The organism is Ureibacillus aquaedulcis (genome assembly GCF_030418165.1).
Classification (GTDB): Bacteria; Bacillota; Bacilli; order Bacillales_A; family Planococcaceae; genus Ureibacillus; species Ureibacillus aquaedulcis.
Map to the genome: position 1 here is coordinate 519,043 of NZ_JAUHTQ010000001.1, position 51,704 is coordinate 570,746.

General features: G+C 37.9%; 51 protein-coding genes (1 of these 51 running past the window's edge). 42 read left to right on the top strand and 9 right to left on the bottom strand.

The window, feature by feature from the left end:
• Positions 1-15: the final stretch of an ABC transporter ATP-binding protein gene (locus tag QYB95_RS02400; RefSeq protein WP_301136474.1), read on the top strand. 753 nt of this gene lie to the left of the window's left edge; only the last 15 of its 768 coding nucleotides appear in the window; its start codon lies off the left edge, out of view; its stop codon occupies positions 13-15.
• A complete protein-coding gene (locus tag QYB95_RS02405; protein ID WP_301136475.1) occupies positions 8-802 on the top strand; it encodes an ABC transporter permease in 795 nt (264 codons plus the stop codon). Before QYB95_RS02400 ends, QYB95_RS02405 begins: the two co-directional genes overlap by 8 nt.
• A 53-nt stretch (positions 803-855) precedes the next feature.
• Here the strand turns inward: QYB95_RS02405 and QYB95_RS02410 are convergent, their stop codons facing one another.
• Together QYB95_RS02410 and QYB95_RS02415 are read right to left on the bottom strand one after the other, a co-directional pair.
• Complete coding sequence (locus tag QYB95_RS02410) at positions 856-1,059, bottom strand: YlaI family protein (RefSeq protein ID WP_301136476.1); 204 nt, start codon at positions 1,057-1,059, stop codon at positions 856-858.
• Positions 1,060-1,072: 13 nt separating this feature from the next.
• Complete coding sequence (locus tag QYB95_RS02415; protein WP_301136477.1) at positions 1,073-1,576, bottom strand: peptidyl-prolyl cis-trans isomerase; 504 nt, start codon at positions 1,574-1,576, stop codon at positions 1,073-1,075.
• A gap of 176 nt (positions 1,577-1,752) precedes the next feature.
• Here QYB95_RS02415 and QYB95_RS02420 point away from each other — a divergent pair, with 176 nt between their 5' ends.
• The 3 genes from QYB95_RS02420 to pyc all read left to right on the top strand — a co-directional run bounded on the left by QYB95_RS02420 (position 1,753) and on the right by pyc (position 6,785).
• Positions 1,753-2,034 (top strand): Fpa/YlaN family protein, encoded by a 282-nt coding sequence (locus QYB95_RS02420; protein WP_301136478.1) that lies wholly within the window; start codon positions 1,753-1,755, stop codon positions 2,032-2,034.
• Positions 2,035-2,168: 134 nt separating this feature from the next.
• Positions 2,169-3,338: an FtsW/RodA/SpoVE family cell cycle protein gene (locus QYB95_RS02425; protein ID WP_301136479.1), complete on the top strand. Its 1,170-nt coding sequence runs from the start codon at positions 2,169-2,171 to the stop codon at positions 3,336-3,338.
• A 12-nt stretch (positions 3,339-3,350) separates the two neighbouring features.
• Positions 3,351-6,785, top strand: a complete 3,435-nt coding sequence (gene pyc, locus QYB95_RS02430) for a pyruvate carboxylase (RefSeq protein ID WP_301136480.1) — start codon at positions 3,351-3,353, stop codon at positions 6,783-6,785.
• 148 nt (positions 6,786-6,933) lie between these two features.
• On the opposite strand, the gene QYB95_RS02435 is transcribed toward pyc, so the two are convergent.
• Together QYB95_RS02435 and QYB95_RS02440 are read right to left on the bottom strand one after the other, a co-directional pair.
• Complete coding sequence (locus QYB95_RS02435; protein WP_301136481.1) at positions 6,934-7,860, bottom strand: COX15/CtaA family protein; 927 nt, start codon at positions 7,858-7,860, stop codon at positions 6,934-6,936.
• Positions 7,861-7,970: 110 nt separating this feature from the next.
• The gene (locus QYB95_RS02440) at positions 7,971-8,180 is read right to left on the bottom strand and encodes a hypothetical protein (protein ID WP_301136482.1); all 210 of its coding nucleotides are present in this window, start codon (positions 8,178-8,180) and stop codon (positions 7,971-7,973) included.
• 914 nt (positions 8,181-9,094) lie between these two features.
• Here QYB95_RS02440 and coxB point away from each other — a divergent pair.
• From coxB to QYB95_RS02470, 6 genes are all read left to right on the top strand, one after another.
• Complete coding sequence (coxB, locus tag QYB95_RS02445; RefSeq protein ID WP_301136483.1) at positions 9,095-10,165, top strand: cytochrome c oxidase subunit II; 1,071 nt, start codon at positions 9,095-9,097, stop codon at positions 10,163-10,165.
• 38 nt (positions 10,166-10,203) lie between these two features.
• Positions 10,204-12,096 carry a cytochrome c oxidase subunit I gene (locus QYB95_RS02450; protein ID WP_301136484.1) on the top strand — a complete coding sequence of 631 codons (1,893 nt, stop codon included), beginning with the start codon at positions 10,204-10,206 and terminating at the stop codon, positions 12,094-12,096.
• Entirely contained in the window at positions 12,096-12,719 is a 624-nt protein-coding gene (locus QYB95_RS02455; protein ID WP_301136485.1) for a cytochrome (ubi)quinol oxidase subunit III, read from the top strand. Before QYB95_RS02450 ends, QYB95_RS02455 begins: the two co-directional genes overlap by 1 nt.
• A gap of 1 nt (position 12,720) precedes the next feature.
• Positions 12,721-13,062: a cytochrome C oxidase subunit IV family protein gene (locus tag QYB95_RS02460; protein WP_301136486.1), complete on the top strand. Its 342-nt coding sequence runs from the start codon at positions 12,721-12,723 to the stop codon at positions 13,060-13,062.
• Between the two features lie 191 nt (positions 13,063-13,253).
• Positions 13,254-14,174 (top strand): cytochrome c oxidase assembly factor CtaG, encoded by a 921-nt coding sequence (gene ctaG, locus QYB95_RS02465; protein WP_301136487.1) that lies wholly within the window; start codon positions 13,254-13,256, stop codon positions 14,172-14,174.
• Between the two features lie 73 nt (positions 14,175-14,247).
• Positions 14,248-14,709 (top strand): DUF420 domain-containing protein, encoded by a 462-nt coding sequence (locus QYB95_RS02470; RefSeq protein ID WP_301136488.1) that lies wholly within the window; start codon positions 14,248-14,250, stop codon positions 14,707-14,709.
• 180 nt (positions 14,710-14,889) lie between these two features.
• Here the strand turns inward: QYB95_RS02470 and QYB95_RS02475 are convergent, their stop codons facing one another.
• Positions 14,890-15,255 carry a YugN family protein gene (locus QYB95_RS02475; RefSeq protein WP_301136489.1) on the bottom strand — a complete coding sequence of 122 codons (366 nt, stop codon included), beginning with the start codon at positions 15,253-15,255 and terminating at the stop codon, positions 14,890-14,892.
• 152 nt (positions 15,256-15,407) lie between these two features.
• Here QYB95_RS02475 and QYB95_RS02480 point away from each other — a divergent pair, with 152 nt between their 5' ends.
• The 3 genes from QYB95_RS02480 to QYB95_RS02490 all read left to right on the top strand — a co-directional run bounded on the left by QYB95_RS02480 (position 15,408) and on the right by QYB95_RS02490 (position 18,794).
• Positions 15,408-16,478 (top strand): CAP domain-containing protein, encoded by a 1,071-nt coding sequence (locus QYB95_RS02480; RefSeq protein ID WP_301136490.1) that lies wholly within the window; start codon positions 15,408-15,410, stop codon positions 16,476-16,478.
• 135 nt (positions 16,479-16,613) lie between these two features.
• A complete protein-coding gene (locus tag QYB95_RS02485; protein ID WP_301136491.1) occupies positions 16,614-18,092 on the top strand; it encodes a UDP-N-acetylmuramoyl-L-alanyl-D-glutamate--2,6-diaminopimelate ligase in 1,479 nt (492 codons plus the stop codon).
• Between the two features lie 252 nt (positions 18,093-18,344).
• Complete coding sequence (locus QYB95_RS02490; RefSeq protein WP_301136541.1) at positions 18,345-18,794, top strand: YlbF/YmcA family competence regulator; 450 nt, start codon at positions 18,345-18,347, stop codon at positions 18,792-18,794.
• A 132-nt stretch (positions 18,795-18,926) separates the two neighbouring features.
• Here QYB95_RS02490 and QYB95_RS02495 read toward each other — a convergent pair whose 3' ends face one another.
• Positions 18,927-19,853, bottom strand: coding sequence for a glycerophosphodiester phosphodiesterase family protein (locus QYB95_RS02495; protein ID WP_301136492.1), 927 nt, complete (start codon positions 19,851-19,853; stop codon positions 18,927-18,929).
• Between the two features lie 340 nt (positions 19,854-20,193).
• Here QYB95_RS02495 and QYB95_RS02500 point away from each other — a divergent pair, with 340 nt between their 5' ends.
• Entirely contained in the window at positions 20,194-20,466 is a 273-nt protein-coding gene (locus tag QYB95_RS02500; protein WP_107933808.1) for a YlbG family protein, read from the top strand.
• A 346-nt stretch (positions 20,467-20,812) separates the two neighbouring features.
• On the opposite strand, the gene QYB95_RS02505 is transcribed toward QYB95_RS02500, so the two are convergent.
• Positions 20,813-21,202 carry a DUF7147 family protein gene (locus QYB95_RS02505; protein WP_301136493.1) on the bottom strand — a complete coding sequence of 130 codons (390 nt, stop codon included), beginning with the start codon at positions 21,200-21,202 and terminating at the stop codon, positions 20,813-20,815.
• Positions 21,203-21,257: 55 nt separating this feature from the next.
• Between QYB95_RS02505 and QYB95_RS02510 the strand changes: the two genes are divergently transcribed.
• The 3 genes from QYB95_RS02510 (at position 21,258) to coaD (ending at position 23,817) form a co-directional block, all read left to right on the top strand.
• A complete protein-coding gene (locus QYB95_RS02510) occupies positions 21,258-22,670 on the top strand; it encodes a stalk domain-containing protein (RefSeq protein ID WP_301136494.1) in 1,413 nt (470 codons plus the stop codon).
• A 73-nt stretch (positions 22,671-22,743) separates the two neighbouring features.
• The gene (gene rsmD / locus QYB95_RS02515; protein ID WP_301136495.1) at positions 22,744-23,298 is read left to right on the top strand and encodes a 16S rRNA (guanine(966)-N(2))-methyltransferase RsmD; all 555 of its coding nucleotides are present in this window, start codon (positions 22,744-22,746) and stop codon (positions 23,296-23,298) included.
• A 33-nt stretch (positions 23,299-23,331) separates the two neighbouring features.
• Positions 23,332-23,817, top strand: coding sequence for a pantetheine-phosphate adenylyltransferase (coaD, locus tag QYB95_RS02520; RefSeq protein WP_301136496.1), 486 nt, complete (start codon positions 23,332-23,334; stop codon positions 23,815-23,817).
• Positions 23,818-23,910: 93 nt separating this feature from the next.
• On the opposite strand, the gene QYB95_RS02525 is transcribed toward coaD, so the two are convergent.
• The gene (locus tag QYB95_RS02525) at positions 23,911-24,822 is read right to left on the bottom strand and encodes a hypothetical protein (protein ID WP_301136497.1); all 912 of its coding nucleotides are present in this window, start codon (positions 24,820-24,822) and stop codon (positions 23,911-23,913) included.
• 103 nt (positions 24,823-24,925) lie between these two features.
• Here QYB95_RS02525 and QYB95_RS02530 point away from each other — a divergent pair, with 103 nt between their 5' ends.
• On the top strand, positions 24,926-25,969 hold the full coding sequence (locus tag QYB95_RS02530; RefSeq protein ID WP_301136498.1) for a SepM family pheromone-processing serine protease: 1,044 nt from the start codon (positions 24,926-24,928) through the stop codon (positions 25,967-25,969).
• A gap of 99 nt (positions 25,970-26,068) precedes the next feature.
• Here QYB95_RS02530 and QYB95_RS02535 read toward each other — a convergent pair whose 3' ends face one another.
• Positions 26,069-27,277, bottom strand: coding sequence for a nucleotidyltransferase (locus QYB95_RS02535; RefSeq protein WP_301136499.1), 1,209 nt, complete (start codon positions 27,275-27,277; stop codon positions 26,069-26,071).
• Positions 27,278-27,500: 223 nt separating this feature from the next.
• On the opposite strand from QYB95_RS02535, the gene QYB95_RS02540 reads away from it, so the two are divergent.
• The 23 genes from QYB95_RS02540 to sigE all read left to right on the top strand — a co-directional run bounded on the left by QYB95_RS02540 (position 27,501) and on the right by sigE (position 51,614).
• Positions 27,501-28,034 carry a YceD family protein gene (locus QYB95_RS02540; protein WP_301136500.1) on the top strand — a complete coding sequence of 178 codons (534 nt, stop codon included), beginning with the start codon at positions 27,501-27,503 and terminating at the stop codon, positions 28,032-28,034.
• Positions 28,035-28,058: 24 nt separating this feature from the next.
• Entirely contained in the window at positions 28,059-28,232 is a 174-nt protein-coding gene (gene rpmF / locus QYB95_RS02545; protein ID WP_107933823.1) for a 50S ribosomal protein L32, read from the top strand.
• A 669-nt stretch (positions 28,233-28,901) separates the two neighbouring features.
• Positions 28,902-29,663, top strand: coding sequence for an enoyl-CoA hydratase/isomerase family protein (locus tag QYB95_RS02550; RefSeq protein ID WP_301136501.1), 762 nt, complete (start codon positions 28,902-28,904; stop codon positions 29,661-29,663).
• A gap of 159 nt (positions 29,664-29,822) precedes the next feature.
• Positions 29,823-30,206 carry a transcriptional regulator gene (locus QYB95_RS02555; protein ID WP_036202723.1) on the top strand — a complete coding sequence of 128 codons (384 nt, stop codon included), beginning with the start codon at positions 29,823-29,825 and terminating at the stop codon, positions 30,204-30,206.
• Positions 30,207-30,650: 444 nt separating this feature from the next.
• Complete coding sequence (locus QYB95_RS02560; protein WP_301136502.1) at positions 30,651-31,553, top strand: ketopantoate reductase family protein; 903 nt, start codon at positions 30,651-30,653, stop codon at positions 31,551-31,553.
• Complete coding sequence (locus tag QYB95_RS02565; RefSeq protein WP_301136503.1) at positions 31,550-31,942, top strand: DUF3397 domain-containing protein; 393 nt, start codon at positions 31,550-31,552, stop codon at positions 31,940-31,942. The genes QYB95_RS02560 and QYB95_RS02565 overlap by 4 nt, the downstream gene beginning before the upstream one ends.
• Before the next feature lie 125 nt (positions 31,943-32,067).
• A complete protein-coding gene (bshC, locus tag QYB95_RS02570; protein ID WP_301136504.1) occupies positions 32,068-33,684 on the top strand; it encodes a bacillithiol biosynthesis cysteine-adding enzyme BshC in 1,617 nt (538 codons plus the stop codon).
• Positions 33,685-33,942: 258 nt separating this feature from the next.
• Complete coding sequence (mraZ, locus tag QYB95_RS02575) at positions 33,943-34,374, top strand: division/cell wall cluster transcriptional repressor MraZ (protein WP_301136505.1); 432 nt, start codon at positions 33,943-33,945, stop codon at positions 34,372-34,374.
• 31 nt (positions 34,375-34,405) lie between these two features.
• On the top strand, positions 34,406-35,350 hold the full coding sequence (rsmH, locus tag QYB95_RS02580) for a 16S rRNA (cytosine(1402)-N(4))-methyltransferase RsmH (RefSeq protein WP_301136506.1): 945 nt from the start codon (positions 34,406-34,408) through the stop codon (positions 35,348-35,350).
• Positions 35,351-35,357: 7 nt separating this feature from the next.
• Complete coding sequence (gene ftsL, locus QYB95_RS02585) at positions 35,358-35,726, top strand: cell division protein FtsL (protein WP_301136507.1); 369 nt, start codon at positions 35,358-35,360, stop codon at positions 35,724-35,726.
• Complete coding sequence (locus tag QYB95_RS02590; protein WP_486684536.1) at positions 35,723-37,948, top strand: penicillin-binding protein; 2,226 nt, start codon at positions 35,723-35,725, stop codon at positions 37,946-37,948. The genes ftsL and QYB95_RS02590 overlap by 4 nt, the downstream gene beginning before the upstream one ends.
• Positions 37,949-38,068: 120 nt before the next feature.
• Complete coding sequence (locus QYB95_RS02595) at positions 38,069-39,985, top strand: penicillin-binding transpeptidase domain-containing protein (protein WP_301136509.1); 1,917 nt, start codon at positions 38,069-38,071, stop codon at positions 39,983-39,985.
• Between the two features lie 84 nt (positions 39,986-40,069).
• Positions 40,070-41,044 carry a phospho-N-acetylmuramoyl-pentapeptide-transferase gene (gene mraY, locus QYB95_RS02600; protein ID WP_301136510.1) on the top strand — a complete coding sequence of 325 codons (975 nt, stop codon included), beginning with the start codon at positions 40,070-40,072 and terminating at the stop codon, positions 41,042-41,044.
• Positions 41,041-42,393 (top strand): UDP-N-acetylmuramoyl-L-alanine--D-glutamate ligase, encoded by a 1,353-nt coding sequence (gene murD / locus QYB95_RS02605; protein ID WP_301136511.1) that lies wholly within the window; start codon positions 41,041-41,043, stop codon positions 42,391-42,393. Before mraY ends, murD begins: the two co-directional genes overlap by 4 nt.
• A gap of 101 nt (positions 42,394-42,494) precedes the next feature.
• Positions 42,495-43,580 carry an FtsW/RodA/SpoVE family cell cycle protein gene (locus tag QYB95_RS02610; RefSeq protein WP_301136542.1) on the top strand — a complete coding sequence of 362 codons (1,086 nt, stop codon included), beginning with the start codon at positions 42,495-42,497 and terminating at the stop codon, positions 43,578-43,580.
• Between the two features lie 64 nt (positions 43,581-43,644).
• Entirely contained in the window at positions 43,645-44,487 is an 843-nt protein-coding gene (locus QYB95_RS02615) for a cell division protein FtsQ/DivIB (protein WP_301136512.1), read from the top strand.
• Positions 44,465-45,184 (top strand): DUF881 domain-containing protein, encoded by a 720-nt coding sequence (locus QYB95_RS02620; RefSeq protein ID WP_301136543.1) that lies wholly within the window; start codon positions 44,465-44,467, stop codon positions 45,182-45,184. Before QYB95_RS02615 ends, QYB95_RS02620 begins: the two co-directional genes overlap by 23 nt.
• Before the next feature lie 42 nt (positions 45,185-45,226).
• Positions 45,227-45,946, top strand: a complete 720-nt coding sequence (locus QYB95_RS02625) for a DUF881 domain-containing protein (protein WP_301136513.1) — start codon at positions 45,227-45,229, stop codon at positions 45,944-45,946.
• A 2-nt stretch (positions 45,947-45,948) separates the two neighbouring features.
• Complete coding sequence (locus QYB95_RS02630; protein ID WP_301136514.1) at positions 45,949-46,317, top strand: small basic family protein; 369 nt, start codon at positions 45,949-45,951, stop codon at positions 46,315-46,317.
• A gap of 98 nt (positions 46,318-46,415) precedes the next feature.
• Positions 46,416-47,708 carry a cell division protein FtsA gene (gene ftsA / locus QYB95_RS02635; RefSeq protein ID WP_301136544.1) on the top strand — a complete coding sequence of 431 codons (1,293 nt, stop codon included), beginning with the start codon at positions 46,416-46,418 and terminating at the stop codon, positions 47,706-47,708.
• A gap of 33 nt (positions 47,709-47,741) precedes the next feature.
• Positions 47,742-48,905, top strand: coding sequence for a cell division protein FtsZ (gene ftsZ, locus QYB95_RS02640; protein ID WP_301136515.1), 1,164 nt, complete (start codon positions 47,742-47,744; stop codon positions 48,903-48,905).
• An 895-nt stretch (positions 48,906-49,800) separates the two neighbouring features.
• A complete protein-coding gene (locus QYB95_RS02645) occupies positions 49,801-50,625 on the top strand; it encodes a sigma-E processing peptidase SpoIIGA (protein ID WP_301136516.1) in 825 nt (274 codons plus the stop codon).
• 281 nt (positions 50,626-50,906) lie between these two features.
• On the top strand, positions 50,907-51,614 hold the full coding sequence (gene sigE / locus QYB95_RS02650) for an RNA polymerase sporulation sigma factor SigE (RefSeq protein WP_036202769.1): 708 nt from the start codon (positions 50,907-50,909) through the stop codon (positions 51,612-51,614).
• The last annotated feature ends 90 nt before the right edge of the window (positions 51,615-51,704 follow it).

Below are 51,704 nucleotides of genomic sequence, written 5' to 3' on the forward strand. Positions count from 1 at the left end.
GAAAGTCTTGAATAATCAAAAACTTCATGAACAATTTTTGCAATCTCTTAGGAAAGAAAAAAGATGGGTTCGATTTTATCAATTGTTGATCCTTATTGCATTTTTCGGGTTATGGGAAATGGCTTCCCGTTTCAGCTGGATAGATCCATTAATCTTCAGCTCACCATCAAAAGTAACGAGTCTGCTTATCGACAATATTGCAGATGGTTCCATTTTAGTGCATATTAGCTATACGTTATTTGAAACTGTACTCGGGTTTATTATAGGGACCTTGCTGGGAACGATTTTAGCCGCAATTCTTTGGTGGTCGCCTTTTTTATCCAAGGTGTTGGATCCATACTTGGTTATATTAAATTCCATGCCCAAAGTTGCTCTTGGTCCAATCCTGATTGTGGCGATGGGACCCGGAATGGGCTCGATTATTACCATGGGGGCAATTATATCGGTCATCATTTCAACGATCGTGATCTATACTTCCTTCAGAAATGTTGATGCCAATTACTTAAAAGTATTGCAAACCTTTAATGCAACACGCTCACAAATGTTTAAAGAAGCCATTTTACCATCCTCATTTCCAACTATTATTTCGACATTAAAAGTGAATGTGGGTTTATCATGGGTAGGGGTCATTGTGGGAGAGTTCCTAGTGTCCTCCAAGGGGCTGGGCTATTTAATCATTTACGGTTTCCAAGTATTCAACTTTAACCTGGTTCTTATGTCTCTGCTCATCATTGCCGTATTTGCTACCATTATGTATCAATTAGTGGAATTGCTTGAAAAAAGGCTTATTAAAAATATATGAAAATAAAAAATCCTTGAATGATTACTTCAAGGATTTTTTGATGTTGTTCGAAGTTAGAATTCTTCATCGATGGGCGATGAAGTACGGAAAAAACGAAAATTCCCAGTTGCCAATCTGCTTTCCGTATTGACGGAAATTCGACCATGACATTCCGTACACATATAAGTATGGATTGGTCGGTTACGCAATTTCTTTGCTAATGGCAGGTCATCGTCAAGCTCGTTGATCGAATCGCAAATTACACATTTGACACGCATTTATATTGGCCTCCTATCGGTCAACGCGGATCGCTGCAATATTTTTGATAGGATTGTCAACGTTTGAACCATCGGCAAATAGTAGATGTACAGGACCGCCATCGTTAATGGGCTTCCCATCCTGGCTATATTTAAAAATAACTGTATTTGCTTCTTCAACGGACATAGCTACTTCTTGGCCGTTCATTAATTCGAAGACTACTTGCTTTGCATCATCTTCAATTTCGGCATTTTTCAGGAAGTGTTTTATTTCCATTCCGAATGTACCAGTTTTCATACCTTGACGGTCAAATTTTCTTTCTGTCTTTAGTGTAGGAGGATAAACAGCTCCCTCCATAATTTCACGCGACCAATGTCTGCCTGTATTTAATAGGTATTTTAGGTCTTCATCTTCAGCTTCCGGTTTTTCCAGGAAGTAAGTATTTAAATCTATACGGCGATCGTCAAAAATCCATACAGTAGGATCTAAAGTGATTCTATATTTAACTGCACCTTTAACTGGTATAATACTTTCCATTTCAAAAGTCCCCCTAAATCTATATATCCATTTTAGTATAACGCGATTGATGGCAATTAATAAAGAAATATAAATCAAAGTTACCTTTTCATATGTATACACTTGCATTTTTATCAGCTAAAAGATAAACTTTAATAAGATAGAATAGAAGAAATTCAAATGATGGGGGCGTCCTCATGGATACGAAATCACAAGCTTCCTTCCAGGAACAAGCTTTAGAATTGCTGCTTAAGGATGCAGATAAAATTGCACGTTTAATAAAAGTTCAAATGGATCATTTAACAATGCCATCATGTCCTTTATATGAAGAAGTTCTAGATACTCAAATGTTTGGCTTATCACGTGAGATTGACTTTGCTGTAAAGCTTGGATTGATTGAGCGTGAACGGGGAAAAGAAATTCTAGATACATTAGAAAAAGAGCTTTCCTTGTTACATGAAGCATATACAAACAAATAATTTAAAACTCAAACGCATCTTGGCGATTTGAGTTTTTTTTACAAACAAGAACGTTATTACAAATTAATCTGCTCAAGGGAATCCGTTGCTATTGCAATAAGGAGCTAATTTTTAGCTAAGATGGGGAATTGAGAATGAAAAAATATCTAAATTACTATGTGAAGAATTTTGATTATCCGTTGTTCTTTACGTATTTGTTTTTATGCCTGTTTGGACTTGTCATGATTTACAGTTCAAGTATTATGGTCAGCATTGTCGAAGAAGATGGTACCTCTACATACTATTATCGAAAGCAATTAATAAATCTGATTATCGCATCTTTTGCATTTCTAGTAGGTGCATTTTTCCCATATAAGCACTTCAGCAGCAAAAGAATCATGCAAATATTGCTATTCCTCACTTTTATATTCCTAATATGGGTAAAAATTGATGGGATCGAAGCCGGGGGAGCAAGAAGCTGGATTAATTTGTTTGGGCTTATGAATTTCCAGCCTTCCGAATTTGCTAAACTATTTATAATCTTGTATTTTGCAGGCGCCTTTTATCGAAAAAGTTTAAATAATCCTATGGAAAATTTGGAGCCGAATAATATTGTTTATCCAATACTTGTTTGGTTAGCCATTATTTTATTCGTCGGTACAGAAACAGATTTAGGAGCAGTATTGATTTTATCCGGTATTGCGGTATCTGTTGTTGCTGCCAGCGGGATTCAATTCAAGAAGTTCATCAAGTTTTTCACGGTGCTTATCGGATTTGGTTCAGCACTTATAGGTCTGATAATTTTAGTAAAAGGCAGCGAAATTCTTACAGATAACCGAATGGGCCGCATCAAATCTTTCTTAAACCCATTTGAATATGAAAGCGGTTCTAGTTATCAAATAATTAATGGCTATATTGCAATCGGTTCTGGGGGCTTAGAAGGGGTTGGTCTAGGCCAGTCAATTCAAAAATTAGGTTATTTACCTGAACCCCAAACCGATTTTATCATGGCGATTATCGCCGAAGAATTAGGTATTCTAGGTGTCATCATTGTACTGGGCGGTTTAGGATTTATTATAATTAGGGCTTTGATTATTGCTCTAAAAACAAAAGATCCGCTTGCTAGAATGATAGCTGCCGGGATCGGCAGCTGGATTGCTGTTCAATCGTTCATAAACCTTGGGGGATTATCGGGACTTATCCCGTTAACCGGTGTGACGCTACCATTTATCAGTTATGGCGGAACATCTATATTGTTATTATCATTTGCAATGGGAGTATTAATTAATATTTCCATGTATGTGAAGCTGGAGAAGAAGTTATAAGGGGGAATCGTTGTGAAGAAAATTAACAAAATTTTAGTTGCAAACCGGGGAGAAATTGCAATTCGTATTTTTCGTGCATGTAACGAATTGAAACTTAAAACTGTAGCGATTTATTCAAGGGAAGATAGTGGTTCGTATCATCGTTATAAATCGGATGAATCTTACCTGGTAGGGGAAGGCAAGAAACCGATTGATGCATACTTGGATATTGAAGGAATCATTGAAATCGCTAAGCAAGCGAACGTTGATGCTATTCACCCTGGATATGGCTTCTTATCAGAAAATCTTGAATTTGCTAGACGTTGTGAGGAGGAAGGCATTATCTTCATTGGCCCTACTTCAGCACACTTGGATATGTTTGGTGACAAGGTGAAAGCAAGGGAACAAGCGATTGCTGCAAAAATCCCTGTTATCCCTGGGACTGATGGTCCAGTTTCTAGTATCGAAGAGGTTTATGAATTTGGTGAATCCCATGGCTATCCACTAATGATTAAAGCAGCTCTTGGCGGCGGCGGTCGAGGTATGCGACTAGTCCACTCGAAAGAGGAACTGGCATCCAGCTATGAACGTGCAAAATCCGAAGCAAAAGCTGCCTTCGGCTCTGATGAAGTATACGTAGAAAAAGCAATCATAAAACCAAAGCATATAGAAGTACAAATCCTGGGGGATGCTTCAGGCAATATTATTCACCTTTATGAACGCGATTGCTCGATTCAAAGACGACACCAAAAAGTAGTTGAAATTGCTCCATCCAATTCTATATCAAAGGATCTTCGTAATCGAATCTGTGATGCTGCTGTACAATTAATGCAGAATGTGGGATACATAAATGCAGGTACTGTAGAATTTTTAGTTTCCGGTGACGAATTTTACTTTATTGAAGTAAATCCAAGAATTCAGGTTGAACATACAATTACTGAAATGATTACGGGAATCGATATCGTTCATGCGCAAATCAAGATTGCGGAAGGGCATCTTCTGCACTCACAGGAAATTGGCATCCCTGCACAAAGCGAGATACCACTTTTCGGTTATGCTATCCAATCACGTGTAACAACAGAAGACCCAGCGAACGATTTTATGCCGGATACAGGTAAACTGATGGTTTACCGTTCAAGTGGCGGTTTTGGAGTACGCCTGGACGCGGGGAATGGTTTCCAAGGGGCTGTAGTAACGCCTTACTACGATTCACTGCTTGTTAAAATCTCTACTTGGGGCATGACATTTAAAGAAGCGTCCGCGAAGATGCATCGTAACTTAAGAGAATTCCGTATTCGTGGAGTTAAAACCAATATTCCATTTTTGGAAAATGTAGTACTGCATGATCATTTTATCTCTGGCAAGTTTGATACAAGCTTTATCGATACAACTCCGGAACTGTTTAATTTCCCTGTACGTAAAGATAGAGGGACAAAGATATTAAACTACATCGGGAATGTAACATTAAATGGATTCCCTGGAGTTGAAAAACGTTCAAAACCAATCTTGGTACAGCCAAACAAACCGAAAGTTGATTTAAAAACTGAAATTCAACCTGGTACAAAGCAAATTCTGGAAGAGCGCGGAGCAGAAGGGCTAATTTCGTGGATTAAAGAGCAACAAGATGTATTGTTGACTGATACAACGTTCCGTGATGCCCACCAATCTTTACTGGCTACTCGTGTACGTTCGCAGGATATGTACCAAATAGCTGACTATAATGCTCGCATGCTAAAGGATTTCTTCTCATTTGAATTATGGGGTGGGGCAACATTTGATGTAGCTTACCGTTTTTTAAAGGAAGACCCATGGGCACGTCTTGAAAAATTGCGTGAACAAATGCCGAATGTATTGTTCCAAATGTTATTGCGCGGAGCAAATGCAGTAGGATATAAAAACTATCCAGATAATTTAATTCGTGAGTTTATAAGAGAATCCGCATCTTCGGGAATTGATATTTTCCGAATTTTCGATAGCTTGAACTGGATTAAAGGAATGGAAGTGGCGATCGATGAAGTCCGTCAAACAGGCAAAATTGCAGAAGCAGCAATTTGTTACACTGGCGACATTTTAGATGATTCACGCTCAAAATATTCTGTCCAGTACTATAAAGAAATGGCAAAAGAACTAGAAGCAGCTGGAGCGCACATTTTAGCGATTAAAGATATGGCTGGCTTATTAAAACCGGAAGCTGCATATCGTTTAATTTCAGAATTGAAAGAATCGACTGAATTGCCGATTCATCTCCATACCCACGATACAAGCGGAAATGGGATCTATACTTATGCAAGAGCCATTGAGGCTGGTGTAGATATTATTGATACAGCACTTGGATCAATGTCAGGATTGACGTCACAACCAAGCGCCAATTCGCTGTATTATGCCATGAAGGGCAGCAAGCGTGAAGTGCGTGCAGATATCGATGCACTTGAACAATTATCAGCGTATTGGCAGGATGTACGTACTTTCTATAGTGACTTTGAAAGCGGCATGAATAGCCCGCATTCAGAAATCTATGTTCATGAAATGCCTGGCGGACAGTACAGCAATCTCCAACAGCAAGCGAAAGCAGTAGGTTTAGGGGATCGATGGGATGAAGTGAAAAAAATGTACTCACGTGTCAATCTGTTATTTGGTGATATCGTGAAAGTAACGCCTTCTTCGAAAGTAGTGGGAGATATGGCATTATTTATGGTTCAGAATGACTTGAATGAGGACAATATTTTTGAGCGTGGTTTAACGATTGATTTCCCGGATTCAGTTGTTGAATTGTTCCAGGGCTATTTAGGCCAAATCCCTGGCGGCTTCCCTCAGGAATTACAAAAAGTGATTTTAAAGGACCGAGAAGCAATTACTGTTCGACCTGGTGAACTGCTTGAACCGGTCAATTTCGAAGAGCTGGAAAAAACATTAACCAAAAAATTAGGTCGTCCTGCATCTCATCAAGATGTTTTGGCGTATGCATTATACCCTAAAGTATTTGAAGATTACGTAACTGCACAAGAATTATTTGGAGATATCTCGGTATTGGATACACCAACTTTCCTTTACGGATTAAAATTGGGTGAAGAAATCGAGGTTGAAATCGAAAAAGGGAAAACGCTTATCATCAAATTAATAGAAATCGGCGAGCCGCAACATGATGGAACGCGAATCATGTATTTCGAGTTAAACGGTCAATCTCGTGAGTTAGTAATCCAGGATATGACAGTTGAGGTAGATGGAAACGTATCATTAAAGGCAAATCCAGGAGATCCAAATCAAATTGGTGCAACAATGCCGGGAACAGTACTAAAAGTCGTAGTATCTAAGGGTAGCCCAGTAAAACGTGGTGACCATTTATTGATTACGGAAGCAATGAAGATGGAGACGACTGTTCAAGCACCGAAAGATGGGATTGTAAAAGAAGTATACGCATCTGCTGGCGATGCTATTTCGACAGGCGATTTATTAATAGAATTAGAGTAGTGGAATGGGCAACGGAAGTATTCCGTTGCCTGTTTTTTATAAGACTATTTGCCTTTCCTTTTAATTTGCTTGTTGCTCCGCTTACACTATTAATTCGTATAAGAAAAAACACAACCCGTCCTCGATGGCGGGTTGTGTTTTTTTCTAATTATCTTTTTTCATTATAGTTACTGCGCGAGATTAGTAAAATCATATAGCAGAACAAACCAAACAAACAAGAAATAAATAATGAGTGTAATAATGCCACGATTAAGTTAAGTTTTGTAAAGACAACCAGCATTCCTGTTGTAACCTGAGCCAATAAGATGATGAATGCAATAATCCAGCCATTATAAATAACACGCTGGTTTTTGTAATGCTTGATGGCATGAATCATAATATATGTAACCCAAATAAAAATTAATAGTACTGCCAATCGGTGTCCCATTTGAACCCATTCGTACATATTATTTGGTAATGCAAACGGCTTATCATTGTTGCAAAACGGCCAGTCGCTGCAAGCTAGACTGGATTGGGTATGTCGCACTAAAGCACCAGTATAAACAACTATATATGAATATAAAGAAACGCCCAATGTATGCCATTTAAGTTTTTTACCAATATATACTTTATCGGCATCAAATTTTTTATCTACTTCGAATACGATCATTGCCAATAGCAAAACACTCGCAAATGAAATTAGTGATATTCCGAAGTGCAGTGCAAGGATAAAATCTCCTTGCCCCCATAAAACTTGTGCAGCACCGATTAATGCTTGAGCTATTAAGAAAAAGATTGCTAAACTGCCTAAAAATTTTACTTCACGAATGGAACCTAGTTTACGCCAAGTCCAAATAACTAATGCCAGGACAAGTATTGAAACGGAACCTGTTACTAAACGATGTGAGAATTCTATTAAAACTTCTGTTGTTATTTCTTTTGGAATAAGGGACCCATTACAATCCGGCCAGTTTCGACCGCAGCCTAAACCGCTTTCAGTCTTTGTAACAAGGGCTCCACCCAGAAGAATAAGCAACATACCGATTGTTGTAGCTAAAGCGATCCACTTCAGTAATTTGCTTTGATTCTGTTGCATTTTATGAGCCACCTACTTTTTCTAATCAATACGCTTATTGAAAGACATAAATTTATCATTGATTATGACTTGGAACATGTCTTTGCTTACACTGGTTTAGTTCTGCATTTTTATAGTGCTGCCAGTGTGAAAAGCATCTCTGCCTTTATGATGATAGCGAATAAATAGATAAAAGACAACTTCAAACGGTAGAAGGTTTCACATAGCGAAAGGGTTTTCACAAATTGTTCATAATTTCGTGCTATTACTTTCACAAATGTACCAGTAAAATGCATTACTATAGAGATGTTCATAATACATTTGGCTAACATAACTTGCATTTTGACAAACTTCATTGAAATTTAATGTAATGTCTAGAAATCCACAACAAATTTCGATATAGTTAATGTTAGCGAAATATGCTTACAAAAATGAAAGATAAACATCAACAGGTTTTTGCTTCACGCTTGTTAGGCGATAGGAACCGGCAACGACATGCTTTCTAAAGATTTTCTTGCACTTATTAAAATAGAACCTTAATTCTTCTCTAAATCTTTATTCTTGGGATTTAGGGATTAATTACTCTTATTTGAGCAGTTTGTTAGGTATGAAATGAGGGAAGTAAGTCAGGGTTGATCGTTTAAGCAAAGAGGGTAAAAGATGTTTTGATTTAACTGCTTTTAACATTTTGTGAGCGAAGTTTTGTTATGCAAGGCGATACAAGTTGCCAACATGTGTGACTGGTTGGGAAAATAGCGAATGTCTTGGTCAAAGAAAATTCAGTAACAAAGTATTTAGGTTCTTTTAGATGAAGGTGAAACTTCTATTGGTATAAAGCTTTACTCTTAATGTGTGATTTATATCACTCACATTATTTTTACAATAAGCTATAATTGTACTTAGGAATATCAAACAGCATATATACCAATGCTATTATGTAGAAATGCTGATACATCCTAACATAATTATGGTATTATGGAGATTGTTTTAGTGGTCTCTTGAAGAAATACTTTGTACAGGCTGTCTCATTTTTGGCTACACTATTGAAAAATGGTTTGCTGGCACTAAAGAATCTAAGTTAAGGCACAGAGGAAATCTGATTACAACTTTATGCTTGTTTCTAAATGAAAGAGCGTCTTAAAGTGTGCTTTTTTACATTTTGGAATTCTTCTTTGCAAAGGGATTCATATAGAACTAAAAACCAATGTCATGGTTACACATGAAATACAACAAAGAAAGAGGGGTTAATTAAGCTATGATGAAAGGGCTTAAAAAATGGCGTCTTTTCTCACTGTTAGCGGTAATGACAGTATTTCTTTCTGCATGTGGTGAAGAGTATATTACTACTCTTAAACCAACGGGTGCAGTGGGGAAAGAACAATTTAATTTACTATTATTCTCAATTGCAATTATGGCATTAGTAACAATAGTAGTATCAGTTCTTTATTTATATGCTTTTATGAAGGCTCGCCGTTCTAAATTAGGCGAAGACTACATGCCAAAACAAGTAGAAGGAAGCCATACACTGGAAGTAATCTGGACAGTTATTCCTATCATTTTACTTTTAATTTTAGCGGTTCCAACATTAATTTCTACTTATAAATTTGCGGATGTTAAAGCGATGGATAAAGTAGACGAAGAAGGAAATAAAACAGCGCTAACAGTCAATGTTACTGCTAAATTATATTGGTGGGAATTTGAATATCCAGAACAAGGTATTGTAACAGCTCAAGAACTTGTTGTACCTACTGATGAAAAAGTTTACTTCAATTTAAAAGCTGCTGACGTTAAACACTCATTCTGGATTCCGGCTGTCGGCGGTAAAATGGATACAAACGTAGAAAACGTTAACAAATTCTATCTAGAATTTGGAGAAGAATCAGCTGATCTTAAGGATGGCGTATTCTATGGTAAATGTGCTGAGCTTTGTGGCCCTTCACATGCTTTGATGGATTTCAAAGTGAAAGCTGTTGACCGTAATGAATTCAATGATTGGGTTGCTGCAATGCAAGCTACAGAAGGTGCAACTGCTTCAGCTGAATCAACTGACTTAGGTGAACAAACATTTGCAAATAGCTGTTTAATGTGTCACGCCGTATCAGGAGTTGGTGCTTCTGGAGCTATGGGACCAAACTTAACAACATTTGGTGATCGCAATCGTGTAGCAGGTGTGCTTGAACATTCCAAAGAAAGTTTAGAAGAATGGGTTAAAGACCCAGAAGCAATTAAACCAGGCAACTTAATGACTGGTAAATATGGTGAACTTTCAGATGAAGAAATCAGCGCAGTTGCAGATTACATTATGGGATTATCTATCGAAGAATAATACGAACGAGATAGTAACACTTGAAGGAGGTAAAAGTTGTGAGCTCTGCCGCAGTTACAAATAAAAAGGGCTTTGGAGCAACATTATGGGACTATTTAACAACTGTCGATCATAAGAAACTTGGCGTAATGTATTTATTTGCCGGGACTTTATTCTTCGCAATCGCAGGTTTTGAAGCATTATTAATGCGTCTTCAGTTAATGATTCCAAATAATGATTTTGTTTCAGCCGGTACATTCAATGAATTACTAACAATGCATGGTACGACAATGCTATTCTTAGCAGCTACGCCATTGCTATTTGGCTTTATGAACGCAATCGTACCATTACAAATTGGTGCACGGGACGTTGCATTCCCATTCCTGAATTCTTTAGGATTCTGGTTGTTCTTCTTGGGAGCACTATTTTTACACTTATCATTCTTTTTAGGTGGAGCGCCTGATGCTGGTTGGACTAACTATGCGTCATTAGCATTATACTCACCTGGACATGGTATCGACTTTTATGTATTAGGTTTACAAATTTCGGGTGCCGGGACATTAATTTCTGGTATTAACTTCATCGTTACGATCATTACAATGCGTGCACCTGGTATGACATTTATGCGTATGCCATTATTTACTTGGACTTCTCTAATTTCAAGTGCATTAATTTTATTCGCATTCCCTCCACTAACTGTAGGTTTATTCTTAATGTTAGTTGACCGTATGTTCGAAGCTAACTTCTTCGACCATACAATGGGTGGTAACACAATAATTTGGGAGCATTTATTCTGGATTTTTGGTCACCCTGAAGTATATATCTTAGTTTTACCTGCATTCGGTTTATTCTCTGAGATCATTCCGGTATTTGCACGTAAACGTTTATTCGGATACTCTTCAATGGTATTCGCTACAATTTTAATCGGTTTCCTAGGTTTCATGGTTTGGGCCCACCACATGTTCACAACAGGACTTGGTGCAACAGCTAACGCAATCTTTGCCGTTGCTACAATGGCAATTGCCGTTCCGACGGGTATGAAGGTATTTAACTGGATTATGACGATTTGGGGCGGGTCGGTTAAAGTAACAGTACCAATGCTTTACGCACTTGGTTTCATTCCATCATTCGTAGCTGGTGGGGTAACAGGTGTTATGCAGGCAGCTGCACCACTTGACTACCAATTACATGATTCTTACTTTATCGTAGCCCACTTCCACTACGTTATCGTTGGTGGTATCGTTACAGCTATCTTTGGTTCAATGCACTTCTATTGGCCAATTATGTTCAACCGTGCTTTAAGCGAGAAATTAGGAGTATGGACTTTCTGGATCTTCTTTATTGGGTTCCACTGTACATTCTTTATCCAGCATTTCTTAGGTTTAATGGGTATGCCTCGTCGTGTATTCACATTCCAGGCAGATCAAGGTTGGGATTTATTTAACTTTATCTCATCAATCGGTGCTATTTTAATGGCAATTGGTGTAATTTTATTAGTAATTAATATTATTATCACTGCTAAATCTAAACCATTAAATTGCCGCGACTACTGGGGAGATGGGCGTTCACTTGAGTGGGCAATCAAAACACCAGTACCGTTCTATAACTTTAAACAAACTCCACTTGTACGTGGATATGACCCTTATTGGTTGGAAAAACATGAAGGAAACAAAGAAGGCATGATTTATGCAGAGCCACTTGGCGACATCCACATGCCGAACAATTCAATTTTACCTTTAGTTATGTCAATTGGTACTTTTGTTGCTGCATTCGGTGCACTTTACCATCCAGATGGTAAAGCTTGGGCAATTCCAGTATTGATTCTTGGTCTTGCAATTACGGTTGGTGCTATGATCGTACGTTCTGTTAAAGATGATCTTGGTTTCCATGTTCATGTTGAAGAAGTTATAGCAACAGAAGAACATCTTTATGGAAAAGGGGGTAACAAATAATGGAAGAAACTAAATTTACCCCTCAAACTTGGCCTGATAAGCCAGAACAAGCAACTATGGAAGGGAAAAATAAATTCGTAGGAATTTGGATTTTCATTTGTAGTGATATCACACTATTTGCCAGTGTGTTTGCTACTTACCTTTCTTTAAAAGATAAAGGTCCAGCAGGTATGGAGTTCTCTGCTGCTTCATTATTCGAATTACCGTTAGCATTTGTAATGACAATGTTGCTTTTAACATCATCATTAACTTCGGTTTATGCAATGTACCATTTGAAAAACCATAATTTCAAAGGCGTTCAAATTTGGATGAGTATTACCGTATTATTAGGTCTTGGATTCCTTGCCCTTGAGATTTATGAGTTCTATCACTATGTACACCTTGGCTTCGGTTATACACAATCAGCGTTCTCATCTGCATTCTTTACTTTGGTAGGAACGCACGGATTGCACGTAGTAATTGGTTTAGTTTGGATTGTATGTTTAATCGTTCGTAATGCAAGACGTGGATTAAGCTTATATAATGCGCCTAAATACTATGCTGCGTCTATCTTCTGGCACTTTATCGATGTAATTTGGGTATTTATCTTTACTGTAGTTTACTTGATGGGGGTGTTAGGATAATATGGGACACGATACACAAGTTCAAGCAAAATCTAAAAAGCAGTATGAGTACGACCGTCATCATAATGCTGTTCACATGCGTAAGCAAGTAATTAATTTTGCGATTATGATTTTCTTAACATTCTTAGCATTTGCTGTAGTAGTAGCAGATTTTTCGGCTTATTTCATTAAACCTGTTATTCTGCTATTAGCGGGTGTTCAAGTTGTATTACAATTGTATTCATTCATGCACATGGATGACAAAAAGGCTAGCCACATGGGTGTTATCTCTACATTCGTTTGGTTTGGTGCAGTCATTGCATTTACGATGTTCCTGACTTTCTTAACAATCATTTGGTGGTAAGAAGGTTGGAAAAACAAGTCGCTCATTTTATGAGCGACTTGTTTTCATTTTCGCTAAGAATTTTTCTTACTGAACTTGAGTAGATAATTCTTTGGGAAGGAAATTGCTTATAATTGTCATACTTCGTTCATTGATGTTAAGATGTAAGCGTTCTATAATAGAACTACTGAAGTTTAAAGGAGCGCATGATTATGCCATTAAATATATTTGGTTTTCAAGCACTGTGGAGCCCTTATTTAATAGGGATTATACTATTTTTAACCGTTGTCTATTTTTTAGTAACAACAGTTTGGAGAAAAGATTTTAAAGTAAGCGAACCTTTAAAAAAAAGTGAAGCAACCTATTTTATATTGGCTATGATTTTGCTTTATATAATTAAGGGATCCCCGATTGATTTAATGTCTCATATTATGTTTACATATCATATGGTTCAAATGGCTTTTCTACTATTACTGGTACCAATGCTATTGATCAAAGGTATACCTTGGTGGGTGTGGAAAGTAGTTGTAGAAGCACCTGTTGTACGAAGCATTTTTAAGATATTTACTCAGCCTGTTGTTTCAGCCTTTGTTTTTGCCATTATGTTTTCACTGTATCATATGCCGGGTGTTTTTGATGTCATTAAGTTAGATGAAACACTTCACGGGATTTTTGCTTTCGTCTTATTCCTATCAGCCTTCTTTATGAATTGGCCATTAATTGGTAATGTTCCTGGTCAAAAGCAAATGAAACCCTTGTACAAAATTGCCTATGTCATTGCGAATGCCGTATTAATCACGCCTGCATGTGCTTTAATTATCTTTAATCCTAATCCGATGTATTCAACATATACGGACGGGGAGACTTGGTTAAAGGCAATGGAATTATGTGTACCATCGAGCACATTATCCGGTTTGTCTCTTTCAGGACCAGAACTTTTCAACAATATGAACCCTCTTGAAGATCAGCAATTAGGCGGCGTTTTAATGAAAATTATTCAGGAGATTATCTTTGGTATTGTAATAGCTACTATCTTTAGAAAATGGTGGATACAAGAAAAGAGAGATGACAAAGCGATTACCGAAAATGCTTTAAGAGAATTCCAAGCTAAAAAACAAAGTCAACAATTTTAATTTCGATACAAAAATACATTATATTTTTAAACCTTTTTAAGGTTCAGATTACTAAATGATAGGAGAATGTAAAATGGGTGTACCTATTCTACCTACAATTAGTACTTCATTTATAGTTATCAGTGCGGTGTTAGTCGCAATTGGATGGGGTCTAATTTATAAGAAAAAAATTGAAGCACACAAAAAGGTAATGTTAGCTGCTGGAGTATCAGCTTTAATTTTCTTTATCATCTATGCTTCCCGAACTGTCTTTATTGGAAATACCTCTTTTGGTGGTCCAGATGACATAAAAATCTATTACACATTCTTTTTAATTTTCCACATTATTTTAGCTACTGTGGGGGCAGTATTCGGTGTTGTTAGTATTATGACAGGGTTAAAAACAAAACTAAGCATCCACCGAAAAATCGGCCCAATTACAAGTATTATTTGGTTTTTCGTAGCAATTACGGGAGTAGCAGTCTATTTGCTCTTGTATGTGATTTACCATGGTGGAGAAACGACTTCACTAATAAAAGCAATATTAGGTTTATAGTATAGGTTCAACAGTCTTTAAGCTTGTCTTGAAGGCTGTTTTTTTCTTTAGAAAACTATATCGGCAATTTCGTTTAAATCTTAGGGGAGATCTTTAGGTAGGTTTCTATTTCTAATCTATTAAATAGATTAATAGAAAAAGGACAAGGAGAGTTAATCCAAGTCCTTCTAAAATGCAAGCTTAAGCTACAATGCCAAAAGCAGCAAGTTCTTTTTTTACACTATCGAGAATTTGTTCACATTCCGTTACTAGGTGTTTAGGGAATACTTCATCTTCACCATACTCAACACCATGTGGATAGTAATATTTCCCAAGAGCAGGTTTGGCAATTGTTAAAACAGCTGAGCGATTACCAACGTCCCCTGAAATTGCTTTGCAGAATACACGTAAATAATAGCGACCTTCTTTTAAATCAAAACGTTTGTCGAAAGTCATGCGATCATAATCCCAAGCACCATCACATTCAAGTCCGTTTTTTTCCATAACGCTTACAAGCAGTTCTTGTTCAGCAGTTATATTTTCAAGTGTTTTGTTATCGAAATACATTAATAAATCCTCCTTTAGCTAACTTGTACATAAAAGTATACGCTCATTTTCTATAATAGAGCAAAATTTCTTTTGTTTCAATGGCAACATTGTGTCAACAACTATATTATTGATATAATAGTACCAATAAATATAAAGGATAGAGACCGATAATGAAAACCCTTTTTCGAATATTAATTGTCCTTTCTTTTCTTGCAATTATCTTTTTTTATTCTACAGGCTCAAATAGTTACGAACCTTTAGAAGGGCCAAATTCGACATCCCAAATCATTCCCAAAACGATTAATGAACCAGAAACTTCCGATGACTTCTTACCACGGCCAAAAAATGGATTATCAACATTCATCGGTAAAAGCACCAAGGAGCTACTAAATCTTTATAAGGATCCCGCACGAATAGATCAATCCGCATATGGTTATGAATGGTGGGTGTATAATCAAAACCCGAGTGAATTTATGATGTTTGCAGTTACTAATGGTGTGGTTACACAAGTGTATACAAATGCAAAACCCCTGGATATAAGTCCTTATAAAATTGGCCAATCGCTTGAAGACATTTATAGTATGACGATTATTGATTCAGAACTGAATGCAGCAATTGAAGACAATATTTATACGTTTACGATGAGTGAAGATGATATGAATACAAGAATATTAGCGAAATTTGATAGCATTTTTGCACAGCTTTATATTGATAGCGAGACGGGCACGTTAAGTGGCATTCGTTTTATGGACAGCAAAACATTGGTCATACATCGCCCTTATGAAATGTCCTTTGTTGGAAAATTGTTATCTCCACCCAATCCAACTTCTTATCTAATAGAAGAAAGCAATCAATCTAATGCATCTCAAATTACTGACTTACTAAATGTATTTCGAGTAGACAACGAATTACCGATTCTTTCCAAACAGGATGCTGCAACAAAAGTTGCTATGGAGCATAGCGAAGAAATGTATTCTCAAAGTTATTTGTCACATGATTCCCCAACCAAGGGCTCCCTGGAGGAAAGATTGGATTCTGAAGGAATTGAATATAAAAAGGCTGAAGAAAATATCGCTACTTCCTATATTGATTCAATAGAAGCAGTACATGGATGGCTAAACTCCAGTTCACATCGAAAGTACATGCTGGATGAGAATTATACTCATGTAGGTTCAGGGGCATTTATGAATTACTATACACAAATCTTTATAGAAGAAGAAATGAATGAATTAGAAGAATAGTGTATTAATGAACTTCTTAGTCGAGTAGATTGGCTATAGAGGTTCTTTTTTATACAAAATTAAACATCTAAGCCAACTTAATTTTTAGTGTCACTATTGGAACCTAGGCATAAAATAGGGAAAAGGAGTGACAGCTTGCAATTAGCAGAACTTTTAAAAGAATGGCCATGTACAGTAAAAGGCGGTTCTATTCGAGTTGAAGTTAGCGGAATTGAGGATTATGCACAAGGTGTTAAAGAAGGCGATTTATTCATCGTACGTAAAGGGCGAAAATCGGATGGATTAAAATATGTCGATATGGCGATAAAAAACGGGGCGGTTGGCATCGTTATCGAAGATGAAAAACAGTTAGATTCATTGACATTGACTGTGCCGGTCATCTGGGTTCCGAATGTCTTGAAATTTATGTCATATGGTGCTGCAAAACTAAATCAATTCCCGGCAGACGCAATGCAAGTTATCGCAATTACAGGTACGAACGGAAAAACAACTGTAAGTCACTTTATCGGACAGCTACTACATGCACTACATAAAAATGTAATAGTCATTGGAACGAACGGAATCTATATTAATGGTGTTGAAGTAAATTTAGATTATGAGCATTTAACTACACTTCAGCCTAAGCATTTGCACAAAATTTTAAAAATCGCTGTAAGTCGTGGTGTAGAATATGTTGTCTTGGAAGCTTCCTCGATGGGCCTTGCAAAACATCGTCTGGATGATTGTTCAATCGATATTGGAGTTTTTTTAAATTTAGCAGAAGATCACATAGAAGATCACGGGTCCTATGATAAATATAAAGCCGCTAAACAACTTCTTGCCACTCTATCGGAACAACTAGTATTGAACGGGGATGATTCATTTTGCCGCACAGTTGGCCTCCAGGCGAAAAAGAAAAAGGCTTATTTTGGATTGGGAAATCGTGTGGATTATCAACTTCAGCTTCTTGCAGAAGGGGGAACGCTCTCAACATGCTGCTTGCAAAGCAATAAAGGGCAAAAAGTTTTCTCCATTCCTTTTGTAGGGGAGCATCATTTGCAAAATGCCATTGCAGCCATTACGACTGTAAGTGAATTAGGCTTTCCGATAGAGGATATTTGTGATGCCGTTAATAGGCTCACTTTACCTGATGGACGTCTGGAATCGATTGACAATACTCTGGGTATTGATATTTATATTGATTATGCGCATACGGAAGCGGCATTAAGGGCAGTTTTGCAAACATTGAATAAAACAGTAAAAAGAAACTTAATAGTTGTCTTCAGTTGTGGTGGTGACCGGGATAAACACAAAAGAATCAAGATGGGAGCCGTCGCTTCTAAATACGCAGATATGATTTATCTAACGACAGATAATCCCCGAAGTGAAGATCCCGAACTCATCAATGCACAGATTGCAGCTGGTTTTTCTCCAAAGCAACAGTACGAAATGATATTGGATAGAGGAGAGGCTATTGAAACGGCAATTCGCCTGGCAGCTAAAGGAGATACGATCCTAATTGCTGGAAAGGGTCACGAAACCACCCAAACAATTGGTTCGGTGGAAATCAATTTCTCCGATTTTGAAAGCGTAAAGCTTGCACTTAAGAAAGTGTTAAAAGACCATGTGGAATGAAATGAAAGTCCCAAAAGTTTTGCAAAGAAACTTTGGGGCTTTTTTGCATTGGAAGACTATTGAATTGATAATTTCATAGAAAAGAAGATGTATTCAGCTTTTACACATGATATTAAAATGAGTTTTGCAAAATTTACATTCCATGGAGTGAGCTGCCAGGAAAACCAATAGGCTTAAAAAATAAAAACTTCTTGATACAAATTTCAATGAAGTTCTGCTATGATTGGTAGTAGTAGATTGGAGGAAGCAATGATGATAATGACATCAGAATGGGCCTTCATCTTAGATGAAGCAGATGAAATAAGTGCGATGATTCTTTCTTCAGAACAAGCTCAAAAGTTGCAAAGTGCATATGAAGATGTATATAGCGATGAAAGTCTGGTCCATCAAATTTCTGCATTTAATCGCATGAAAGAACAATATGAGGATGTCCAACGATTTGGTAAATACCATCCTGATTATCATACAATTATGAAACAAATTCGGCAGCAAAAAAGAAGTCTGGATATAGATGAACGGGTTGCCAATCTAAAGATAGCGGAAAACGATTTTCAAGATCTGCTTGATGAAATCAGCTTAATCATAGGGAAATCCGTTTCGGAAGCGGTAAAGGTACCAGCAAGCAATCCATTCTTTGCAACAAGCTCTTCTTCGTGTGGGACGGGCTGTGGTACTGGCGGAAGCTGCTCTTGTTCAGCTTAAAAAGCAGTCAAGTGGTGGTTCTTATTCTCCTGGAGCTGGCGACTATCGCACAAATAAAAGGGTGACTCGGTTTGAGTCACCCTTTGTTTTCCATAAAAGTGCCCTCGAATACTTTTTCGAAGGCATTTTTTATTATTCAGCTTCGGTTTGCTCTTCAAGTACACTTTGAAGAACTGTGACAGCGATGTCAGGCCGGTCCGTTATAATCCCTTTTGCACCATTTTCGATCAGGCTTCTCATCGTGTCCTCATCATCTATTGTCCAATAGTGCACTGGAATGTTCAGCTTGGCCAGAAAGGCGATGAATCTTGGTGAATCTAAAGATACCATGCCATGCTTTGGCGGAATTTGGAACACGTCGACTTTTGGGTGGTAGAGATGGCCAAATTGACTTGTGAATGCTGTAAAGGCTTTTCTCACATCATTTTCCCCTGCACCTAAGGCAACTCGATTTTGTGCATATAAATTAAAACGATCCACTTGTTCACTATAAAAACTTGTAATTACAATACGGTTATATGCATCAAATTCTTCGATGAGCCGCCACAATTTGGAAGGCATTAGGCTTCCTTCATACGTATCAGGATGATCCTTGATATCTATATTAATATACATATTTGGGAACACCTCTAACAGTTCACGCAAACTAACGATTTCAATCTTTTCTTCTCTATAGGGGAACTGTCCATCTAAATCTTCGAAGTGATAGCCGAAATTTAATTCTTTCAATTCTTCCAAAGTAAAATCTTTTATGGAACCTGTACCATCACTCGTGCGATCGACTGTTTCGTCGTGGAATACGGCAATTTCTTCGTCTTTGGTTAGGCGGATATCAATTTCAAATCCATCTACACCGAGAGCATGTGCTTTTTCGAAAGCAGGCATTGTGTGCTCGGGAGCCAAGCGAGAGCCTCCTCGATGGGCAAGTACAATTGGTCGTCCGTAGTGGAGTACTTCTTTATCTTCTCTTTTTTGAGGTTTTATGATTGCTTTACTACCAGCCCAAGCCGCTGCACTGGCAGCTGCAATTGCAATAGCTACTTTTGTTTTTTTACCCATGGAAATCCTCCTTAGATCTTTGCTGAGCGTTCAATATTCCAAATTGTTTCCTTCAAGTAATCTTCATTTTTAAACTTAGAGCAAGTATATCTTGGAAATAGTAATGTTAAAGTCCATTTGTATTAGGTGAGGTTTTTCACTTGCAGTTATAGACGAGACTAAAAACGCTGTATATTGGTCACCATTGATTATGGACATAAGTAAATCTAAATGAAAGTAAAAGAATTGTAAACTCTCTCAAGATGATTATAACGGAAATTATACACAAGTGTCACTAAACTCTGTTGCTATCAAAATTGACATTATGGTATTCTTTTATGTAAGAAATGAGGGAAATGAAATGCAAGAACGACAAGGGTTAATTGTATATATTCATCAGTTGAAGCATGCCAAAAGTTTAAGAAAATATGGACATGTACATTATATTTCTCGAAAGCTAAAATATGTTGTTATTTATTGTAATCGTCAAGAAATTGAAGGAACGATAAATAAAATACAACGCCTTCCTTTTGTGAAAGACGTTGTAGAGTCGTTTCGTCCATTCTTGAAAACTGAATTTGAAAATGCCAAACCGGATAAAGCAAAAGAATATGACTATAAAGTTGGTTTATAGCCATTTAAAAGATAAGAAACTCTTACGGGGAGTGTCGAGCTGCAGGTGCTAGCTCCTCGACAACTTCAGAATCGCCTGCAGGGATTAGAAAACCTGGCTGATTGCAAATGCTCTTGGCAATCAGCCTTAGTTGCACTTATGCAGACAAGGTCTTTCCTTGTCTGCCAAAAAGCGTCCTTTAGCCGATTCCTCCGTCGCACATGGATGTGCAAGTGCCGACAATGCAACAGGACGTTGCGCTTTTGTCGGCCAGTTGTTGGGGCTCACACGACGTGAGTCATGTCGACAATGCAACAGGACGTTGCGTTCTCGTCGACGCGGAGCTGGGCGAGCACCCTCCGCTTTTCTATTGTTTTGGTGGGATAAAATGATTCATTCGTAAAATGCCAATTAAGTGCTGATAAAACAGGACTGGTTCAGAAAATACCGAGGAGTGCTTGATTTCCATTGGAATGGCTTTTTTACCTAGTTCATTTAAAGTTTCTTCAAAGATCTCGAGTCTTTTGGAAGGTTTCTCAGGATTATACGGAATACCTTCACGACATATATAGATCGGCATAAACTTACTTTCACCTACCGGTTTTAATGCAACAGCAATGGAAGCAACCTGTGCATCACCTTTAGTTGAAATAAAGATAAATGCATGATGATATCTTTTTTCGTTTGTTTTAATAAGTTCGCAAAGTTCATAAATATCTCCGAACCCACGACCAAGTTCAATAAATTGTTGAATCAACTTTCACACATCCTTTCCGATAACAATAGTATCACGACGAAAGGGGGGAAGGCACATGAAATATGCAATTAGTTTTTTGGGAATTTTACTGCTCGTCATTTGCGGAACGCTCTTCCTTCAGTACCAAGTGTTTTCAAATAAGCTTGATACGGGAGAAGGAGACTTTACATATACTCAGGAAATAGAAATTACATATCGTAGTGGAAGTTTGGATATTCGGCACCATCTACATAATTTGAGCAACCAGGCTATTGAGATAGATTGGCCAAACTTGGCAGTAAGTACTGATTGTTTTCTAGAATCAAAAACGAGCTGTGATCGTTTAAGCAAAGACAAAACGAAATTTGAGGCTTCCTCAAGCACAAATGCATCCTTATCCTACACCATCCCATTAGAAGGTGGTCTAAAGACCAATGAGCTATTAAAAAATATATTTGTCGTTTTAAAGAATGGGCAAGCGGCATATTCTACAGTTCATATATCGACTGATAAGGAAGTGGAGGGACAGTGGATTACTGGTTTACCGTTAATAGGACAGCAGTCACTATCAATGGTCAACTATACGATGTTTGGTGGGACAGGAGACATTTCAGAAATATATTGGCAAAGCGGAGTAATGAGTATCCAGAAAGCGACAGACCTATTAGCAGTTTATTCCCATAAACCATTAAGCAAAGAAATAAGTGACCAACTTAAAGCGGAAACATTTTTAAATGAAGATCCTATTGTCCTTGTGCAAGGTAAAAATATACCCGATCTACAGGGAAAACGTATTTTCTTTTTAAATGAGCTTTCGATTGCCTCTTTGCAGGAAAAGGTCATCCTTCCGCAAATAAGAACGCAGTATGGTCTAGACGGAAGTCCGCAATGGGTAAGTGAAGTGATTGCTTCGTTTTTAACGGAAACGGCGATTGGCAGCGATAAATCCGTTGGTATCGTGAAGACTTTAACAAACCAAATGTCAGATGTCCAGAAATTGAGCTGGATAGGAATGTTGAATGATTTAAAAGGTTCAAAAGTGACTCTTGAAAAATTAGATGAACAACTATCAAAAGTCTTTGGTCTCCATACGGAATTTTTCGCCATGAATGAAGAGTCGGCTCGTATTTTCCCTATTTTATTCAATGATGAAAGGGACGTATATGTAGGAAATGAACTGAAAAAAGATGTGAAAGCAATATTGAAAGATGGACAAGTTCTTTACCCACTTGATTCAGTCTTAAAAGTCTTAGGTTATCAGACTTCAGTGGGCAAAAACGGCTATTATGTTCAAAATGAAACGCAAAAGTTTAGATTCCCTCAAGGTTATGGGTTTTATGTTTATAACAATCAGCGTTATAATACTATTTCCGAACCACTTACAGTTATAGCGGATAGTTTTTATATTGAAGAGACATGGCTTCAGAGACTATTTAATGTCGAGATACAAAGAAATGAGAGTTCAATAACAATTAGACAGCAGCAATAAGGAATGGAGAGAACCTCCGGATTTAGTGCTAAGGCTACAGCAACTTAACAATAATAAAAGGCTTGGTGATAAAATGCGAGTTGTAGCAGGTGAAAGAAAAGGAATGCCGCTAAAAGCAATTACAGGGACAACTACCAGACCGACAACGGATAAAGTAAAGGAATCTATTTTTAATATCATTGGTCCTTTCTTTTCTGGTGGGATCGCATTGGATTTATTTGCAGGAAGTGGGGGACTTGGCATCGAAACTTTAAGTAGAGGTGCCAGCAAGGCAATATTTGTTGAAAAAGATGGCCGGGCTTTTCAAACTTTGCAGGAAAATATAAAAAAGTGCCGTTATGAAGATGTATCAGAAACCTTCAGAACGGATGCCACACGTGCTGTAAAAGGGCTATTAAAAAGAGATATCCAGCTGGATTATTTGTTTTTGGACCCACCCTACCACAAAACAGAATATTATGAATTACTAAATTCCTTGGTGGAACAGGGGAAGCTCTCCAAGGATGCAATCATTGTATGCGAACATTCTGTCGAGGTAAGCTTGCCATCAAACTACGGCCATTATGCCTTAGTAAGGCAAGAAACATATGGAAGTACCATTGTATCTGTTTATCGAAATGAGTCTTAGAGGAAATTGCTTAAGGGAAATGGGGAGAAGTCGTTGTCTGAAAAAATTGCAGTTGTACCGGGAAGTTTCGATCCAATCACGAATGGACATTTGGATATTATAAAGCGGGCAGCAGATGTGTTTGATATCATTTACGTCGCTGTATTAAATAACTCTTCCAAGAAACCACTTTTTTCAATAGACGAGAGAATGGAGTTAATTTCGGAAGTAACGAAGGATATATCAAACATTCGCATTGAAAGTTCTTCAGGGCTATTAATCGATTATGCGAGAGCTAAAAATGCGAAGGCGATCGTGCGCGGTCTCCGTGCGATTTCGGATTTTGAATACGAAATGCAAATCACGTCCATGAATAAATTTCTGAACGAATCAATCGAAACGTTCTTTATTATGACGAAAAACCAATACTCTTTCTTAAGTTCAAGCATTGTAAAAGAGGTTGCTCAGTATGGAGGTACGGTTACCGGCCTTGTTCCGGAAATCGTAGAGAAAGCGTTACTGGGGAAATTTAATAAATAACTCAGGATTTTAAGTATAGATTTAACGACAGAATCGTAAAACAAGATTCTGTCGTTTTTAGTTCCACACTTTTTGGGGGATGGGTTATGAAATTTATAGGAAGAGCAGAAAAAATAGAGTGGGAATCAGAATGACGAATAAAATTCTCATCAATATATATGGTTTTAAAGACAAATGTTCACTTTTTGCAATAACTCCAACTTGCATATGGATACTCAAGCCTTGGCTTGTTAAAAAGGTAGCCATAAGGACTAGGAGAAGTGTAGGCTGATCGGCGAATAGTTCTTGCGCGATTCGCAAACCGTTTGTCATTTCCAGCATTGCTGCAATCAGCAGCATGACATTATTATGTATGTCAGGAACTAAGCTTTTAACAGAATGCATGATAACCGTATAAATTGTCGTAAAAAAGATAATAGTAGCGCCAACAATCAAAACTGTCGGTATACTATCCTTCACACTGCTGGTAAAAGGGTTTAATTGTTTTGTTGCAGATTCAGTGACTGCACTGGATATACCCTTGTCCGACCTACGAAAATAAAAAAATATCCCACTTAACATCAGTAGTGAAACACTATGGTATAAAATTAAAAACTGCCAGCTGAAAGTTGTATCATTCAATAAATCATTGCCTACAAAACCCAATACGAATAAAGGGCTTGGACTATGACAAATACTTAAGAGAATATTGGCTTCTCGAAGGGATATTTGTTTGCTTTTCTTGAGATAAGCAATCGTTGCGGCTCCAGTCGGAAAACCTCCAAGTGCACTAATGCCATAGGTCTTAAAATAGAGTTTAAATCTGGATGAAGAATTATTTGTATTTGGCGTTAATCTAATAAACCATTGAGTTAAGATTAAATAGGGCAATAAATAGGGAAATAGAGCCTCCATAAATAATTCGACACCTAAATCGGTACCTTCATGTGCGATTCCTGGGAAAAATAATAATAAACAGATTAATGTGATACAGATAAATAAATAGAGTACAGGAATAAGCATCATCTCTTTTCAAATTTTTGTTTTCCATTTCCGCAAATGCTAAACTAATATATGCGACATGCTAAAAATTTAGTCTTAAAAGGTTATTTTAGGAGGTGCTATACAGATGAAAAAATCGTTCCTATATATGATTATCCTGTTTATAACCGTATTTTTCTTAAGTTTTTATCAACTTGATTACTATATAATGAAGCCTGGCAGCGCATACGATGTCAGTGAATTTGTTACGGTAGAAGACGGGCAGAAGGACCAAGAAGGAACCATGAGCCTAATGACGGTAGCTATGGCTCAAGCAACACCTCTTACATACGCTGTTTCGTATTTTAAGGAGTTTGAGGAAGTATTTAAAGAAGAAGAAGTAAGACAAGAGGAAGAAGACGAAGAAGAATACAGTGTACGTCAACTAAAGCTGATGGCGGATTCTCAGTTCAACGCTTTATATGTTGCCTTCCAGAAAGCAAACCTGCCTTATACAATTGAATATCATGGGGTGACAGTGCTAAATGTGCTTGCAGAAGGTGCAGCTGATGGAGAGCTTGAACCAGGTGATGAAATAGTTGAAGTTGATGGTACCTTAATTGAAAAAGCAGAGGAGCTTACAGAAATTTTAGGCGCCAAGAAAGAGAATGACACAGTTAAATTAGTGATTGATCGTAATGACGAGCTTCTGGATCGAACAATCAAATTGAAACCGATACCTGGCAGTGAAAAAGTAGGGATTGGTATAACATACTCCGAAAGCAAATTTATCAAGACGGAGCCAAACGTAAAAGTCGATGCCGAAAAAATTGGTGGCCCTTCAGCAGGATTGATGTTCACATTGGAAATTTTGGACCAATTACTGGATGAAGATTTAACTAAAGGATACAGCATCGCAGGTACAGGTGAAATGAATGAAGATGGAACGGTTGGCCGAATTGGCGGTATTGAAAAGAAAGTGGTTGCAGCTGACAAGGATGGGGTAGAAATCTTCTTCGCGCCAGATGATGAAATCACGGAAGCTATGCTTCAAATCAACCCGCATCTTAAATCAAATTATGAAGCGGCAGTCGAAACTGCTAAAAAAATAAACACCGATATGGAGATCGTACCCGTAAAAACAATAGATGACGCACTTAATTATATAGAAAAGCTGGAAACCAAAAAGTGATTAGGATGGTTGGGGCTGTTTTGGGAGGAGAAAAAGGAAGCGCCTTTTTCTCCTCTTAATTTTATTATGAGGTTTGTCGTATCGTGTCCGTCTCCATCGCTACAAGCGAATTGGAGGAGTTTGATAATCAACTGCTATTTTTTTCCCCGATGCCAGCTCCACTCCTAAGGCATACATATCGGTCGCGCGGATGTCCAATAATAGCATCGGATCATTCGTGGAGGCTACTCGACTTATTAAAGGTAACTGAAACTGTTTTTTATATTGCGATAAATATGCCTGACCATTCTTCGTCATGCCTAATAGTCGAATATATGAGGGTTTAGCGGAATAGTGTAATTGCTCTTTTGTTATACCGGTATAAATATGTGTTACCATGCGCTGCAGTCTTGTCCATGTATATCGTTTTGACTTAAGCTGAGTCATGAACTCGTTAAAGGAATTACTCTTTTTGGCCGCCTTGATAAGGGCAAATTCGATTCCCTCGCTTACGTCAGCAAAACGCGTCAACTGTTCGGCAGTATTTCGTAAAATGGCAAAACGCAAGTAGGGCCAAAATGTTTCCCATTGGACAAAGGAGCTGTACTGCTGTTGCCAGTCCGCTAATAGCATAAATGATTCCTCGGGAACAAATTGTTTAATCTTTTCAAGGGATTGCTGCTCAAAAATTGCCTTTCTAATCCCCGTTGCACTTGCGATGGTAGACTCGGTATTAATATCCTCATGAAAACCGGCCTGAATGCGAGGAATTGTCATAGGTTCTATCCTAAGATTTAAACGTTTAGCAGCTTCTATATAGTGATATCCCAGAATGTTATTCGGCTTTGATAAATCGATTGTTTGGCTTTGTTCCGTTTCGCGAAGTTCCTCGTATGCCTTATATAAACTTTGGGGATAACTAATCCCAGTTGCAACATACTGTTTAATGAGTGCGTTATATTGTTCTTCGTGCACCTTTAACAACTTGTAGGTGTTTAAAAATGGGTGAATGGTACCTTCTTCACTGCCAAACGCAAAATTTGTACAGCCAATAGCCTCCAACAGTTGAATAGCACCTTCGGAAAAAAGGGTAGCATGTCCGGTACTGAACACATAGGGAAGTTCAATCACAAGATCTGCCCCGTTTTGCAGGGCCATTTTGGTACGGTGCCATTTATCAATGACTGCAGGTTCGCCACGCTGTAAAAAGTGACCACTCATAACAGCGATCACCACATCAGCATTTGACTTTTCTTTTGATTGGCTTATATGATAAAAATGTCCATTATGGAATGGATTATACTCAACAACTACACCAACAGCGTTCATTTATGTTACACTCCTAAGTGGGAAGCCTTTCTTTTCAAAAAGTTCCCGGAAAGTTTGTAAAGAAGAAAAATCAACTTGGCGAAGTTTAAGAATCTCCTTAATCTATCGTTTTTCATTATTTATCTAAATTATATTACTCAATTCTTATAGTGACAAGAAAATATCTTGACATCTAAAAATACACATTATATAATCAACATTGTTGTCTCGAGGTGATTAGTGAATGAAATGGTCAATTCATCAATTATCGAAGTATCGCCAAAATGGGATGCCGATTGATGCAGAAGTACAATTGGATGATGTAATGAAGCGAAACAAAGAAATTCGTCATATTTCACCCGTTCATGTAAAAGGACACTGTACTTTCGGTGCATCGCAAATGACATGTCAATTTACGATGACAGCGACATTAACACTTCCATGTTCTAGAACGTGGGAAGATGTTGAATATCCGATTAATGTCGATGCAGTTGAAATTTTCAGCTGGATAGATCCTGAACATCGTGGTAATGACGATGAAGATATACATTATATTGATGGTGAAGTTATCGACTTAAAACCAGTTCTTGAAGAACTTGTACTTCTTGAAGTGCCTTTGCAAGTATTTAAAGAGGACACGGAAGGGAAAGTACAGGGAGGCAAAAACTGGAGCTATTCAACAGATGAAGATGAAGCTCGTCAAAACGAAAATGACGAACCAAAAGTGGATCCAAGACTGGCTGATTTAGCTAAGTATTTTGATCAAACAGATGAATAGATAATCTGTAAGGAGGTGCCAATAATGGCTGTACCATTTAGAAGAACTTCTAAAACTGCAAAAAGAAAGCGTCGTACGCATTTCAAATTATCTGTACCTGGTATGGTAGCATGCCCAAACTGTGGTGAAGCAACTTTATCTCACCACGTATGTAAAGCTTGTGGTCACTACAAAGGTAAAGAAGTAGTTAGTAAATAATTCAGTATTTACTAATAATAAGGCTATTAGAGAGGCCATGGCTCTCTAGTAGCCTTTTTTATTTGTGCGAGAAATTATAGAAGTTCGCTTTCGCGGATAATTTTTATAGAGAAGAAATTTATGCCTTACTCGAAAGCTTCAAACGGAAGTAAAGCCGGAGTTAAAGGACGATTCAAGAGGAGGAGCGTTTCGAACGTAGCAAAGCTGGGGTTATTGAGACGGTTCAGAAAGAAGAGAGAATTGAACAGTAGCATACCCGTTGTTAATACGACCATTCAGGAGGATGAGCGTTTCAAACAGTAGCAAAGCTTGGGGTATCGCGACGATTCAGGAAGAATTGTAAAACCAACGGAGCAAAGCCGCCGTAATTACGACGCTACAAGAAAAGTTGCCAAACGGTAGCAAAGCCAGCCATAAAACAAGTTCCTAGAGAATTTTAGGAAAGTATATAGCATTCACCCTCTCCCAAAAAACCTCACCGACAACCCCAATCCTCCTAACCGTCCATACTAAGTAAGGATTTTGCATCCTTATTTGTACTTTTACACGCAATTTTGGACACCGCAAAAATAGGTCAATCCTTGTAAAATGCTCATTCGTCCCGTACTATTTACTTGAAGGGGCCAGTTATTTCATAAGTATCCATATAGCTAAAGGGGATGTTTTGGTATGGTTTACAAGATAGAAAACAATGAAGGGGTTATTACGTTCACCATTGACCGTGCAGAAAAAAGAAATGCCGTAAACGATGAAGTGATGGAAGGTTTTAAGGAAGTTATTACATATATCAAAGGAAATAAGGATGTACGTTTTCTGGTTATTACAGGCGCTGGGGATCAAGCTTTTTGTTCTGGAGGAGACCTATCGGAATTCCATCAGTTGAAAACTGAAGAACAAGCCTTTGGGATGTTAAGTAAGATGGGCAACATTCTTTACGATTTAGCAACCTTGCATGTACCAACAATTGCATTAATAAATGGAGCAGCTGTTGGCGGGGGCTGTGAAATAGCAACAGCTTGTGATTTTCGTCTTGTTGCAAGCCGTGTAAAATGTGGCTTTATACAGGGTACTTTATCTATCACAAGCGGTTGGGGCGGCGGAACCTATTTGTTTGAAAGGGGTTTGCCACATGACCGGGCTTTAAAAATGCTCATAGATTCAAAAAAATATAATGCAAAGCTTCTTTATGAAATAGGATGGGCAACCAGTATTTTCGAAGGGCCAAAAGAACAAGCCCTGGAAGAATTTATTGGCGACATGAGGAAGATTCATCCTGATGTTCATCAAGCATATAAAGGAATTGAACTTCGGAAATGGAAAGAAAGCAATATTTATGAGCGTGTGATGGAAGAAATTCGTCTGTGTGCAAAACTATGGGAAAGCGATGCTCATAACGAAGCCGTGAATCGATTCTTGAACAAGTCGAAATGAGAAGGTACACATCCCTCCGAGTGAAGGGGTGTTAGCTGACTCTTATTGCTGAAAGAGTAGTAGAAAGAAATTTAATACAATTTATCCTTTTTCCGTGGTTTGTTATTCTATTTAATCTATTTACCTGCATATAGTAGTAAAAAATGCGAGGTGATAGAAATGGATGGAAAAAGACGTAAAGATCAATGGACGGCCGATGACGATGAAAAATTAGCCGAAATCGTTATACAAGCTGTGCAAAATGGTAAAACCCAACTTGAAGCTTTTGCAGAAGCTGCAAGTTTATTAAATCGTACAAAACAAGCATGCGGCTTTCGGTGGAATAAAACGCTCAGACAGCAATATGGCCAAATGCTGAATAGTGTACGAAAACGTCCAAAGCAATTAATGCGCAGCCATTTAAAACTAGCACTCAATAGTTTCGATGAACTTACCGAAGCATATAACGAACTAGAAACAAGATATCGGGAATTGCAATCCGAACATGAAAAAATACTGAAGTGGCTACAGCAAGGTTCTAGCTTTATTGAACAACATAAATAAACGTTAACCGAGTTATGTATGTTCGAATTTCTTTCAAGCACAATTTTGAATTTCAGGGCTTTTACTTAAGAATGGCATCAATGTATTTAGGGTCGCCTAAATGAGAAAAGAAGATAATGGAAAAAAGCATTACTTTAAACAGATGGGCGGCACAAAAATGCATGATTATTTTGATGTATTCGTGATGCATTGTGTTATTATTTTATCCGACTGTTTTAATATTTTTTGATCTTATTCTTTAAATGGTGTGGTCGGATTTTAAAATATGCCTAAACAGGGAACAATTTTCATCAAACATATCGTAAATACTTGGTATATCCATTATAATTAAAAATTAATATGACAAGGTCTGCCATTTGGTAGACCTTTAATTTTCGTTATGCATTTTTGGAAGTTGGACATACGGAAAAATCAATAGATTAAAGTACAGGGGAGGGTGAATTGATGGAAATTGTGGTACTGGGCGCTGGTTCTGTAGGAATGCTCATAGCTAGCTTTTTATCGGAATTTAATGATAGAGTTACTCTAGTCACTCGCAGAGAAGAACAGGCAAGAATCCTTAACCAAAAAGGGCTTTTACGGAAAAACTTGGATGGCACAACCACTAGCTTTAAAATCAATAGCAGCACCGACTTCCCGAGTATTCCTTCGAATACTCTGATCATCATAGCAGTCAAATATATACAACTTACACAAGTTTATGAGACATTACATAATTTAGATCCTTCAATCCCGCTCCTTTTCCTGCAAAACGGTCTAGCACACCTAGAGGAAGCTATTACCTTACCACAACAAAAAATAGCTTTTGGTTCATGCCAATTCGGGGCCGAACGTGAAAATGATCGAACGGTCCATCATCGTGGGCAGGGTGTTCTAAAAATTGCTGTTGAAAAAGGGGAAGTCCAACCATTTGCTCTCTTTTTGGAGAGTCCTAACCCGTTATTCAAGGTAGAATTTGTAGAGAGTCCAGAAAGCATGCTATTTGAGAAGGCATTATTAAATTGTTTTATTAATCCATTAACTTCTATTTTAGAGGTGACGAACGGGGTGTTGGTTGAAAATCCAGGCACTTATCGGCTTCTTAAGAACTTATATAAAGAGTTAATGGTGGCATTCCCAAAAGAAATGGCCCGAATTTCCTTTGATGATATTGAGAATCTCTGCCGGAGAACAGCTGCAAATACCTCTTCGATGTTAGGGGATATATTGAACTTCAGACCAACGGAAATCGAAACAATTGTTGGGGCTGTTTTAAAAAAAGCAGCGAAAAACGGTGGGAGATTACCAATGTTGGAAACGTTGTATTTACTAGTACTAGCAAAGGAAGGAAGCGGTGAGAAAATGTGAAAATCCTGATTCAATATACAATGAGCATCATTATCTTTTTTCCTATTATTTTATTTCTTATCACCTATTTTATAGCTCGAAAACAGAAAAAAAGTAAGGCGAAATCATTCGGGCTTGCAAGTGATGCAACGACAATTGTAATGTTTTTCTCGGTACCTCTTTCAATATCAAGTTTATGGGAAAAAAATTATAATGTACTTGTTTTTGTGATTGCAATTGTTATAGCAATTATTTTTACATACATAGATTGGCGTACAAAAAAAGAGATTGAGGTTCTGCGTTTATTTAAGAAGGTATGGAGACTATACTTTATATTATTAACAACCGCGTTTCTTGTTATATGGATTGTTGGTTTGATTCAAAGTATAATTGAGTATGCATTTAGCTGATTTAAGCATTTTCTTTTGAAGTAGAAGTTCGATACCTTACAATAAGGAATGAGATAAAAACTTCAAATTAGATAGAAATGAGAACAAGATTTAAAACTGTTCGTAGAGTAGAGGAGATTTTTTTTATGAGGCTGGAGCATATTGAAATACCAGTTAACAATAAATTGCTGGCTGATTATTGGTCGGGTAGTGAGCAATTACTTTCATTTTTTGACTATAAATATGATGATGTAGCTTTTAAAACTCGCCATGATTACCTAAAATCAAAGCATTATTATAGCAAAGAGCTGAGTAATGTTATTCGTCAATATATGGAACCGTTTGGTATTTCTAAAAAAGTAGAAGAAAATTTAACAGCTCTGGCAAATGGCTCGGTAGCTGTGGTCGGAGGGCAACAAGCCGGGATTTTAACTGGTCCCTTGTATTCTGTACACAAAGCCATTTCGGTTATTTTATTAGCGAAAGAGCAGAGCGTAAAATTAGGAGAAAAAGTTGTTCCGATTTTCTGGATTGCCGGAGAGGACCATGACTTGGATGAGATCAATCATACCTTTACGATTGTTAACGGTTCTATTAAGAAACGTTCATATAGTGAGCGTTCTAAATTAAAAACGATGGCTTCGACAACACGCATTAATAAGGAAGAATTAAAAAGCTTAATAAGCACAATTTTCATAGACTATGGTGAAACTGAATATACCCATGATCTATATAAAGATTGTATAAAAGAACTGGAAGAAAGTGAAACCTTTACCGACTTTTTTGCGCGTTTAATGAATGATTTGTTCAATACGGAAGGTTTATTAATGATTGATGCAGCGTACGAGCCTTTTAGGGGACTCGAATCAGATTCATTTGTCAAAATAATCGAGAACAATGAGCAAATAGCAAAAGTGGTTGTTGAAAAGGAGAAACTTCTAAGCGGGGCTGGGTTTGGCAATCCAATCGATGCCAGTCTCGAGAATGCAAATCTTTTTTATGTACAAGAAGGCGAACGTTTTTTATTGGAAAGAAGCGAGAATTTCTACCAGGATGCTAGCGGGTTTATTCAATTATCCAGGGAGCAGCTAGTAGAGGTTGCAAAAAACAATCCGGAAAAGTTGAGCAATAATGTAGTAACCAGACCTCTTATGCAAGAGATGATGATACCGGTATTGGCTTTTGTTGGTGGGCCAGGTGAATTAGCTTATTGGGCGACGTTGAAGGATGCCTTCCATGTTCTGGATTTAAAAATGCCTATTTTGGCACCAAGATTGAATATTACGCTGGTAGAACGAAAAATTGATCAGCTTCTTTCTACATACCAATTATCGATTCTAGATATTATTAATGGCAAAGCAAAGTCATTGAAATCAAAGTATATCGACAGTGTACAGGATACTGAAGCGAGACAGCAACTAGAGACTTTGAACTTGCTTGTGAAAGAGCAATATAAAAAGCTGGAGGCGCACTTGGAAACACAAAACATTGAACTTCAAGCGCTGGTAGACAAAAATAAACAGTATCATGAAAAACAGTTTGAGTATTTAAGCAGGAAGATTGAGCAGCAAGTATTGATCAAGCATGATAAAACGATTCGTCAATTTGAACTGCTGCAACTGGAAATCTATCCAAACGACAGTCTGCAAGAGCGGGTCTATAATCCTTTCCAATATATGAATTACTATGGACCAACACTAATTCAGGATTTATGTTCACTTCCATTGGAAATTGCAAATAAGCACTATGTAATCCATCTGTAATATTTGTAGTACGAGTTTAATGTGTTTGAGTAATTATACCTATAATGCATGTTGGAGCCCTTTGTATAGAGCTTTCGGTGCACTAAAAGAAGTCGTCTCAAAAAGAGATGACTTCTTTTTTGTGCCAAATTACACAGCTTAAATAGTGTAGAAAAGTACTATATACACAAATTGTAAAAAGTAGTTAACAATCTCTTTAAATGTGTGGAGGAAAGTGGGGGAATGTGGTACATTATTTACTAAAGTGGGGTGAGTAGCATGTTCATGGGAGAATATCAACATTCCGTTGATGCAAAAGGACGCCTTATTATACCTTCCAAATTTCGTGAAGATTTAGGGAATACTTTTGTCATAACACGCGGACTTGATAACTGTTTATTTGGATATCCTATGGATGAATGGCGAAAACTCGAGGAAAAATTAAAGGAATTACCAATGACAAAAAAAGATGCCCGCGCGTTTGCGAGGTTCTTCTTTTCTGGAGCAACAGAAGTTGAAATAGACAAGCAAGGTAGAATTAATATCCCATCCACTTTAGCTGCGTATGCAAAACTTGAAAAAGAATGCGTAGTTTTAGGTGTATCAAGTAAAATTGAAATTTGGGCTAAGGAATCTTGGGAATCATATTTCAACGAAGCTGAGGATTCTTTTAATGAAATAGCAGAAAATTTGATTGGCTTTGACTTCTAGAAAAGTTGCCGCCAAGAAGGAGTAATGGTTAATGTTCGATCACACAACCGTATTATTAAAAGAAACTGTTGATGGACTGAACATCAATCCGCAGGGAATCTATGTGGATTGTACATTAGGTGGCGCTGGGCATAGCGAATACTTAGTACAGCAATTATCATCAGAAGGTCGACTTATTTGTTTCGACCAAGATACGACAGCAATTGAAAATGCAAAAGTACGTTTAGCAGATTATTTAGATCGAGTGACTTTCGTTCATTCGAATTTCCGTAATGTAAAAGAAGAATTGCAAAAAATTAATATTCAAAAAATTGATGGCATTCTATATGACTTAGGTGTCTCTTCGCCACAATTGGATACACCAGAGCGAGGATTTAGTTATCATCATGATGCACCTTTAGATATGCGTATGGACCAAACAGCACCCCTTTCTGCTTTCCATGTGGTGAATGAATGGGCATACGAAGATTTAGTACGTATTTTTTTCCGTTATGGAGAAGAAAAATTCTCTAAGCAAATTGCACGCAAAATCGAAGAAGCAAGAAAAAATGCACCAATTGAAACGACTGGGCAACTGGTCGAACTAATTAAAGAAGGAATCCCTGCGCCGGCTCGCAGAAAAGGCGGGCATCCAGCGAAAAGAGTATTTCAAGCAATTCGTATTGCAGTAAATGATGAATTGGGTGCTGCAGAAGATTCATTAGTGGATGCACTTAAGTTGTTAAAAGTGGGCGGAAGAATTAGCGTTATTACATTCCATTCGTTAGAGGACCGTTTGACAAAATCTATTTTTAAAGAGGCTTCATCACTTCCAGAATTGCCGCCAGGGTTACCGGTAGTTCCTGATGAGTACAAGCCTACACTAAAATTAGTTACAAGAAAGCCGATTGTACCAACAGATGAGGAACTTGAAAAAAATAATCGTTCACGATCAGCAAAACTTAGAATTGCCGAGAAAATAAACGAGAAAGGATGACGATAAAATGGCGGTACGAGCTAGGCAAAATTCCTATATTAGCCAACCTGTAAATCCCGAACAACAACAAGTTAAACAACAAAGTAGCAAAAGAAAGAAATCGATAATTACAGCAAAAGAGAAAATGCTCTATATAGCTTTTGTAGTCATGGTTGCAGTTCTAGCAGTTACTATACTACATAAACAAAGTTCAATTCAGCAAACAACCATGGATATACAACAGATCGAATCAGAGATTACAGAAATCGAAAAACAAAATGTGAATTTAAAAGTTCAAGTAAGTGAGCTATCAACCTATGAAAGAATCTGGGAGAAAGCAAAAGAACTCGGTTTAACACTTAATGAGAAAAATGTGAAGGTAGTGCCGGGAGAATGAAAAAAAAGAGATTTCGATTCCAATGGGGAGCCTTTCTAATGTTAGTTATTTATGGAGGGCTCTTTTTTGCATTATTTATCCGCATTTTTTACATTCAGTCTACTGGTGAAGTAAAGGGACAGCAATTAGAAGCTAAAGCAGCAGCACTTTATGGGAAAGAAGCTGTCCTAAGCGCCGAACGCGGTAAAATCTTGGACCGCAATGGCGGGGTAATTGCGGAGGATACATTAAGTTATCGGCTGGTTGCCGTTGTAAACCCTGAAGCAACTACGGATTCTGATAAACCAAGACATGTAGTAGATCCTGAAAAAACGGCTAAAGTGTTGGCAAAATATATACCGATGGAAGAGTCAGAGATTCATAAAATCTTAACCAAAAAACTCAGTGACGGCAGAACACCCTACCAGGTTGAATTTGGCGTTGCCGGTCGCAGTATAAGCCATGAGGTAATGACCGCCATTAAAAATGAAAAACTTGAGGGGATTACCTTTGTAAGCGACTCAAAACGGTACTATCCAAATGGTCCCTTTGCATCGCATTTAATCGGCTTTGCACTAAAGGAAGAACAAGAGGATGGCAGTTTTAAAACAGTTGGGAAAATGGGATTGGAATATACGTACAATAAAGAGTTGACAGGTAAGGATGGCTCAATGCAATACGAGAGTGATATATTTGGATACTTGCTTCCCAATAGCGAAAAAATGGTAACACCTGCAGAGAACGGGGATAATATCTATCTGACTCTGGATAAAACGATTCAAAACTTCTTGGAAGAGTCAATGACGAATGTTTATAAAGAATACGATCCGGAATCGATGGTAGCAGTAGTTGCGGACGCAAAAACAGGCGAAATTTTAGCAATGTCCCAGCGCCCAACCTTTGATCCGGATACAAGGGAAGGGCTTGATTCATGGAATAACAATATCATTGAGTCGGTAATTGAACCCGGATCTACCATGAAAACTTTTACTCTAGCAACAGCGATAGAAACAGATAATTGGCATCCAAATGCTATTTATCAGTCAGGTTCTTATACCTTGATGGACAGGACTATTCGAGACCATAATTTGAATGGGTGGGGGCCGATTACGTATTTAGAAGGATTCCAACGTTCATCGAACACCGCTATGGCAAATATGCTAGAATATATCGGCAATGATACTTTGATTGATTACTTTAAAAAATTTGGATTTGGAGAAAAGACGGGTATTGATTTACCTGGTGAAGCATCAGGTACCTTACTAACAAAATGGCCGATTAACTATGTCACAACGTCCTATGGACAAGGATCTACAGTAACACCCATTCAGCTTGTTCAAGCAATGACGGCAATTGCGAATGATGGTGAAATGATGCAGCCATTTGTGATTGATAAAATCGTAGATTCCTCCACAGGTGAAGTGATTAAGGACGAGAAACCAACTGTCAAAGGAAAGCCCGTATCGAAAGAGACAGCAAAGCAAGTACGTGAAATTTTAGCTTCTACCGTTACTTCGGAAGCTGGAACTGCTAAGGGTTTTGCCATTGAGGGCTATGAAGTAGCCGGGAAAACCGGTACAGCATATATTCCAAGATCAGATGGGTCCGGCAGATACTTGACTGGTAATAAGAATAATTATTTATATTCATTTCTAGGAATGGCTCCTGCGGATGATCCACAATTAATTGTCTATGTTGCCGTAAAACAACCTAAACTAGAAGTGACGGAAGTCGGCTCTCAACCTGTCTCGGAAGTGTTTACTTCTGTCATGCAAAATAGCCTGAAGTATTTAAACATCAATCCTGAAGATGTTGCAGAAGCAGAAAAAACAACGATGAAGGATTATGTTGGTGAAAATGCTGAAAACGTTCAAACGGAGTTAATGAACCAAGGTGTTACACCAGTAGTGATTGGAGATGGCGGCAAGATTATTGCTCAATATCCCGAAAAAGACCTATCAATGACCAAGGGAAGTATTGTCTTTTTGAAAACGGAAGGGTCAATTACTTTGCCTTCATTCGAAAATTGGTCCCTAAGAAATCTATTGGCTTATAAAATGATGTCTGGGCTGACGATCGAAATAGTAGGAGAAGGATATGTTGAAAGTCAAAGTGTATCCGCTAATACAATAATTGAAAAAGGTTCCCCGATTGTTGTGCAATTAAGGACACCGGAAGAGATTTATTCTTCACCGCCTGTTGAAGAAACTCCTGCTGAAGGAGAAGAGTTACCGCAAGATTAACTTTATTTTGCAAAATTACGATAGATTTTTGCGAAGTAAAGTTGGGCGATTTTGGCTAAATCATCCGAATAGAAATTGCTTTTAATTCATACTTTGTTAAAAACGAGGTGTGAATAGTAGATGAAGTGGATTTCTACCATTTCAAAAAATCGCTTAAAGTTAATTGTTTATGGGTTTATTCTTTTTGGTATCGCTGTTGTTATCCGGTTATTTTATGTACAAGTCATTCAGCATGATGAGCTGACAAAACTGGCGAAAGAAAACTGGGATCGGGAGATTCCTTTTGCTTCAGAAAGAGGGGAAATCCTGGACCGTAATGGGGAAGTCATTGTTACAAATAAATTAGCCCCAACTCTTTATTTTATGCCTGCACAGAACGATAATATTGAAGAAGCGGCAAAGCAAATTGCTTCAGTATTAGGTCTTGATGCACAAAAGTTGTATGAGAAAATGAACACACGAGAATATTTAGTTAAACTTGAAAAAAATATTACGTACGAACAAGCAGTTAAAATTCAAAGTCTCAAAATAGGCGGGCTATATAGCGGTGCCGATTATATCAGACATTATCCTTATGGAGACTTATTATCACGATTTATAGGATTTACCGGCTACGACACACAAGGGCTTGCAGGTATTGAATATCAATATGATAAAGTATTAACTTCCAAGCAAGCAGCAATTCGACTCTATACCGATGCACAAGGGAATTCCTTGCCTCATGTGGATGATGAATGGCGTGAGGGAGATCAAGGTGCAACTGTAGAGTTAACGATTGATTTGGAAGTCCAAAAGGTTGTCGAAAGAGAATTATCGCAAGCCATGGAAAAATATGATGCGGATCAAGCATTAGCAATCGCCATGAATGTTAATACTGGTGAAATATTAGGATTATCTTCTTATCCTACATATGATCCCGCTAATTTTACTGATGTAGATCAATCAATCTATAACCGAAATTTGCCCGTTTGGATGACCTATGAGCCTGGGTCTACATTCAAAATTATTACATTAAGTGCAGCACTTGAAGAAAAAGTTGTAGATTTAGATAAAGATACATTTTTTGACAAGGGATATACTATGGTGGAAGATACCCGCTTACGTTGTTGGAAGCGGGAGGGGCATGGTCAAGAAACGTTTTTGCAAGTCGTAGAAAATTCCTGTAATCCAGGCTTTATTGAGCTTGGGCAGCGAGTTGGTTCTGAGAAGCTTTTACAATATATAAAAGATTTTGGCTTTGGTAAACCTACTGGCTCCAATATTCCAGGGGAAGCATCGGGAATTCTTTTTTCTGAAGAAAACTTTGGTCCCGTCGAACACGCTACAACCTCCTTTGGTCAAGGGATTGCTGTTACTCCAATCCAACAGGTTCAAGCAGTAGCTGCTGCCGTAAATGGCGGCAAGTTATATACGCCTTATGTGGTATCAAGAGTCGTCGATCCCGAAACCGGCAAGACAATTTCTGAAACGAAGCCGGAAATGAAGAGTACGGTAATAAGTGAAGAAACATCAGCAGAAGTTCGGAGAGCCTTGGAATCGGTTGTTGCCAATGGTTCTGGTAGACAAGCTTTTCGGGATGGTCTTCGAATCGGGGGTAAAACAGGAACGGCACAAAAAGCAGTGGATGGCCGCTATAAAGATGGTGAGTATATCGTATCATTTATAGGATTTGCTCCAGCAGATAACCCGGAAGTCGTAGTTTATGTGGCGATCGATAATCCAAAAAGCGCTACTGTTTTTGGTAGTACGATTGCTGCGCCAATCGTTGGACAAATTATTGAGGATATTGCACCTACAGTCGGAATTGAAGTAAATCGTGAAGGCCAGATGGAAAAGCAATATCGTTGGGGAGATCCAATAACTGACCGAGTACCTAATTTGGTTGGCTATTCCGTAGATGAATTGGCGAAATTGCAGTATCCATTTAAAATGGAGCTGCACGGAGAAGGGACAATTATAAAAGCACAATTGCCTGAACCGGACAATATACTTGAACAAGATGGCACAATACATCTTTATCTAGATGAAAAAAATTAATTATTAACTTCTTAGTTTAAATGCTGAACATAGATTTTAGAGTAGTACTAAAGAAGAATGAACAGAAATTAGAGGAGATCTAACATGACAATCACAACAACAATAACCATTCTAGCAATTTCATTTATCGTTTCTGTGGTTTTAGCACCGATATTCATCCCGATACTTCGTCGATTGAAGTTTGGACAGAGTATTCGGGAAGAAGGTCCACAATCACATATGAAAAAAGCTGGAACTCCAACGATGGGGGGCATAATTTTTTTAATTTCGATAATTGCTACAACGGTAATTGTTGGAAATATGTCTGACATATTTACGACGCAAACTGTCGTGATCATACTAGTCTTAGCTGGATTTGGTTTGATTGGATTTTTAGATGACGGCATTAAAGTAATTTTGAAACGAAATTTAGGATTAACATCCCTGCAAAAGTTAATTGGTCAAATTATCATCTCCATCGCAGCATTTCTATTATTGCGACTTGGTTCTTTCGATACGTCAATTAGTGTACCATTCACCGATTGGTCGGTTGATTTAGGAATATTATATGTCGGATTTTTAATTTTCTGGTTGGTCGGCTTCTCAAATGCGGTTAATTTGACGGATGGACTGGATGGGCTTGTTGCTGGGACAGCATCAATTGCGTTTACAGCATTCGGAGTAATCGCATTATTTAATGAACAAGCCGATGTAGCATTATTTACATTTGCAGTAACGGGTGCACTTTTAGGGTTTTTGATTTTCAATGCAAATCCTGCAAAGGTGTTTATGGGTGATACGGGATCCCTTGCTTTAGGTGGATCCCTTGCACTTGTATCCGTTCTTGTAAAAGCCGAGTTGCTTCTATTATTAGTAGGATTAGTTTTTGTTATCGAAACATTATCGGTTATCCTGCAGGTAGCGAGTTTTAAATTACGGGGGAAACGCATTTTTAAAATGAGTCCAATCCATCACCATTTTGAATTGTCTGGTTGGTCTGAGCGTAAAGTTGTAAGCGTCTTTTGGTCAACAGCAGTAGTTGTGGCATTAATCGCAGTAGTATCGGAGGCATTCCTATGATTAAATATACAAAATTACAACATAAAAAAGTCTTGGTTCTAGGTTTAGCAAAAAGTGGTGTAGCAGCAGCAGAGCTGCTCCATCAGTTGGGTGCTTTCGTTACAGTGAATGATTCAAAGCCATTTGATGAGAATCCACAGGCACAAAGCTTACTGGAAAAAGGAATTACAGTTATTTGTGGACGACATCCCGAAGATTTACTCGATGAAGGATTCGAGTTGCTGGTTAAAAACCCCGGTATCCCATATACAAATCCTATCGTTGATGATGCGGTAAAACGAGGCATACAGGTGATTACAGAAGTGGAGCTTGCCTATTTAGTTAGTGAGGCGCCAATTATCGGGATTACAGGAACAAATGGCAAGACCACGACGACTACTTTACTATTTGAGATGTTGAATAGTGGAGGGAAAAATCCATTAATTGCCGGGAATATTGGGACCGTTGCCTGTGGGGTTGCTGCCGGTGCAACTAAAGAAAATGTCATTGTTACAGAATTATCCTCATTCCAATTGATGGGGACAATTGATTTCAAACCAAGAATCGCCATTTTAACAAACCTTTATGATGCCCATTTAGATTATCATGGTACATTTGAGGATTACGCAGAGGCTAAATTCAACATTACAAAAAATCAAGATGAAACAGATTGGTTCATTTATAATGCCGACCAGGAAATAGTGAAGCAATATGCTGCTAAATCCAAGGCCATAAAAATCCCATTTAGTTCAAGCGGGCGTTCCAATGAGGGAATCAGTGCAGATGAGACAACGATTTATTGGCAGGGTGAAGCCTATTTAGAAAGATTAAATATTGCCTTACCAGGGAAACATAACTTAGAAAATATTTTGGCTGCACTTGCTGCATGTATTTTGTATGGTTGTGAAAAGGAAGCATTGGAGGAAGTATTAAAAACATTTACGGGAGTCCGCCATCGTACACAATTTGTCCGTGAGTGGAACGGACGAAAAATTTATAATGACTCCAAAGCAACAAATACCCTGGCGACAAAAGTTGCTCTAGAAGCTTTTACACAGCCAACAGTTCTACTGGCTGGTGGGTTGGATCGCGGTCACTCCTTTGAAGAGCTTCGCTCATCTATGAGAAATGTTAAAAGTGTAGTTGCCTTCGGACAGACTGCAGAGAGATTTATTGAATTTGCGCAAAGCTGTGGAGTAGGGGAAACGGTATTGGCAGAGAATGTGGAAGATGCCGTGGCTAAAGCAGCTCCTATTTCCAAAAGCGGGGATGTTATCTTATTATCTCCTGCTTGTGCAAGCTGGGATCAGTACAAAAGCTTTGAAATTCGAGGGGACTTATTCATTGATGCCGTCATGAAGCTTGAATAAATTTATGGCTTATTTTAGTAAAATGACCATATTCTTGTGCTTAGGGTAAGACCTCTAAGCACGGTACTTTTTTGAGTATTTAATAAGAAAGGATGCCTTAGCTGAAGTTTACGTATAAGAGGCTCTTTATATTTTCTGCAATCGCGCTGTCATTATTTGGAGTCATTTTCATTTATTCTGCCGGTACATATTGGAGTTCAATTCACTATGCGGATGAACTGCCTTTCTATATAAAGCAAACTATATACTTAATTTTAGCTATCGTCGTATTTTTGATTGTTACAAACATGCCGCTTTTTACACAGGAAAAGACCTGGGTAGCACTTTATGTATTCTCGATCTTGTTATTGATCCTAGTATTGATTCCGGGTATCGGTCTTGAACGAAATGGTTCACAGAGCTGGATTGGGCTCGGTCCCTTAACGATTCAACCAGCGGAGCTCGTTAAAATTACAACTTTAATGTATTTGAGTTTTTTGCTTAGCAAAGTAAGAAATGATGAACGTGTTGTTCAAATCAAGCATTTTTTGATTATTATCATTCCGTGTGGGCTAATCATGCTGCAGCCTGATTTTGGGTCCGTGTTTATCTTGGTGGTAGCGGCATTTATTTTACTCTTTATTGCGAAATATCCCATCAAATTATATGTGGGTTTTATCGTACTTGGAATAGTAGGCTTGGTTGCTTTAATAGCCTCGGCTCCATATCGATTGAAACGGATTGAAGCTTTTATCAATCCCTGGGCGGATCCGTTAGTAAGCGGATTCCAGGCTGTGCAATCTTTGCTGGCTATCGGACCTGCAGGGTTGCTCGGACATGGTTTCCAAGAAAGCCGCCAAAAGTTTCTATATTTACCGGAGCCGCAGAATGACTTCATCTTCTCTATCATTTTAGAGGAAATTGGATTTCTCGGTGGCTGTGTTGTGTTGGCTCTCTTTGCTGTTTTTATTTATTCCGGCTGTGGACTGGCTATTCAATCACTGAAAAGTTCCGATTTTTATGCTATTTCCGCATTAGTTGGGATGGTTGGATTCCAAGCTGCCTTGAATATTGGCGTTGTTATTGGCTTGATTCCCGTAACTGGAGTAACTTTGCCATTTATTAGTTATGGCGGTACGTCACTCATGATTATATGGTTTGTTGTAGCCATTATAATAAGCTTTGCCAATCATACTGACACTACGTAATTCCTTTAGTCCAAGGATGGTATCAAAGAAATGAATAATAATGGAGGAAAGGAGGAGTAAAAATATGGATAAAATAATCGATATTGAAGAACGGATCCCAACCCTTAGAGAAAAAAGAAGAAAAAGAACAAATTTTAAATTTATCTTCCTAATCATATTATTCTTGGTAACACTATTTTTACTCCTTTACTTTCAATCTCCATATAGCGAAATCAAAAAAGTCGAAGTGATTGGCGCCGAGTTGGTAGATGCGGATTTTTATAGAGAACAATCCACTTTACAAACGGGAGATTCGATGTGGGGATTTAAAGTAACAGATGTAAAGGACCAATTAAGTAAAGAACACTGGGTAAAAGATGTTACAGTAAAAAGAAAGTGGTTAACAACCGTCAGAATTGAAGTGAAAGAATGGCAAAAGGTAGCGTACATTTCTCTTGAAAATGAGCTATACCCTATGCTGGAAAATGGGGACGTTTTTAAAGAAGCCAGCAGCATAGAGCCGATTGACGCCCCGTTATTTCTGGAGTTCAAAGATGAAAAGTTGAGAAAAAGATTATTGGAAGAACTTGCAAAGCTGGATTCAACGGTTTTATCATTAATATCGCAAATTAATTCGACTCCTACCAGTGCCGACCCTTTTGCCGTTACATTGTTTATGAATGATGGATATGAGGTGCGAGCCGAGGTTACTACATTAGCTGAGAAGTTAAATTATTATCCTTCTATTGTAGCTCAGATTGAAAGTGCCGGTTCGAGTGAAAAAGGGATAATTGATATCGAGGTTGGTTCTTATTACAAATCCTTTAAAGACGAGTATGCAGAATTTGATTTAAATACGGATGAATTAGAAGAAGCGGTGACCGAAGAACAGGAAGTGATGGATGATGAAGAAACCACTTCAAACTAAAAAAAACAGCAAATTTACAAGAAAGCAGCTCATCATACTAATTGTATGCATCGCAACGGGGATTATTATTGGCTACTCATATAAATTAACAAAAAATCATGAGAAAATTAATAATTCCTATGTTGAACAAGAAGAATCTTATCGTGAGGATTTAATCGAACAACAGGAAAGAAACAAGGAATTAGCGGAAGAATTAAAAGACCTGCAAGATCAGCTTAGAGATTACGAAAGATCCTTTGCTAAAGATGAAGATGAATATGAGCATTTACTTGAGGAAGCGGAGAACTTGCGATTGATGCTTGGAACAATTCCAGCGCAAGGGCCAGGAATCCAGGTTACTTTAAAAGACAATGAGTATAATCCGAATTCCACAAATCCGAATGAATACATTGTGCATGAAAGCCATGTTTTCTCTGTAATCAATGAGTTGAAGATTTCAGGGGCTGAAAGCATCTCAATCAATGGACAAAGGTTAAAATCGAATTCATATATCAGATGTAATGGTCCTGTAATTACAATTGACGGGAAACAATACCCGGCGCCATTCGTGATAGAAGCAGTTGGAGATTCGAAAACACTTGTATCATCCTTAAAAATTGTCGGAGGAGTATTTGACCAATTACTAAATGATAATATTGTTGTAACGATCGAGGAAAAAGATCTTATTAAAATGACTTCAATAAGTGATGAGACATAGCTTTATTCGAGGACAAGCCTACAGCGTTTAGGAGGGGAACCAATGAAGAAAAGAATAGTTACCCAAATAACGGTTATCTCATTTATTGTAGGTCTTATGATTGCTGTTCAATATAATACAGTACAAAATCCTACAGCACGGGACACACGAGATATTTGGGCTATTAGGCAGGAATTATCCGAAGAAAAAGAACATCACTCGAAGTTGTTATCGGAAATAGCTACCTATAATAACTCTATCGAACAATATGAAGACGAAGATGCTGAAAATCAAGCTATTCTACTTAATAAGACGGTGGATGATCTTAAACGTGAATTTGGCTTATTGCCTGTAAATGGACCGGGATTGGTACTTAACATTTCTCCAGCCATGGAATTAGTGCAGTTTGGTTATGAAATTGAACCCATTTCGCCTGATTTATTAATTCGATTGGTAAATGAAATTTACCGCTATGATGGCCTTTTTATTGAGATAGATGGGCAGCGCCTTACAAATCGGTCAGCTATTCGAGATATCAATGGTGTAACAACCGTCAATGGCGTCTCCATTGATGAGACGAATATTACGATAAAGATTATAACTGAAACCTTCGAAAAAGCTGAAAAGCTATATGGTTACTTATACGCTTCAACTTTCAGGGACGATTTTTACTTGGATAACCTAAACTTAAGCATAAATGAAGCACAAAAAAATATTAACATTAGCGAATTTGACGGACCATTATCAACAGATTACTTAGTTGAAAACAGCGAAGGGGACTAACTATGTGGTTACCATTATTAGGACTGATATTAGGCTTGGGTTTAGGATTATTAACCGATATACAAATCCCTGCCATTTATGAAAATTATTTATCCATAGCAGTTTTGGCAGCTTTGGATACTTTATTTGGCGGGATTCGTGCAAACCTTCAGCAAGTGTATGACGATAAAGTTTTTGTATCGGGGTTTTTCTTTAACATCGCACTTGCAGCTGGACTAGCATTTTTGGGCGTTCATTTAGGTGTTGACCTGTATTTGGCTGCCATTTTCGCCTTTGGTGTCCGACTATTCCAAAATATTGCAGTCATTCGACGAATTTTGATATCAAAATGGGAAGAGAGACATATAAAAAAGGATGAAAATACAGTATAATAGCTGTAAAATTAAATCTTGTATATGATTTTATTTAGACATTACTTTGCAATTACAATAGAATAAAATATAGTAGGAAACGAAGGAGGTGCGGAATGATGAATCACCAGGATATTTATATATCACTTGATATTGGTTCATCTTCTATTAAAGTTTTGATAGGAGAGATTACAGATAACCAATTGCACGTAATTGGTGTTGGTAATGTAAAATCCAACGGTATACGTAAAGGCGCAATCGTTGATATAGATGCTACTGTGCAATCCATTAAAAAAGCAATTGAACAAGCAGAACGCATGACAGGAATTAAAATAAACGAAGTAGTACTTGGTATACCCGCAAATCAAACAACACTTCAGCCAGTAAAAGGAGTAGTAGCTGTAAACAGCGAAAACCGTGAAATTACTGATGAAGATCTAGACAGAGTAATTGAATCCGCACAAGTGATGTCAATTCCGCCTGAAAGAGAGCTTGTCAATATAATCCCTCGTCAGTTCATAGTTGATAATCTAGATGAAATTAAAGATCCGCGAGGTATGATTGGTATTCGCCTAGAAATGGATGCTACAATGATTACAACTTCAAAGACTTTAGTCCATAATGTTTTGCGATGTGTGGAACGAGCTGGTCTGCAAATTAGAGAAATCTATCTACAACCATTGGCTGCTGGATTCTTCGCTTTGACTGAAGACGAGAAGAACCAAGGAACTGCCTTTATCGATCTAGGTGGCGGTTCAACAACAGTGGCGGTTTTTGAAGAAGGTTTACTAACACGAACAGGAGTTATTCCTGTTGGTGGCGAACATATAACAAAAGATTTATCAATTGTACTTAAAACACCAACGGAACAAGCGGAAATTATAAAGAAACAGTTTGGACATGCCTTTTATGAAGATGCTTCGGACGATGAAATTTTTGAAGTGCCAGTGTCGGGAACAGATGCTATGGATCAATACAGCCAAAAGTTTATATCGGAAATTATCGGTGTCCGTCTTGAAGAATTATTCGAACTAGTCTTAGATGAATTAGCTCGTTTAGGAGTTCGCGATTTGCCTGGTGGAGTAGTCCTTACAGGTGGTGTTGCTCAACTGGAGGGTATTGCACAACTTGCTCGCCAAGTTATGCAAACACGTGTAAGAATTTATACTCCTGACTATATAGGAGTTCGTGAATCGACTTATACAACTGCTGTAGGGTTAATACGCTATGCACATTCAGAGGATGATTTCTATGGCAGAGGTCCAGTCCAGGCACCTGCATATGCATCAGTTGGTGCTGGAACACCGCCTCCTAAAAAAACATCCAACACTGTGGAAAAAGAAAGCAACAATACAAACAAAACAAGCGTAATCAATAAAGCTAAGAAACTTTTCGATAAGTTCTTTGAATAATAATTCGAGATTAGTGTGGCAGGAGGAGAAACTATGTTAGAATTTGATACGAATATAGACCAACTGGCTAACATCAAGGTAATTGGTGTCGGCGGTGGCGGTAATAACGCAGTTAATAGAATGATTGAGCATGGTGTACAAGGTGTTGACTTTATCGCTGTAAATACGGATGCACAAGCATTAAATCTATCAAAAGCAGAATATAGATTACAGATTGGCAATAAGCTTACAAGAGGTCTAGGTGCAGGGGCCAACCCGGAAGTAGGAAAGAAAGCAGCAGAAGAAAGCCGCGAACAAATTGAGGAAGTTCTACGTGGGGCGGATATGGTTTTCGTAACAGCTGGTATGGGTGGAGGCACTGGTACTGGTGCTGCTCCAGTTATTGCGTCAATCGCACGTGATTTAGGAGCCCTGACTGTTGGTGTAGTAACACGCCCATTCTCATTTGAGGGCCGTAAACGACAAACTCAGGCAATTGGTGGTATTGCAGCAATGAAAGAAGCTGTCGATACTTTAATCGTTATTCCAAATGATAAATTATTGCAAATTGTTGATAAAAGCACACCAATGCTTGAAGCGTTCCGTGAGGCAGATAATGTACTTCGCCAAGGGGTACAAGGTATTTCAGACTTAATCGCAACACCTGGTTTAATCAACCTTGACTTTGCGGACGTTAAAACAATCATGTCCGACAAAGGCTCTGCGTTAATGGGAATCGGTATTGCGACGGGTGAGAACCGGGCAACTGAAGCAGCGAAAAAAGCGATTTCAAGTCCATTGCTTGAAACTTCAATTGACGGTGCGAAAGGTGTCATCATGAACATTACCGGCGGATCGAATTTAAGCTTATTTGAAGTACAAGAAGCAGCCGATATCGTTGCATCAGCTTCAGATGAAGAAGTAAACATGATCTTCGGTTCGGTAATTAATGAAAACTTAAATGATGAAATTATCGTAACTGTTATCGCAACAGGTTTCTCTGACGATATCCTTACACAGCCACAACGCCAGCAAAGTACTCGTCCAATGGGCACTATGCGTGGTGGACAAGCTCAGGCTCAGCCACAAGCACCGATGCGTGAACGAGTTCAAGAGCAACCGATACAACAAGAACCACAAAGACAGGTTCAACAACAGCAACAACAAGATGATGTATTAGAAATTCCAACATTCTTACGTAACCGCCGTAATCGATAATACGTCCTGGTAAGATAAAATTCGACATAAAAGAAGCCGTCTCATTAAGTTGAGATGGCTTCTTTTTTGAATTACTAGAAGAACTAAAGAGTAGGAGTGTCATAATCCAGGTTTTTAATAAGAAAGATTAAAGATGAAATAGAGGGAAGCTTCACAATCCTGATTCTAACAAGACAGAGCGTAGATTAATGAGGTTAGAAAAGTCACATCCCATGCTCAACCAAGACAAATCAGAGATGATTCAGTATGGACTTGTCACAATCGCCCTCTAAAATTGTAAAGAAGATTAGTATATAGAAAGTTGTTGAATGCAGGATCTGCAGCCTACTATGTAAGCAGCGAAACTTCTCCGGAAGCTTTAGAAGTTGTAATTTTCGTGGGCGGACCTTTACATAAGCACTTAGACAAGTTGCAGAGACACTGCAAGGGGCTTTGCGGCTTGTGTGCTAAGTCCCCCCACCCAAGACAAGCTTAATTAGTATTTTTTTAAGATTACTTTATCAGGTTTCTTGAGGATAGTATGTAGAAAGTTGTTGAATTCGCCTACTATGTAAGCTGCGAAACTTCTCCGGAAGCTCTAGAAGTTGTAATTTTCTTAGGCGGACCTTTACATGGGCACAAAGACAAGTCGCAGAGACACTGCAAGGTGGCTTTGCGGCTTGTGTGCTTAGTACGACCACCCAAATAATACTTTATTAGAATTTAATTAGTAAGAATCACATTAGAATCCCTTTTCTGTTCTCCTTTTACCTCACCTCTATAAAAAATTCTACAAATTGTGTCAAAAAACTTCACTTTATAAAAAATATTGTCAAAAAGAAAATTCATATTTGTACGATGGTTTGACATTTTCTGAACACATAGGGTGTTACTCTATTAACAGGAGGACGCTGAAATGATTGGAGAATTACTCGTACTATACAATACGTTATTTAACTATTTTTTATTAAAATTTACGCAAGAAATAACGGGATTGTATGTGAAAAGGAGTAGGTTGCTACTTAGTGCGTTTTGTAGTGGACTGATTGCCAGCATTTTCTATCAGACATTAATTGGAGCCTTACTTAGTTTCATCGTACTAATTGGACTAGCATTTTCCTTTAGACTCCAGGCGTTGTTAAAGCAAGGCACTGTACTTTTTCTTGCTACCTTCTTTCTGGGTGGCGTGTTAACAAGCTTACTGCCCTTTTTATTAAATCAATCCGAAGTTACATTTTTTATTTTATGTACAGCCATTGCCTTTCTAGTATTAACAGCGATCCATTCGAAATGGAGAGCCATGTCGCTCTCAAAAATCCAACATTCATTTGTCGTAGACTGTGACCTCGAAATATTTAAAAAAACGTACAGTTTGAAGGGCTTTATTGATACGGGAAATGAATGTACCGAACCCATGAGTGGTAAACCGGTCCATTTTCTTTCATATTCCGCAGTGTCGAATTATTTGCCGGATGATTTTCACAAAGCGCTGCTGGAATGGGATGAAAAGAATCCTTATCAACTAAAAATGTTTCCTGCGTATGTTTATCCAAAGGTGAGGGTATTGACGCTATCTACAGTCCAACAGGAACGCTCTACAGTACTTGCCTTCCGATTTGATAAGTTAAAACTAAATGGTGCAACTACGAAGGAAATATTCGAACAGTATATTGTCTTCACCAAACAAGATGCGAGGTACCCACAAGACGCACAAATGATTCTTCACGTTCTGGCACTATAAATTATTATGCTTTTATGTGAGCAGATAGTAGTAAACTCTTTGAAAACTTGCATAGTTTTATTTTGGAAGGTTTAAGGGTCAGCGATGTTTCGGACAAGGGATACTCGAGAAGCATTCATCCCAAGCAAGGGTACTAAATCTCCTTCCTAAGTGATTAGTAAATGAAGAAGTGTAGGAGAGGTAAGGCCACATGAGCTTATTCAGCTACCCAACAGTAGTGGATAGAACGATCCGCTATATGGGACCACTTAATCAAATTTACGCATAAAGGGGGAAAATGATTGTTTAATAAGATAATTGACCTATTCAGAAAAATTTGGAGTAAGTTTCGTCTTAAAGGAACGTACTATATAGGAGGGCACGATTCATTGCCAGTACCATTAACTAGAGAAGAAGAGATGACAGTTATTGAAGCCTTTATGAATGGTGATTTGAGAGCAAGAGATACCCTAATTGAAAGAAATCTTCGTCTTGTTGTCTATATTGCAAGACGATTTGATAATACAGGTACTCCAATAGAAGATTTAATCAGCATTGGATCCATTGGTTTAATTAAAGCAATTGAAACATTCAATACTGAAAAAAATATCAAGTTGGCGACATATGCTTCTAGATGTATTGAAAATGAAATTTTGATGCATTTGAGAAAGACAAGCCGTATGAAAGGTGAGGTTTCATTAGACGAGCCTTTAAATTCCGATCCAGACGGAAATGAACTACTCCTTTCTGATATTCTGGGAACGGAAGAACAAATCATTATGAATGATGTCGAGAAAAAGATTGAACGACAGCATATGTTCCAAGCAATTAACGGTTTAAGTGAACGTGAGCGTTATATTATGGAATGCCGTTTTGGGCTAAATGGCAAGCAAGAAATGACACAAAAAGAAGTGGCAGACCATTTAGGGATATCCCAGTCCTATATTTCACGCTTGGAAAAGAAAATTATTTTAGATTTGCGGGAACATTTAAATCAACCAATTTCTTAAAATGTAAAATTCATAATCACTTGAGGCGGAGCTAAGGAGCAGCTCCGCTTTTTGATGTCCAGCTGCAAACGCCAGCTCCTCGACAACTTC

Coding starts and splice junctions, on each gene's coding strand:
- QYB95_RS02410 (WP_301136476.1), bottom strand. CDS start 1,059: ATGCGTGTCAAATGTGTAATTTGCGATTCGATCAACGAGCTTGACGAT.
- QYB95_RS02415 (WP_301136477.1), bottom strand. CDS start 1,576: ATGGAAAGTATTATACCAGTTAAAGGTGCAGTTAAATATAGAATCACT.
- QYB95_RS02420 (WP_301136478.1), top strand. CDS start 1,753: ATGGATACGAAATCACAAGCTTCCTTCCAGGAACAAGCTTTAGAATTG.
- QYB95_RS02425 (WP_301136479.1), top strand. CDS start 2,169: ATGAAAAAATATCTAAATTACTATGTGAAGAATTTTGATTATCCGTTG.
- QYB95_RS02435 (WP_301136481.1), bottom strand. CDS start 7,860: ATGCAACAGAATCAAAGCAAATTACTGAAGTGGATCGCTTTAGCTACA.
- QYB95_RS02440 (WP_301136482.1), bottom strand. CDS start 8,180: ATGCAAGTTATGTTAGCCAAATGTATTATGAACATCTCTATAGTAATG.
- coxB (WP_301136483.1), top strand. CDS start 9,095: ATGATGAAAGGGCTTAAAAAATGGCGTCTTTTCTCACTGTTAGCGGTA.
- QYB95_RS02455 (WP_301136485.1), top strand. CDS start 12,096: ATGGAAGAAACTAAATTTACCCCTCAAACTTGGCCTGATAAGCCAGAA.
- QYB95_RS02460 (WP_301136486.1), top strand. CDS start 12,721: ATGGGACACGATACACAAGTTCAAGCAAAATCTAAAAAGCAGTATGAG.
- ctaG (WP_301136487.1), top strand. CDS start 13,254: ATGCCATTAAATATATTTGGTTTTCAAGCACTGTGGAGCCCTTATTTA.
- QYB95_RS02470 (WP_301136488.1), top strand. CDS start 14,248: ATGGGTGTACCTATTCTACCTACAATTAGTACTTCATTTATAGTTATC.
- QYB95_RS02475 (WP_301136489.1), bottom strand. CDS start 15,255: ATGTATTTCGATAACAAAACACTTGAAAATATAACTGCTGAACAAGAA.
- QYB95_RS02480 (WP_301136490.1), top strand. CDS start 15,408: ATGAAAACCCTTTTTCGAATATTAATTGTCCTTTCTTTTCTTGCAATT.
- QYB95_RS02490 (WP_301136541.1), top strand. CDS start 18,345: ATGATAATGACATCAGAATGGGCCTTCATCTTAGATGAAGCAGATGAA.
- QYB95_RS02495 (WP_301136492.1), bottom strand. CDS start 19,853: ATGGGTAAAAAAACAAAAGTAGCTATTGCAATTGCAGCTGCCAGTGCA.
- QYB95_RS02500 (WP_107933808.1), top strand. CDS start 20,194: ATGCAAGAACGACAAGGGTTAATTGTATATATTCATCAGTTGAAGCAT.
- QYB95_RS02510 (WP_301136494.1), top strand. CDS start 21,258: ATGAAATATGCAATTAGTTTTTTGGGAATTTTACTGCTCGTCATTTGC.
- rsmD (WP_301136495.1), top strand. CDS start 22,744: ATGCGAGTTGTAGCAGGTGAAAGAAAAGGAATGCCGCTAAAAGCAATT.
- QYB95_RS02525 (WP_301136497.1), bottom strand. CDS start 24,822: ATGATGCTTATTCCTGTACTCTATTTATTTATCTGTATCACATTAATC.
- QYB95_RS02530 (WP_301136498.1), top strand. CDS start 24,926: ATGAAAAAATCGTTCCTATATATGATTATCCTGTTTATAACCGTATTT.
- QYB95_RS02535 (WP_301136499.1), bottom strand. CDS start 27,277: ATGAACGCTGTTGGTGTAGTTGTTGAGTATAATCCATTCCATAATGGA.
- QYB95_RS02540 (WP_301136500.1), top strand. CDS start 27,501: ATGAAATGGTCAATTCATCAATTATCGAAGTATCGCCAAAATGGGATG.
- rpmF (WP_107933823.1), top strand. CDS start 28,059: ATGGCTGTACCATTTAGAAGAACTTCTAAAACTGCAAAAAGAAAGCGT.
- QYB95_RS02550 (WP_301136501.1), top strand. CDS start 28,902: ATGGTTTACAAGATAGAAAACAATGAAGGGGTTATTACGTTCACCATT.
- QYB95_RS02555 (WP_036202723.1), top strand. CDS start 29,823: ATGGATGGAAAAAGACGTAAAGATCAATGGACGGCCGATGACGATGAA.
- QYB95_RS02560 (WP_301136502.1), top strand. CDS start 30,651: ATGGAAATTGTGGTACTGGGCGCTGGTTCTGTAGGAATGCTCATAGCT.
- bshC (WP_301136504.1), top strand. CDS start 32,068: ATGAGGCTGGAGCATATTGAAATACCAGTTAACAATAAATTGCTGGCT.
- mraZ (WP_301136505.1), top strand. CDS start 33,943: ATGTTCATGGGAGAATATCAACATTCCGTTGATGCAAAAGGACGCCTT.
- rsmH (WP_301136506.1), top strand. CDS start 34,406: ATGTTCGATCACACAACCGTATTATTAAAAGAAACTGTTGATGGACTG.
- ftsL (WP_301136507.1), top strand. CDS start 35,358: ATGGCGGTACGAGCTAGGCAAAATTCCTATATTAGCCAACCTGTAAAT.
- QYB95_RS02590 (WP_486684536.1), top strand. CDS start 35,723: ATGAAAAAAAAGAGATTTCGATTCCAATGGGGAGCCTTTCTAATGTTA.
- QYB95_RS02595 (WP_301136509.1), top strand. CDS start 38,069: ATGAAGTGGATTTCTACCATTTCAAAAAATCGCTTAAAGTTAATTGTT.
- mraY (WP_301136510.1), top strand. CDS start 40,070: ATGACAATCACAACAACAATAACCATTCTAGCAATTTCATTTATCGTT.
- murD (WP_301136511.1), top strand. CDS start 41,041: ATGATTAAATATACAAAATTACAACATAAAAAAGTCTTGGTTCTAGGT.
- QYB95_RS02615 (WP_301136512.1), top strand. CDS start 43,645: ATGGATAAAATAATCGATATTGAAGAACGGATCCCAACCCTTAGAGAA.
- QYB95_RS02620 (WP_301136543.1), top strand. CDS start 44,465: ATGAAGAAACCACTTCAAACTAAAAAAAACAGCAAATTTACAAGAAAG.
- QYB95_RS02625 (WP_301136513.1), top strand. CDS start 45,227: ATGAAGAAAAGAATAGTTACCCAAATAACGGTTATCTCATTTATTGTA.
- QYB95_RS02630 (WP_301136514.1), top strand. CDS start 45,949: ATGTGGTTACCATTATTAGGACTGATATTAGGCTTGGGTTTAGGATTA.
- ftsA (WP_301136544.1), top strand. CDS start 46,416: ATGAATCACCAGGATATTTATATATCACTTGATATTGGTTCATCTTCT.
- ftsZ (WP_301136515.1), top strand. CDS start 47,742: ATGTTAGAATTTGATACGAATATAGACCAACTGGCTAACATCAAGGTA.
- QYB95_RS02645 (WP_301136516.1), top strand. CDS start 49,801: ATGATTGGAGAATTACTCGTACTATACAATACGTTATTTAACTATTTT.